Source organism: Streptomyces sp. NBC_01689 (assembly GCF_036250675.1).
Taxonomy (GTDB): Bacteria; Actinomycetota; Actinomycetes; order Streptomycetales; family Streptomycetaceae; genus Streptomyces.
This window is the reverse complement of sequence record NZ_CP109592.1, coordinates 5,114,338-5,171,819: the sequence shown is the minus strand read 5'-3', so window position 1 is coordinate 5,171,819 and position 57,482 is coordinate 5,114,338. Positions and strand designations below refer to the sequence as shown.

The window sequence follows — 57,482 nt, the reverse complement described above, 5'->3', positions numbered from 1 at the left end:
GGCTGTTGTTCTCGGTCGCACTCGGTCACGCTCGCTCATGCTCGTCGACGGGTCCGGCGCGATTCAGCTGTGCTGGTGTGCATGTGCTTTTTGTACGCCGTCAGCTTTTCCCACAGGACGTCAGAGCACCATAAGCGGTGGCTGTGGGTCCACGTCTATTCTTTACATAGGTCTTTTCTGGCGCAATGGGTTCATTTGTGGCGTATCCGACCCGACGGACACCCCGAGGCGGTGGCACCATGACGCGGTGACCCACGCACGACAGCACCCGATCCAGGTCGTCGCCCATCGCGGGGCCTCCGAAGAGGCACCCGAGCACACCCTGGCCGCGTACAAGAAGGCGATCGAGGACGGTGCCGACGCCCTCGAGTGCGATGTGCGGCTGACCGCGGACGGACACCTCGTCTGCGTCCACGACCGTCGCGTCAACCGTACGTCCAACGGCCGCGGGGCGGTCTCGGCCCTGGAACTCGCCGAGCTGGCGGCACTGGACTTCGGCGTCTGGCGGAACCGCGACGAGTCCCCCGACTGGGAGTACGGCCCCGGGGACCCCGAGGACACCTCGGTCCTCACCCTGGAGCGGCTGCTCGAACTCGTCGCGGACGCCGGCCGGCACGTCGAGCTGGCCATCGAGACCAAGCACCCCACCCGCTGGGCCGGACAGGTCGAGGACCGGCTGCTGCTGCTCCTCAAGCGGTTCGGGCTGGATTCCCCCGAGAGCCCCGCGGCCTCACCGGTGCGCGTGATGAGTTTCTCGGCCCGCTCCCTGCACCGCGTCCGGTCCGCGTCACCGACCATGCCGACGGTCTATCTGCTGCAGTTCGTCTCGCCCCGGCTGCGCGACGGACGGCTGCCCGCGGGTGTCCGGATCGCGGGCCCCTCGATGCGGATCGTACGCAGCCACCCCGGCTACATCGAACGGCTGAAACGAGCCGGGCACCAGGTGCACGTCTGGACCGTGAACGAGCCCGAGGACGTCGACCTCTGCGCCGAGCTGGGCGTCGACGCCATCATCACCAACCGTCCGCGCGCGGTCCTGCGCCAGCTCGGCCGCTGACCCCGCGCGCCGTCCCCCGGAACCCGCCGTTCGAAACCCCGAACGACAGTCGAGATCCAGCCATGTCGTGACGGGGAGTGCACCGGCGCGTTCGTTCCGTATTCGATCGTTACGAGTGCGTCAGGAGACGTGGATTGGCCGGTTTCCGGCTCAGTCCCGTGGGGCATCCACACCGTGGCGTGGGGCAAAGGAGGTCTCGGGGGTGGCGTTGGTGGTGGCACGGGAAGTGCCCACGTCGTCGAGCATGGCCGTTCCCCACGGCCCTGCGGGCGTCGGGAAGGCAAGACGTCGGATGCGCGATCAACTGCGCACGGGGGGCATGGCGGAATCGGTCGTCGACGACGCCGTACTGATCCTTTCCGAACTGCTGAGCAACGCGTGCCGGCACGGCAGGCCGCTCGGCGACGCCCTGTCGGGCGACGGTGACGTGCGGGCCGCCTGGCGCGTGGACGCGGCCGGAAGACTCACCGTCGAGGTGACGGACGGCGGCGGACCCACCCGTCCGGTGCCGGCCACCCCCTCGGTCACGGCGCACGGCGGCCGCGGGCTGAACATCATCACCGCGCTGGCGAAGGACTGGGGCGTCCGCGACGACGCCCGCGGCGAGGTCACGGTGTGGGTGGTCGTCCAGGAGGACGTCACCGACACGGCGGCGGGACACCGGCGCGACGACTTCGCTACGCGCGTCGCGTCACCGGCCGTGTCCGCGATACCCGAGCTGGACTTCGCGGACGCCTTCGACGACCTGGACTGAACCCCCGGTTCCGATGCGACCCGGTGCGTTGTCCACAGGGTCCCATCGGCCGTCGCGCGAACGGCTAGGCTCGCGCCCGTACGAGTCGAGCCGTGATCGGGAGACACCCACGATGGCCAAGAAGCGACCCCAGACGAAGGCCCCGCGGCCTCAGCAGCAGGACGGGGAGATCCCGGTTGTCGGCGCTCGCGAGCCCTGCCCCTGCGGCAGCGGCCGCCGCTACAAGGCCTGCCACGGCCGGGCGGCCGCGCACGCGGTGACCGAGCTGGTGCAGCGCCCCTTCGAGGGACTGCCGAGCGAGGGCGACTGGGTCGCGCTGCGCGAGCTGGTGCCCGCCGCGACCGTCGAGCTGAAGCTCAGGGAGAGCCTCCCGGAGGACGTCCCCTCGGTGACGCTCGCCACCGTCCTGCCGATGGCGTGGCCCGCGCTGCGCCGCGACGACGGCTCGGTCCTGCTCGGCCTGCAGAACGACACGGCGTCCGGCGACATCAGCCGCGACCTCGCCGACACCCTGCGGCGCGCGCTCACGGCGGAGCCCGGCACCCCGGTCCCGGGCCGCCGTGCCCCGGCCGACGGCCCGCGGCTGCAGGAACTGCTCGACCCCGAAGGTGCCTTCGAGCCAGTTGTGCACACGGGCTTCGAGTTCTGGGTCCCGGACGTGGAGAACGCGGCGCCGGACGTGGCCGCCTCCCTGGAGCGGGCCAACGCCGCGGCCGTCCCCACCGTGAAGCTCTCCGGCGTCGACGCCGCCTACTGGTGCGAGACCCCGGACAAGAACCACCTGCGCTGGGTCATGCCGCACCCCGAGGAACAGCTTCTGGACGCGCTCGCGCGGCTGCACGCGGCCGGCCGGTCGGGTCTCGGCGAGGGCACCCGGCTGGTCGGCTCCTTCCGCGCGCACGGACTCACGGTGCCGGTCTGGGACCTGCCGAGCGGTGTCACGGCCGACGACGTCGAGAAGCCGGCGGCCGAGTTCGCCGACCGGCTGGCGACCGCCCTGGCCTCGGACACCCCCCTCACCGCGGACGAACGCCGGGCGCGCGGCGGACTCACCAACCGGCAGGTCACGCTGAGTTGAGACCCGGTCGCGCGGCTGACCGACCGGCCGGCCGGACCAGGTCCATGAGCACAGGTGACCCCTGTCACAACTCCCTGCGGTGACAGCGGAATCCGTGTCCGAATAGCCGAGATCGAATTTGCGAACCGCCGATCTCTTGTTACCGTTCGAGTAGCCCGGTTGCTGGTGCATCCCCCGTCGCCAGCAACCGGGTCTTTTCGTGCCCGGAATCTCGTACGGCGCCAACGCCCTTGCCACAGAGGCAAGTTGCTACGAGCCCGTGGTGCTCCCCGAGCGCAGCAGCAGCGGCCCGTCCCCGGCGTCCCGCGCGAACTCCGCGACCGCCGTGTACGCCCCCGGCCCGCCCGCCGTGCGCCGCCTGGGCGTCTCGCACGCCCCCGGGTCGTCCTCCGCGTCCACCACGCATCTCATCTCCACGGCGCGGCCGGCCGGCCCCATGAGGCTCAGTACGGAGCTCAGCTCGTCGCCGGTCGCGTTGCGGTAGTAGGTCCGCGCCCAGGTCTCCCTCCCCTGGGTCAGGACACAGGTCTGCGCCTCGATGCCGTCCGGCGAGGAGAGCTCGGGGCCGCACCGGGCGGCGGTGACCAGACCGAGGCCGAGCAGCCGGGGCGCGGTCGTGGGGACGTTCCCGAAGCCCGGTGCGCGCCCCTTCTCGTCGACGCGCACCGAGACGCCGACGGCCCCGGGACCCTCGTCACCGACGGGTCCCGCGGACGCCACGGTCAGCGGCAGCGCGACGAGGAACGCCACGACGGCGGTCAGCGCCCCCAGCCGGACACCTCGGGCCCCCGGTCCGCCGCGCAGCGGCAGGGTGTCTCTGTGTCGGCCAGGATGACGCTGCATACGGCGGAAGATACGAGTCCGGGCGGGCGTGCGGCCGACCGCGCGCCGGAGCACCCTACAACTCGGGCGCGCTCACACCCGTACGAGTGAGCGCCTCCACCACGGCGTCCACCACGGCCTCCACACCGGGCACCCAGGGCGCGGCCGAACCGGGCAGCGGAGCCCGCTCCCAGCGGATCCGGCCCTGGCCGGTCTCGGAGGGGGGCAGCGCGATGTAGCCGCCCTCGCCGTGGAAGCGCAGGGAGCCCGGTACGAAGTCCTTGGCGTAGAGCAGCTCGCCGAGCTGTTCCATCGAGTACGGCGCGACGAGGATCGCCCACCGCGTGGGGGCCGCGACGACCGGGCCGAGGCGCATGCCCTTGCGGTCGAGCGCGTCGAGCGCGCGGGCCGCGGCGGGGGCGGGCAGGCTCACCGCGCAGGGAGCTCTGCCGCCGGTGGCCAGCACGATGGGCGCCGACGGCCGGTTGGTCCACCACCAGCGCACCATGCGCTCGTCCGCGGTGGCCGCGAGGAGGCCGGGGTCGAAGGGGTGGGCGCCGGGCACCGTGCACTCCGGGTCCGGGCAGCCGCAGCGGGCACGCCCCTGCGGATCCGGTGCCACACCCGGGAGTACGGGCCAGCGCCAATCGGCCGCGAAGGTCAGGGCCGCGCTGAGCATCTCAGGCCTCCCGTTGTTCCGCCGGGACAGGAGCCTGCGTCGCCTTCCGAGGATCTCGCGCATGAGCGCTCGTTCCTTTCCGTTGCACGCCTGGCAACACCGTGGATCACATCACGTCATGTGTCGATCACTTCACTGTGCGTACCTGCTGGCGCATCACACCCCCGCACACGGCAGGGGGAACCCCTCTGGGCCGAGCATTGGCTGCGTCCGCGTCCATACTGCGTCTCTCCGCAGCACGGGCATGGCGTGGGGTGGCGGCGCCTGGCGTTTTGCTGTCGCGCGTATTGCTTGCCGCCTCCGCCACGGGAGGATGGGGCACGGTCATCGGTGGTTAAGACGCCCGGGTCCGATTCCAGGTTCCGGGCGGTTCCCAACCGCCCCTGGCCTTCACCGAGTACGTACCCACCACGACCGCTGTGACGCTCCGTCGAACGAGGCCAGTCGACCTCAATAACGTGTTACCCGAGTCAGTTTTAGGCCAACTTTGCTTTCCCGCAAGGGTTACCGAGGGTCTCCTGGACACCAGGAATCCCAGCAGGACAATGCTGGACATCCCCTCACGAGTGCGTGTACATGTGGAGACACTGCCAGCGGCGCAGAACGACATGGGGGTTTGCGATGCCATCGAGCAATACGCACTGGTCGGAAAGCCGGACGCCATGAACGCCCCTCATCTTCCGAAAGTGGCCGGAATCGATTCAACGGTTCCCGCTCCCGCACACACTGTCGCTCCTTCATCGTCCGTCCCGGGCGCCGCTTCGGCCACTCCGGCCCCTCCGGCCCCCGGCGCCGGACTCGTCCTCCAGGACCGGCTCGCCGGCTGGGTCTCCGACCTCACGACGCTCCACGAACTCACCGAGCGCCTGGCGCGCACGGCGGTGCTGAGCGACGCGCTGCAGGAACTGCTGCGCGCCGGAGCCTCCCTGGTGGGCGCGCGGCGCGGTCTCGTGGTGCTGGAGCCCGGCGACGGACTCGGTCCGGACACCACCGTCGGCCTCGGCCTGGGCCGCGCCGACCTCGGCCACATCGAGACCGTTCCGCGCAGCTCCATGTCGTACGGCAGGATCCTCGACGGCCTGCCCGGCGACGCCGGGATCGCCCAGCCCGACCTCCTCTCCGAGGACGGTCTCGACCCCCGCCACCGCGAGGTGGCCGCACGGCTCGGCTACGCCGCGAGCTACACGCTGCCCCTGTCCACCAGGACGGCGGGCCGGCTGGGTGCCGCCGTCTGGCTCTACGACGAGCCCGCCGAACCGGTGGAACGCCAGCGCCATCTCGCCGGCCTCTACGCCCGGTACGCGGCCGAGCACCTGGCGCGGCTGGTGGAACTGGAGCGCACACGGGCGTGCCTGACGACGGTCGCCGAGGAACTGCTCCCCCCGCGGCTCCCCCGGGTCGCCGGTATCCAGCTGGCCGCCCGTCACCGCACGGGTCCGCGCGGCGGCGGTGACTGGTACGACGCGCTGCCCCTGCCCGACGCGGCGCTCGGTCTCGCGGTCGGGTCCGTCACCGGGTCGGGACCCAGCGCGATCGCCGCGATGGGCCGGCTGAGGGCCTCGCTGCGCGCGTACGCCGTGATGGAGGGCGAGGACCCGGTCGCCGTTCTGTCCGACCTCGAACTGCTGCTGCGGCTGACCGAGCCCGCCCGCTCCGCGACCGCCCTCTTCGCCTACTGCGAGCCCGCCCTGCGCAGGATCACCCTCGCCGGCGCCGGTCACAGTCCGCCGCTGCTCATCGGCGCCCGGCGCACGGAGTTCGTGGAGACCTCGCTCTCCGCGCCGCTGGGCATGCTCGCCTGCTGGGAGGCGCCGAGCGTCGAGCTGACCGTCGAGGCCGGCGAGACCGTGCTGCTCTACACCGACGGCCTGCTGCACCGCACCGGCGACCCCATGGACCGCGCGTTCGCCCGGCTGCACGCGGCGGCCGCGAGCGTGCCCAGGTCGCTGCGCGAGGACCCCGGCGCCGTCGCCGACCACGTCCTGCGGAGCGTGCTGCCGGACGACGGCGGGGCCGGCTCCCCCGGGCCCGGGGTCTCCGCGGGCCCGGCGGCACCCGGACCGGGGGGCGACGAGGACGTGGTGCTGCTGGCGGCCCGCTTCGAGTGACCGTGCCCGGTGCGCGCCGTCCCCCGGGCGGGCACCTGCGGCGACGGTCCCGGGTGGCGCCCCGGCCCCGGCGGGCACTCCACGTGCCCGCCCTCTCACGTGCCGTGCGCCCCGGCGTGCGCCACGGGACCCCGGACGGTACGCACGGTGAGCCCCCCCGCACACGCGGTGAGCTCCGGGGGTAAAGGGCTTCCCGCCCCGGGACCGCTCCCGTACGACCGTACGATGGAGGCGGTCCAGAGTCGTATCAAGGAGGCAGACCGTGTCGGAGGCGCTCACCCCGGAGACCCCGGAAGCCGTGCTCGACGATGCCGCTGACGAAGCGGTCGAGGAAGAGCCGATCAAGCAGCGCAAGAACGGCCTGTACCCGGGCGTGTCGGACGAACTCGCCGAGAGCATGAAGTCCGGCTGGGCCGACACCGAGCTGCACGGCCTGGAGCCGATCGCGCAGGCCGAGCACACCGCCGCCCGCCGCGCCGCGCTCTCCGCGCGTTTCCCGGGCGAGCGTCTGGTGATCCCCGCGGGCAATCTGAAGACCCGGTCGAACGACACGGAGTACCCCTTCCGCGCCTCGGTCGAGTACGCCTACCTGACCGGCAACCTGACCGAGGACGGCGTCCTGGTCATGGAGCCGGCCGCGGACGGCCACCGGGCGACGATCTACCTGCTGCCGCGCTCCGACCGGGAGAACGGCGAGTTCTGGCTGTCCGGCCAGGGCGAACTGTGGGTCGGCCGCCGCCACTCCCTCACCGAGGCCGAGCAGTTGTACGGCATTCCGGCGTCGGACGTCCGCGAACTGGCCGCGGCGCTGAAGGAGGCCACCGGCCCGGTCCGGGTCGTGCGCGGCCACGACGCCGGCATCGAGGCGGCCCTGACCGACAAGGTCACCGCCGAGCGCGACGAGGAGCTGCGGGTCTTCCTCTCCGAGGCCCGGCTGGTCAAGGACGAGTTCGAGGCCGGCGAGCTGCAGAAGGCCGTCGACTCGACGGTGCGCGGCTTCGAGGACGTCGTGAAGATCCTGGACAGGGCCGAGGCGACGAGCGAGCGCTACATCGAGGGCACCTTCTTCCTGCGCGCCCGCGTCGAGGGCAACGACATCGGCTACGGCTCCATCTGCGCCGCCGGGCCGCACGCCTGCACGCTGCACTGGGTGCGCAACGACGGACCCGTCCGCTCCGGCGACCTGCTCCTGCTGGACGCGGGTGTCGAGACGCACACCCTCTACACCGCCGACGTCACGCGCACGCTGCCGGTCGACGGCACGTACACCGCGATCCAGAAGAAGATCTACGACGCCGTGTACGAGGCCCAGGAGGCCGGTATCGCGGCCGTCCAGCCGGGCGCCAAGTACCGCGACTTCCACGACGCGGCGCAGCGCGTGCTGGCGGAGAAGGTCGTCGAGTGGGGTCTGGTCGAGGGCCCGGTCGAGCGCGTCCTGGAACTCGGACTGCAGCGCCGCTGGACCCTGCACGGCACCGGCCACATGCTCGGCATGGACGTCCACGACTGCGCTGCCGCGCGGACCGAGACGTACGTGGAGGGCACGCTGGAGCCGGGCATGTGCCTGACCGTCGAGCCGGGTCTGTACTTCCAGGCCGACGACCTGACCGTGCCCGAGGAGTACCGCGGCATCGGCGTCCGCATCGAGGACGACATCCTGGTCACGCGGGACGGCAACCGGAACCTGTCGGAAGGGCTGCCGCGGCGCTCCGACGAGGTCGAGGCGTGGATGGCCGCGCTGAAGGGCTGAGCAGGAACAGGACGGCCGGGTACCCCGCGGGGTACCCGGCCGTCTCCCGTTCGGGAGGGGGAGGGCCCGGTTCCGTGGACGACTTCTGGTCCGGTGTCGGTGTGGATCTGCATCTGGAGCCGGACGTGGCGGCGGGCCGGCGGGCGGGGCTCGAACGCGCGCTGCGCGACGCGGTGCGCGAGGGGCGGCTCGCGCCCGGTACGCGGCTGCCCGCGACCCGGCGGCTGGCGGCCGAGCTGGGGATCTCCCGGGGCACCGCGAAGGGTGCCTACGACCAGCTCGTCGCGGAGGGATATCTGACGGCGCGGCAGGGAGCGGGCACCGAGGTGGCACCGCTGCCCGCCGTCTTCCCGGAGACCCCCGGGCAGGCGGCACGCGCGCGTGCCCCGCGTCTCGACCTGCGGCCGGGCAGCCCGGACGTCGGCGCGTTCCCGGCCGCCGCCTGGCTGCGGACGCTGCGCCGGGCGATCGCGACGGCGCCCGCCTCGGCGTACGGCTACGGGGATCCGCGCGGCCGGATCGAACTGCGGACCGCGCTGTCCGGTTATCTGGGGCGGGCCCGCGGTGTGATCGCGCCGCCGGAGCGGATCGTGATCACCTCGGGGTACGTGCAGGGGCTCGCGCTGCTCACCCGTGTACTGGGCGGCGGCGCGGTGGTAGCGATGGAGGACCCGGGGCTGCCCTTCCACCGGGACGTGGTGCGGCGGGCCGGTGGAACGGTGGTTCCGCTTCCGGTCGACGAACGCGGGGCCCGCGCGGCGGAGTTGGCGGCCACCGGCGCCGGTGCGGCGGTGGTCACGCCCGCGCACCAGTATCCGACCGGGGTCACCCTGCATCCGCGGCGCCGGCGGGCGCTCACCGACTGGGCCCGCGCCCACGGGGCACTGGTCGTCGAGGACGACTACGACGGGGAGTTCCGCTACGACCGGCAGCCCGTCGGCGCCCTCCAGGGGATGGCACCGGGGCAGGTCGCGTATCTCGGCACGGCCTCCAAGACCCTCGGCCCCGCGCTGCGGCTCGGCTGGATGGTGCTGCCGCCGCACCTGGTCGACGCGGTGACCGACGCGAAGCTGCACAGTGACCATCACACCGAGGTCGTCGGCCAGCTGGCGCTGGCCGAGATGATCACCGGTCACGCGTACGACCGGCATGTGCGGGCCTGCCGGCTCCGCTACCGGCGCCGCCGGGACCAGCTCCTGGCGCGGCTCGGCACGTCCCGGAACGTGCGGGGGATCGCGGCCGGGCTGCACGCGCTGGTGGAGGTCACGGACGAGACGGGGGCCAGGGCCCGGGCGGGGGCGCTGGGGCTGCAGGTGGGACGGCTCGGTGACCACTGGCACACACCCGGGGCGGACCGGCCGCAGGGGCTGGTCGTGGGGTACGGGACACCGCGGGAGGGGGCGTACCCCGAGGCGCTGGAGATGCTGGGGCGGGTGCTGGAGGGCGCCTGAGCGGTCTCGATCGGACCATGGAACGGCGCCGTGATTGGACCTGCCCGGAGGTCCACCGCGCTCCTAGGGTCGTCCGCATGACGAACCCCCTCGTCCCGCCCCCGGGTCCACGCCGCGTCCTCGCCCTGGCGCAGTTGGCCAACTCCGTGGGAGACGGCGCCTATTACGTGACCTCCGCGCTCTACTTCACGCACGTCGTCGGCCTGGCCCCCGCGCGCGTGGGACTCGGCCTGACCGTCGCCTGGGGGGTCGGCTCCCTGGTGGGAGTGCCGCTCGGGCGGCTCGCGGATCGGCGCGGGCCGCGCGGCACGGCGGTGCTGCTGGCGGTGGCGACCGGGCTCGCGGTGGCCTCGTTCCTCGTCGTACGCGGCTTCGTCCCCTTCGTCGCGGCGGCCTGCGCGTACGCCGCCGCGCAGTCGGGTCTGGCCGCGGCGCGGCAGGCCCTGCTCGCCGGCCTGGTGCCCGCCGGGGAGCGGACCGGGCTGCTCGCGTACCTCCAGTCGACGCTCAACGCCGGCCTGGCCGTGGGCGCGGGGCTCGGCGGGCTCGCCCTGCACGCCGGGACACGGACCGCGTATCTCGGGGTGTTCGGGCTGGACGCGGTGAGCTTCCTGCTCTGCGCGGCGCTGCTGCTGCGGCTGCCGTCCCCGCCCGCGGCCGGGACGGTCCGACGGCACGGGACCGGGGTCCTGCGCGACCGTCCCTACGTCCTCGTCACCCTGCTGAACGCCGTGCTGCTGCTGCGGATGCCGCTGCTCAGTCTGGGCGTCCCGCTGTGGATCACGGAACGGACCTCGGCACCCGCCTGGCTGGTCTCCGCGCTGTTCGTCCTCAACACCGGCGCGGTGATGGTCTTCCAGGTGCGGACGGCCCGCGGTGTCACGGACCTCACCTCGGCCACGCGCGTGATCCGCCGCTCGGGGCTCGTCATGTTCGCCTCCTGCGCGGTGTTCGCCCTGTCGTCGGGCACCGCGCCGTGGGTCGCGGCCGGGGTCCTCGTGGCGGGCGCGGTGCTCCAGGTCGTCGCCGAGATGCAGCAGTCGGCGGGCTCCTGGCACCTGGGGCTCGGCCTCGCCCCGGCCGACCGCGTGGGCGAGTACCAGGGATTCTTCGGCACCGGCGTCACGGTCGCCCGCACCCTGGGCCCGCTGGTCCTGACGGCCCTGCTGGTGGGCTGGGGAACGCCGGGGTGGGTGCTGCTGGGGCTCCTGATGCTGGGCGCGTCGTACGGGACGGGGCCCGCGGCACGGTGGGCCGCCGGGCGGACGGCGCCCGGGGACACCGGAGGCGGGAACGCGGGACGCGCGGGTGCGGGAAGCGCGGGACGCCCGGACGCGGGGACACGGGACAGTCGGGTGCGGGACGGGGCGGGGCGGGACCCGGCGGGGCGGAGTGCCGTCGCCGGGGAGCGTCCGGTCAGACGGCCATCAGAGGCGCGTCCGCACGCCACTTGAGGACCTTGTCGAAACTGACCACCGCGCCGCCCCGGCCCGGCTCGTTGTCGAACCGGACGTGGTCGGCGAGTTCTTGGATCAGACAGAGTCCCCGGCCGTGCTCGTCGTCGGCGCGGGCCGGGCGGAGCGGCGTACGGACCCGCCCCGTGGGGAATCCGGGACCGTCGTCGGCGACTTCGATGCGGCACTTCTCGCCGTCGAGGTAGGCCGTGACCCGGTAGGCCTCGGTGGCGGCGCCGTGCGCGAGGGCGCCGCCGTGTTCGACAGCGTTGGCGCAGGCCTCCGTGAGCGCGACGGAGAGGTCGTAGGAGATGTCCGGGTCGACGCCCGCCGTCTCCATCGTGCCGAGCAGCAGCCGCCGGGCGAGGGGGACGCTCGCAGCCTCGCGCCGCAGATGGAGTGACCACCAGATGCTCATGCTCCAGCCTCCAGGCCGCGGCTCGACATACCGTTACGTATTGCCGCGACCACCCCCGCGCAATCACCCCATCGACGTGATGCCGCCCATACGGCGGATGTGTGCGCGTCAGGGAGGGTGTATGTGCGGACGGTTCGGCCCGGATGGGCATCTTCCGTGCCGTACCGCGCGGGAGGTCACCTTGCGGACCTGCCGTGGGGCGCGGGGGCGGCCAGTGCGATGATGGGCCCGCCATGACTGCCCCCCACCCCCGCCGGGCGCGCTCCGGACCAGGGCTCCGGATGCTGCGGGCCGCGATGTTCGCCGCGGTCTGCGTCGTGCTGGCCGCGGCCGGTCATGGGATCGCGTCCTGCGCGGCCGTCCCGATGTGGACCCTGGGGGCGGGCTTCCTCGCCGTCTTCTCCGTCGCCGCCCCGCTGGCGGGACGTGAGCGGACACTTCCGGGCATCGCGGCGGTGCTCGCCGTGGGCCAGACCGCGCTGCACACGCTCTTCGGACTCGGCACGTCCGGTTCCATGGCGGCGGGCTCCGGCTCCCCGACGACGGCCGACATGTCGCTCGTGGAGCGGGCCGCCCGCATCGTGTGCGGCGCGACCGCGGCGTCGATCAGTCCCGCGCAGGCCCAGCGGATCCTGGCCGACGCGCGGCTCGACACGGACATGACGCAGTCCATGCCCATGTCCGCGTCCTCGATGGACTCCATGTCCGCCATGTCCGCCATGCCGATGCACCACCCCGCGGACGCGGTGTCCTCCGCGGCCGGCTCCTCGATGGGGCTGCTGCCCTCGCTGCCGATGCTGCTCGGCCACGTCCTCGCGGCCGTCGCCGCCGGATGGGTCCTGCGCCACGGCGACCTCGCGCTGCTGCGGCTCATGCGGCTGTCCGCCCACGGGGTGGCGGAGGGCGCGCTCGTACGCGCCCTGCGCGCCGCGCTCGCGCTCGTCCGCGCCCTGCGGGCGGGGCTCCCGGGGACCCCGGGCGTCGCACCGCGCACCCCGCGGCGCGCTCCGCGGGCCGCTCCCGAGCCGCACACCACCGCGCTCCAGCACTCCGTCGTCCGGCGCGGACCGCCACGCTCCGGCGCTCTCGTCCTCGCTGCCTGACACGGCGCACCACTTCACGATCACGAAGGGGCCGCCGCCGTGCGGCACGCGCGTGCCCGACGACGCCTCGCACGGAGTTCCGCTCCGCGGCCGCCGGCACGCATTCCCCTTCCTCATCGGACTGAAAGTGGAGTGTTCTCTTCCATGAAGGCTTCCCGTATCGCCGCCGCCGGCGCCGTCGCCGCCTCGGCCGTTCTCGCCCTGTCCGTCCCCGCCTTCGCGCACGTCAGCGTCCAGCCGGAGGGTCCGGCCGCCAAGGGCGGGTACGCCGTCGTCGACTTCAAGGTCCCCAACGAGCGTGACGACTCCGCGACCACCAAGCTCGAGGTGAACCTCCCCACCGACCACCCGCTCGCGTCCGTGATGCCGCAGCCGCTCGACGGCTGGTCCGTGAAGGTGACCCGGAGCAAGCTGGCCAAGCCGCTCACCCTGCACGGTGAGAAGATCTCCGAGGCCGTCTCCAAGGTGACCTGGACCGCCACCGGCAAGGGCATCGAGCCGGGCTTCTTCCAGAAGTTCCCGCTCTCGGTCGGCCAGCTGCCCGAGGACACGGACGAGCTGGTCTTCAAGGCGGTCCAGACGTACGACAACAAGGAGGTCGTGCGCTGGATCGAGCCGCAGAAGGAAGGTGCGGAGGAGCCCGAGAACCCGGCTCCGGTACTGACGCTCTCCGCCGCGTCCGAGGAGGGCCACCACGGTTCCCCGGCCGCCGAGGACGCCTCCGCCACCTCCGCCCCGGCCGCCGGTAAGACCGCTTCCGCCGCCTCGTCCTCCGGCTCGGACACCACGGCCCGCGTCCTGGGCGTCGTGGGCATCGTCGTCGGCGTGGCGGGTGTGGCGTACGGCGTCGTGGCCGGCCGCCGCCGCGCCGCCGCCTGAGGCCCACCGCACCCCTCCGCGGTGCACCGGCAGGTCGTACGGCCCGACACCGGCGCCGTACGACCCCGGTGCACACCGGAGCCCTCACATCTGGGACATTTTTCTATGCGCAAGAAGACCTATGCCGTCGCCGCCCTGTTCGCCGCCGCCGCACTGAGCCTTTCCGCCTGCGGCAGCGGTGACGACGGCGGCAAGCCGATCGCCGACGTGTCCGCCGAGGCGGGATCGGGCGGGGTCGCGACAGTCCTCGACAAGCCGTACACGAAGCCGGACCTCGTCCTCACCGACACGCACGGCAAGAAGTACGACCTCCTCACGGAGACCAAGGGCCGGCCGACGCTGATCTACTTCGGCTACACCCACTGCCCCGACGTCTGCCCCACGACGATGAGCAATCTCGCCGTCGCCAAGAAGCAGCTGCCCAAGGCCGAGCAGGACGCGCTCCGCGTCGTGTTCGTCACCACCGACCCGGGACGCGACACCCCCGCCGCGCTCGGCACCTGGCTCAAGGGGATCGACCCGTCCTTCATCGGCCTGACCGGCGACTTCGCCACCGTCCAGGCCGGCGCCCGGGGGCTGGGCATCTCCGTCGAGCCGACCACGAAGGACAAGAACGGCAAGCTCGTCTCCGTGCACGGCACCCAGGTCATCGCGTTCTCGCCGAAGACCGACGGGGGCTATGTGCTGTACAGCGAGGACGCGACCGTCGACGACTACACCAAGGACCTGCCCAAGCTGGTCAAGGGGGAGACTCCGTGAGGCGCCCCCGGAAAGCCGCGGCGGTGCCGGTCGCGGGTCTCGCCCTGGCGCTGGCGCTGACGGGCTGCGGCTCCGACGACTCCGCGGCCGCGACGGGCTCCCGGCCCGAACTCGAGGTCACCGGGGCCTACATGCCCGCCCCCGTGACGGACACCATGGCGGCCGGATTCTTCACCGTCACCAACTCCGGCGGCACCGACACGCTCACCTCGGTCACCAGCGACCTGTCCGACGACGTCACGCTGCACTCCACCAAGGGCGGCGCGATGGAGGAGGAGAAGTCGTTCGCCATACCCGCGGACGGCACGCTCGCCTTCTCCAGCGGCGGCAACCACCTCATGTTCGAAAAGCTCACCCACAGACCCCATGAGGGCGAGAAGGTGTCGCTGACGCTGCACTTCGCCAGGACCGGCACGGTGAAGGTCTCCATGCCGGTGAAATCCGCGACGTACAACCCGAAGACCGGGCACTGAGGAGGGATCACCGTGACACCGACCACCGTTCCCCGCCGTGCCGCAGTCCGTGGGCCGGTCCGGGGCGTCGCCACCGTTCCGCGGCTACGGACACTGCTGCTGCTGTTCCTCGCCGTCACCGGCGCGGTCCTCGCCGGCGCCGCCCCCGCCTCCGCGCACGCCGCGCTGACCGGGAGCAACCCGCAGCAGGGAGCGGTGGTCACCCAGGCACCCGACCAGGTCTCGCTCACCTTCTCCGAGAAGGTGGCGATGTCCGACGGCGCCGTACGCGTGCTCGACCCCAAGGGCAAGCGGGTCGACACCGGCAAGCCGTTCGAGGCGGACGGCACCACCTACGGCGTGAAGCTGCACTCGGGGCTCCCCGACGGCACGTTCACCGTCACCTACCAGGTGGTCTCGGCCGACAGCCATCCCGTGTCGGGCGCCTTCACCTTCTCCATCGGCGCTCCCTCGCAGACCTCCGTGGCGCTGTCCGGCACCGCGGCCGGCGGCGGAGTCGTCGGAACGCTCTACGACATCGGGCGCTACGTCTCGTACGCCGGTTTCATCCTCCTGGTCGGCGGGGCGGCCTTCGTCCTCGCCTGCTGGCAGCGGGGTGCCGGGGTCCGCGCCGTCCAGCGGCTCGTGGTCTCCGGGTGGCTCGCGCTGACCGGTGCCACGCTCGCCCTGCTGCTCCTGCGCGGCTCCTACGTCGGCTCCGGCAAGATCGGCGACATCTTCGACCTGTCGCTGCTCGCCCAGGTGCTGCAGACCAAGTCGGGCGCGGCACTCGTCTCCCGGCTGCTGCTGATCGCCGCGGCCGCGCTGTTCATCGCGGTGCTCTTCGGCGCGTACGCACGGCGGGACGAGGACGAGGAGCCCGTCCGGGAGACCGGCGGCGAGGATGCCACGGGCGCCCCGGCCGACGGGGGCGACCCGGCCGGGGCGTCCGGCGCCGACGGCACGGGCGCCGGAGTCCGGTCCGGCACGGAGGGTGCCGGCACCGCTGGTCGTGCCGAGGACGAGGAGACGCAGGACCTCGCGGCCACGGACCGGAGGGACCTCACCTTCGGGCTCGCGATCGGCGGCACCGTCGTCGCGGCGGGCCTGGCCGCGAGCTGGGCGATGGCCGAGCACGCCTCGACCGGCATCCAGACAGGCCTCGCGATGCCCGTCGACGTCCTGCACCTGCTGGCGGTCGCCGTCTGGCTGGGCGGGCTGTCCACACTGCTCGTGGCCCTGTTCAGGGCGCCCGCCGGGGACCAGATCGAGGCGGCGGCCGTACGCCGCTTCTCGCGCGTCGCGTTCGGCGGGGTGACCGTGCTGGCCGCGACCGGCATTTACCAGTCGTGGCGCCAGGTCGGGTCCTGGTCGGCGCTCACCGGCACCTCGTACGGACAACTGCTGCTCGTCAAGGTCGCCCTGGTGGCGGTGCTCGTCGGCATCGCCTGGATCTCGCGCCGCTGGACGGCCCAGCTGTCCGAGGCTCCGGCCGACGTCGCCTCTCCGGTGGAGGAGCCCGCCGCGGAGAAGGAGCCCGCCACGGTGGCCGCCGGCTCCGGGGACGCGCGCCGCGCCGCCCAACTGGCGCGGCAGCGCGCCGCCGTGGCGACCACCCGGCAGAAGCGTGTCCGGGACGCCGACCCGGTCCGTACGGGTCTGCGCCGCTCGGTGCTGGCCGAGACGGGGGTCGCGATCGTCCTGCTGGCGGTGACGACCGTGCTCACCTCCACCGAACCGGGGCGCACCGAGGAGCAGGCCGAGGGGGCCACCGCGGCCGCCTCCCAGCGGTCCGGGCCGCTCTCGCTGAAGATCCCCTTCGACACCGGCGGCGAGGACGGCAAGGGCACCGTGGAGGTCACCCTCGACCCGGCGCGCGTCGGCTCCGACGAGATGCACGTGTTCGTGGTGCGGCCGAACGGCAAGGCCTTCGACGTCCCCGAGGTCAAGGTCGCCTTCACCCTGGAGGCGAAGAAGATCGGCCCGCTGCCCGTGGCCCCCGACCGCATCGCCACCGGCCACTGGTCGGCGATCGGTGTACAGATCCCCATGGCGGGCGACTGGAAGATCGCGGTGACCGTGCGCACCTCCGACATCGACCAGGCGACCGTGACCAAGAACGCGAAGATCGGCTGAACCACACGATGGCTGACCAGTCCAGGGCCTCCGCCGAGCAGGGCACCGCCGCTCGGCGGGACACCGCCGGGGAACCCTCCCGATCCGCTCCCCCCGGAGGCAGAGCCGCCCTCTCCCGGCGCCGGCTGCTCGGCACCGCCGGTGCCGGCGGGCTCGCGCTGGGCGCGGCCGGCGGCGCCGCCGGATACGCCGTGGCACCCGCGCCCGACCGGTCCACACCCTTGACCTCGCTGGGCATGAACACGGTGATGTTTCACGGGAAACATCAGCCCGGCATCACCACCCCGCTCCAGGCCCGGGGCCATCTCGTCGCCTTCGACCTGGCCCCCGGGGCGAGCCGGAAGGAGGCCGCCGCGCTGCTGCGCCGCTGGTCGACGACGGCCCGGAGGCTGATGGCGGGCGAGGCGGCGGCGCACGACGACACGGATGTCGCCCGTGACGCCGGTCCGTCGTCCCTGACGGTCACCTTCGGCTTCGGCCACAGCTTCTTCGCGCGCACCGGCCTGGAGAAGCAGCGGCCCGTCGCCCTCGACCCGCTGCCCGACTTCTCCTCGGACCGTCTCGACAAGGCCCGCAGCGACGGCGACCTGTGGGTGCAGATCGGCGCGGACGACGCGCTGGTCGCGTTCCACGCCCTGCGCGCGGTCCAGAAGGACGCGGGCGGCGCGGCCCGGGTGCGCTGGCAGATGAACGGCTTCAACCGCTCACCCGGAGCCACCTCCCGCCCCCTGACCGCCCGCAATCTGATGGGCCAGATCGACGGGACCCGCAATCCGAAGCCCTCGGAGCCCGACTTCGACCAGCGTGTCTTCGTGCCCGCCGCGGGGGACCCGGCCTGGATGGCCGCCGGCTCGTACGCCGTCGTACGCCGGATCCGCATGCTCCTCGACGACTGGGAGAAGCTCTCTGTCGCGGCCCAGGAGGACGTCATCGGCCGGAAGAAGGCGACCGGAGCGCCCTTGTCCGGAGGGTCCGAGACCACCGCGATGGACCTCGACAAGACCGACGCGGCCGGCGATCTCGTCGTCCCGCTCAACGCGCACGCCCGTATCACCCGGCCCGACCAGAACGGTGGCGCCGCCCTGCTGCGCCGCCCGTTCTCCTTCCACGACGGGTTCGGCCCGGACGGCGTGCCCGACGCGGGCCTGCTGTTCGTCTGCTGGCAGGCCGATCCGCTGCGCGGGTTCGTCCCGGTGCAGCGCAAACTCGACCGGGGCGACGCCCTCTCCTCGTTCATCCGCCACGAGGCGAGCGGGCTCTTCGCGGTGCCGGGCGGGGCGGCCCCGGGGGAGTACGTCGGGCAGCGGCTGCTGGAGGGCTGAGGCCCCTTCCGAGCGCGGTCCCCGCGGCCGCGAGCCGGGCCGCACCGGGCCCATTAGGGTGAGGTCATGCCAGCCAGCTACGCGTATCTCGGTCCTGAAGGCACCTTCACCGAAGTCGCCCTGCGCACCCTCCCGGAGGCCGCCACCCGCGAGCTCGTCCCGATGGTGTCGGTCCCCGCCGCGCTGGACGCAGTGCGCGACGGCGAGGCGGAGGCCGCCTTCGTCCCGATCGAGAACTCGGTGGAGGGCGGCATCACCACCACCCTCGACGAGCTGGTCGCCGGCAGGCCGCTGATGATCTACCGCGAGGTGCTGCTGTCGATCACCTTCGCGCTGCTGGTCAGGCCCGGCACCCGGCTCTCGGAGATCAAGACGGTGACCGCGCACCCCGCGGCTCAGCCGCAGGTGCGCAACTGGCTGGCGAACCATCTGCCGAACGCTCTGTGGGAGTCCGCGGCCTCGAACGCGGACGGGGCGCGGCTCGTGCAGGAGGGCCGTTACGACGCGGCGTTCGCGGGCGAGTTCGCGGCGGCCCGGTACGGACTGGAGGCGCTGGAGACCGGCATCCACGACGCCGAGAACGCGCAGACGCGTTTCGTCCTGGTGGGACGGCCCGCCCGGCCCGCGGCCCCGACCGGGGCGGACAAGACCTCCGTGGTCATCTGGCAGCGGGACGACCATCCGGGCGCCCTCCTCGAACTGCTCCAGGAGTTCGCGGTGCGCGGAGTCAACCTGATGCTGCTGCAGTCCCGGCCGACCGGGGAGGGCATCGGCAACTACTGCTTCGCCATCGACGCCGAGGGGCACGTCTCGGACCGCCGGGTCGGCGAGGCGCTCATGGGACTCAAGCGGGTCTGTCCGCAGGTGCGCTTCCTCGGTTCGTACCCGCGTGCGGAGGTCGACCCCCAGGACGTGCGCGCTCCCCGGGCGGGCACGTCGGACAACGAGTTCTCCGCCGCGTCGGACTGGCTGGCGCGCTGCCAGGACGGCCGGTTCTAGGCCCGCCGCGGGCCGTCCGCGCGGCTGCGCCCTCCCGGTCCTACCTGTAGATTTTCGTCATCCACAGATGTTATCCACAGGCGGGCTTCTCGACCTGGGGACAAGTCGACAACGAAGCACTACATCGTCGACAAATCGGCCTACAGACCCCTACTCCGTCCACAGACCCTCACGTCACCCCTCGTCCACCCATTTCCCTTGATCAATCCTTTGGGGCGAAGCAATTCCACTCGAACGTGGGTGTAGAGGTGGTTTGACCCGGGAATTCTCCGTCCGGCATGCCGCTTTCCGAACGATCAACTCCACAGTCCACAGATCTTCCACACAGCCTGTGGATAACTTTGCGAGGGGTGGATGCCTGTGGACAACCCCCCGCCAAATCCCGGTCGCCGCAAGGGAGTCCGGTCAACCGGCGCGTCGCCGTCTGCCCCGTTTCAGGGAGGGGAGTCCGCTTTATTGACGGCAATGGATGATCAAGAGATTCGGTCCGGCATTTGACTCATAACGTGACACACGTGACGGAGTGGAATATCGGGTCGATGGCCGGAAGCCCGCACCGGTAGCCTTGTGGGGTGATTGACCTTCGCCTGCTCCGTGAGGACCCCGACCGTGTGCGTGCGTCGCAGCGCGCCCGTGGAGAGGACGTCGCACTCGTCGACTCCCTCCTCTCCGCCGACGAGCGGCGCAGGTCGTCCGGCGTCCGCTTCGACGAACTCCGTTCCGAGCAGAAGGCGCTCGGCAAGCTGATCCCCAAGGCCTCCGGCGACGAGAAGGCCGAGCTGCTGAAGAAGGCCGGCGAACTCGCCGCCGCCGTCAAGGCCGCCGACGCCGAGCAGCACGAGACGGACGAGGAGACCAAGCGGCTCCTCCTCCAGCTCGGCAACCTGGTCCACCCGGACGTCCCGGTCGGCGGCGAGGAGGACTTCGTCGTCCTCGAGACGCACGGCACGATCCGTGACTTCGGCGCCGAGGGCTTCGAGCCCAAGGACCACCTGGAGCTCGGCGAGGCGCTCGGCGCCATCGACGTGGAGCGGGGCGCCAAGGTGTCCGGCTCGCGCTTCTACTACCTGACGGGCGTCGGCGCCCTCCTGGAGCTCGCCCTCGTCAACGCGGCGATCGCGCAGGCCACCGAGGCCGGCTTCACCCCGATGCTGACCCCGGCACTGGTCCGCCCGCGCGCCATGGAGGGCACCGGCTTCCTCGGCCAGGCCGCGGAGAACGTCTACCACCTGGAGAAGGACGACTACTACCTGGTCGGCACCTCCGAGGTCCCGCTCGCCGCGTACCACATGGACGAGATCCTCGACGCGGACCAACTGCCCATGCGCTACGCCGGATTCTCGCCGTGCTTCCGCCGCGAGGCGGGCACCTACGGCAAGGACACCCGCGGCATCTTCCGCGTCCACCAGTTCGACAAGGTCGAGATGTTCTCGTACGTGGCCCCCGAGGACGCGGAGAACGAGCACCGGCGCCTCCTGGACTGGGAGAAGCAGTGGCTGACCGGCCTCGAACTGCCCTTCCAGGTGATCGACGTGGCCTCGGGCGACCTCGGCTCCTCCGCCTCCCGCAAGTTCGACTGCGAGGCGTGGATCCCGACCCAGGGCAAGTACCGCGAGCTGACCTCGGCCTCGAACTGCGACGGCTTCCAGGCCCGCCGGCTCTCCGTCCGCATGCGCGACGGCAAGAAGGTGCAGCCGCTCGCCACGCTGAACGGCACCCTGTGCGCCGTACCGCGCACGATCGTGGCGATCCTGGAGAACCACCAGCTGTCCGACGGCTCCGTGCGGGTGCCCGAGGTGCTGCGCCCCTACCTCGGCGGGCGTGAGGTCCTGGAGCCGATCTCCAAGTGAGCAGCGGCACCACCGGATCGACCGGCCCGGCCGGGGCGTTCCCGTACAAGCTCGTCGCGACCGACCTCGACGGGACGCTGCTGCGCTCCGACGACACGGTCTCGGCGCGGACACGTGACGCGCTCGCGGCGGCCACCGCGGCGGGCGCGGCCCACATCGTCGTCACCGGGCGCGCGGTGCCCTGGACCCGGCACATCCTCGACGACCTCGGCTACGAGGGGCTCGCGGTGTGCGGCCAGGGCGGGCAGGTCTATCACGCGGGAGAGCACCGGCTGCTCACCTCGGTGACGCTGGACCGGCAGCTGGCCGGTCTGGCGCTCGCCAAGATCGAGGCGGAGGTCGGTCCGCTGCTGCTCGCGGCGAGCCGTGACGGGCTCGACGGCGAGGTGCTGGTCGGTCCCGGCTACCGGACGCATGACGGTCCGCTCCCGGTCGTGCCGATCAAGGACGCCGCGGATCTCTGGTCGGCGCCGCTGAACAAGGTGTACGTCCAGCACCCGACGCTCTCCGACGACGCGCTCGCCGCGGTGGCCGCGCAGGTCGCCGGCGGTCTGGTCGGGGTCACGATGGCGGGTGCGGGCATCGTGGAGCTTCTCCCCCTCGGCCTCTCCAAGGCCACCGGGCTGTCCCTCGCCGCCCGGCGCCTCGGCGTACGGGCCGCGGACACGATCGCCTTCGGCGACATGCCCAACGACATCCCGATGTTCGCCTGGGCGGCGCGCGGGGTGGCGATGGCGGGCGCCCACGAGGAACTCAAGGCGGTCGCGGACGAGGTGACGTCCTCGAACGACGAGGACGGCATCGCGGTGGTGCTGGAACGGCTGCTCGGCCAGGACGACTAGGACCCGCGCCCGGAAACCCGCCGCGCCCGGACCGAGCACTGCGGGAACGGACACCGCGGGATCGGCCACCGCCGGACAGAACGCTGCGGGATAGGCCACCGCGGGACCGGCCACCGCCGGACCGAGCACGGCCGGACCGGACACCGGCTGGTCGCGGTCGGGGACTGTCGGGGCCCGCCCAGGACGGGTCGGGGCAGGGCCGTCCATCGGGCCCGTCCGGTCACGGTGTCGCGGTCATGGCGTCGCGGTCATGGCGTCGCGGTCATGGTGTCTCGCGGAGGATGCGCGGATCGAACGCGCGCGGGGCTCGCGCCCCGACCACGGCTTAGCAAGCCGGTGCCTTTCCACTCGGCCAATCCTCCGGGTGGGCGGCCCGCGCGGAATGCGCGCTCGAAGCGGCCGCCCCGGGCAGCCCCCCGTGCGGAGCGGGTTCGACGGAGAGGTGGTTACTCCGGAACCCGCCGCGGGCTGCCCTGTCGGGAGCTCGACGAACTGCTCCTGATGAACATCGTCGCGCTCCTCTCCCGGTGTGCGGCGCCGGCCGGCTGCGGCGGCGTGGACACCACCACTGTGCCCGTACGCCGCTTTGGGCGCCACCGAATTAACCGGGCGGCCGGACGAGTAGGGCGCGACGGCCGCGCGCGGACGGCTCGCGGCCGCCAGGGTCACTTACGGCGCCACCTGCGGCGACGGGCCTTGCTGAAGAACCACCCGGCGGGCGGCTCGTCGGAGCGCCAGGGCTGGGGATCCGGTCCCCCTTCACGCCAGCGGGCGGCGAGCATACGGGCGCGGGCGGACGGCTCGGCCGTCCCCGCGGACCGTATGAAGTCCTCGTCGAGCACGACGTCGTCCCAGCCGTCCCCGGATCCCCGCTGCCCCTCGCCGTGCTGTCCCCCGTCCCGCCGACCCGCGCTCCCCGCTCCTTCGCCGCGCTCTCCCTCACCCTGCGGTTCCGCCATCCCCGTTCCTCCTCGCCGCGCGTCCCCTTTTGTCCAGTGTGCGCGGACAGAGGTGAAGTGGATGTCAGGAAGCGGGGCTCCACGCGTGCGTGGAGCCCCGTCTCACTCCTCGCCGGCCAGGGTCAGCGACCGCAGCCGCTGTCCGGCGTACCAGGTGGCGAGGACGGTGACGGCGACCAGCAGCACCGTCGCCGTGGTCAGTCCCACGTCCGAGGTGACGAGGTCCCCGCCGGTGACCTTGTGGGCCACCGCGAGCGCCCACTGCTGCACGCTGAGCGTGCGCGCGCCGGACACCAGTGACCCGAAGAGGGCCTCCCAGACCAGCGCGTAGACGAGACCGAAGACGACCGCGTGCCGGGTCACTGTCCCCAGCAGCAGGAACAGCGCCGCGTAGGCGATCGAGGCGACCAGCGCGGCCACGGTGTAGGCGACGGCGATCTGCTGGCCGTTGCCGTTCAGGATCATGCCGGCGACGAAGGTCGGCACCGCCGAGAAGGCCATGGTGACGGCGACCGCGACGATCAGTTTGGTGAAGATGATCGTCGGCCGCTTGAGCGGCTTGGCCAGCAGATACACCACCGAGCCGTCGTCGATCTCGGGTCCGATCGCGCCCGTTCCCGCGATGACGCCGATGATCGGGACCATGGTGGCGAGCGCGAACCCGCCGAGCAGGTCCGCGGCCACCTGGTCGTCCGCGCCGGAGAAGCTGCGCACGGCCACGGAGATCACGATGAGCAGGGCGGGCAGCACGCACAGGATGAGGGCCCGCCGGCGGCCGAGCAGGCCCCGGTAGGTGAGTCGGGCGACTGTGGGGTCGTACATGGTTCGGCCTCCTACGCCGCGACGAGATACGAGAAGACGGACTCGAGGGACTCGTCGGAGGGCGAGACCGTGAGCAGTCGGATGCCGTGTTCGCGTGCGACGCGCGGCAGCAGGGTGGTGAACCGCCCGAAGTCGACCGCCTGGACGCGCAACGCGCCCTCGGCGAGATCCACTTCGATGCCCGAGGTCGACGGGTCGGCGATCAGCGCGGCGGCCAGCGCCCGGTCGTCACTGGAGCGGACGAGGTAGCGGTGCGGGCGGTCGGTCATCAGCCGGCGGATGCGCCGGAAGTCACCGCTCGCCGCGTGCCGGCCGGCGACGATCACCTCGATGTGCGCGGCGAGCTGCTCGACCTCCTCCAGGATGTGCGACGAGAACAGCACCGTGCGGCCCTCGTCGCCCATGCGGCGCAGCAGGTCCATGAGCTGCATGCGCTGGCGGGGATCCATGCCGTTGAAGGGCTCGTCGAGCAGCAGCAGGGACGGTTCGTGGACGAGGGCGGAGGCCATCTTCACGCGCTGCCGCATGCCCTTGGAGTACGTCGAGATCCTGCGGTCCTGCGCGTACTCCATCTCGACGGTGGCGAGGGCCCGTTGGGCGGCCTTCGCACCGAGTCCGTGCAGTTCGGCGTTGGCGACGACGAACTCGCGGCCGGTGAGGAAGTCGTACATCGCCTCACGCTCGGGGACGATGCCGATGTGCTTGTAGATCTCCTCGTTGCGCCAGACCTGCCGGCCGTCGAGGGTGACGGTGCCCGTGGAGGGGGCGAGGAAGCCGCCCATCATGTTGATGAGGGTGGACTTCCCGGCGCCGTTCGGGCCGAGCAGGCCGGTGACTCCGGGACCGATCGTCATCGTGATGTCGTTGACCGCCACCACGTTGCCGAACCAGCGGGAGACGTGGTCGATGTTGAGCGTGGTCACAGCCCGACCTTTCGGTAGCGGCGCATCAGGAGGCCGTAGCAGCCGGCGACGAGGCCCAGGACGACGACGAGATAGACGACGCCCTGGCCGGACGAGGGGCCCTCACCACCGGGGAAGGCGGAGGTGGCGCCGAGGAAGGCCGTCTGCACACCGTCGATGAGGGTGATCGGCGAGAAGAGGCCGAGCCACGGGACCGCTCCCGGGCTGGACTGGTTGAAGGCGATCGCCTGGACGGTGGAGACCGCCCCGTAGGAGATGGTCAGGGCCGCGATGACGGCCGCGATGCCGAAGCCGCGGCGCGGGGTGACGGCCGAGATGACCAGGCCGATGCCGGCGAGGAGCAGCGACAGCAGTGCCACCGAGACGAGTCCCTGTCCGAAGCCCTCCGACTGGTCGGAGAAGTCGAGCTTCGCCAGCAGCGCGCCCACGTAGAGCACGATCAGCGGCGCGGCGGTGAGCACGAACAGCGCCGAGGCCAGCGCCGCGTACTTGGCACGTACGTAGTCGGCGGTCTCGATGGGGCGCGAGAAGTACAGCGGTACGGTCTTGAAGCGCAGGTCGCGCGAGACGGACTGCGGTCCCTGGGAGGCGACGTACAGGCCGATGACGGCCTGCATGATGATCGCGTAACGGGTGTAGTCGACGGGCAGGTCCTTCGCCTTGGTGGCGACCGCGACCGCCACCATGATGAGCGCGGGCACGCACATCACCACGAAGAGCAGCATCGGCAGCACCTTGGACTTGACGGAGCGGCCGAGTCCGTAGGAGCCGCGCAGCGACTGCGAGTACAGCGAGCGGCGCGCGTACGCGCGGCCCAGGCGGGGGCCGTCGTAGTGGCGGTAGCCGATGTTGTGGATCCGGGTCTGCTCGCCGTTCTGGGCGAGGGGCTGCTCAACCGCCATGGCCGACCGCCTCCTTCCGCTCTTCGTCGCGCCGGGTGTCGCTGTCCTTGAAGACCTCGGCGATGTGGTGCCTGCGCTGTTCCATGCGGACCAGGCCGAGGCCGAGGTCGGCGACGACGTCCCGGACGAGGTCGTAGGTGTCCTCGCCCTCAGCGGTCAGCAGCAGGACGTGTCCCGCGCCCGGCAGCCCGCTGCCGTCGTGCGTCTCCACCCCGCGCGCCCGGAGCTCCTCGCGCATCGCGCGGGTGCCGTCCGGGTGCTCGTCGGTGTCGGTGACCTCGATGGCGAGGGTCGCCGTGCTCTGGGTGAAGTCCGTGGTGGAGCTGGAGCGCAGCAGCTTGCCGCCGTCCACGACGACGACGTGGTCACACGTGCGTTCCAACTCGCCCAGCAGATGCGAGGTGACCAGGACCGAGATCCCGAAGTCGGTGTGGATGCGGCGGATGAGGCCGAGCATCTCGTCGCGGCCGACCGGGTCGAGGCCGTTGGTCGGTTCGTCGAGGAAGACGAGCTGGGGGTCGTGGACGAGGGCCTGCGCGAGCTTGACGCGCTGCTTCATGCCGGTCGAGTAGCCGCCGATGGGGCGGTAGCGCTCCTCGTAGAGGCCGACGTGGCGCAGGGTGTCCGCGGTGCGCTCGCGGGCGGCGGCGGGCGGGAGCCCCGACATGCGCGCCATGTGCACGACGAACTCGGTGGCCGAGACGTCGGGGGGCAGGCAGTCGTGCTCCGGCATGTACCCGACGCGCTCGCGGATGGCGCCGCCCTCGGTGGCGACGTCGAGGCCGAGCACCCGTGCGCGGCCCTCGGTGGCGGGGGACAGACCCAGCAGGATCTTGATCAGTGTGGACTTGCCGGCTCCGTTGGCTCCGACGAGTCCGGTCACACCGGGTCCGACGTCCACGGAGAGCCGGTCAAGAGCGGTCACCCGTGGGTACCGCTTGCTCAGGCTTTCGGTCGCGATCACAGTCACGTGGTCGAAGGTAGTGGCGTACCCCACAGCGGTCGTCAGCCCGTGGAGCTGTATCCGCGTCCCTCTCGGGTCGTACATGCCCGTAGGGGTCCCCCTGAGGTCGAACAGCGGGCGGGGGGTCGTCCGCCCCCGGGTCCTCCTCGCGCCGGTTGTCCACAGGCCAGGACGGCCCTATTGACGCAGCCTCTAACTACTGTCACATTCACCGGTGTCACGTTACGGACACGTACCGCAGTCGACGAGGACAAGGTGGGGCGGTGGCATGACGACGGCAGTGGCGGGCGGAGTCCTGGCCGAGCTGCGGGGGTTCCGGGAGGTGCAGCGTCTCGCCTACGACTGCGCCGAGGCGGTCGCCGCGCAGCTGCGGCCGGGCGTGACCGAGCGCGAGGCGGCCCGGATGCAGCGCGACTGGCTGCGCGAGCGCGGGGTGCGGGACTGGTTCCACCTGCCCTTCGCCTGGTTCGGGGACCGCACGGCGTTCGTGAACTTCCGCGTCCCGCTGCAGTTCTTCCCCACCGGGCGGCGGCTGGAGCCGGGGATGCCGTTCATCCTCGACCTGGCCCCGGTCCACCGGGGTTTCACGGCGGATGTCGGTTACTCCGGCTCGCTGGGCCTCAACCCCGTGCAGGACAGGCTGCTCGCCGATCTGGAGGCGCACCGCGGGCTGATCCTGCGGGGCGTCCGCGCCCGCAGACCGCTGCGCGAGATCTACGCGGACGTGGACCGGCTCATGGTCCGCCAGGGGTACGCGAACCGGCACCGCGCGTATCCCTTCGGGGTGATCGCGCACAAGGTCGACCGGGTGAAGGAGCGCTCCTGGTCGCCCCGCCTGTTCGGATTCGGCACGCAGTCCCTGAAGGGGCTGGCGGGTGACGCACTGCGCGGACACCGCGACGGCTGGTCGCCGCTGTGGTCTCCGTACCGGTTCTCCGACCATCCGCCCCGGCCGGGGCTGTGGGCGGTCGAACCGCACCTCGGATTCCGGGGTACGGGCGCGAAGTTCGAGGAGATCCTGGTCGTCACCGACTCCCGGGACCCGGAACAGAGCGCCTTCTGGCTGGACGACGATCTGCCGCACGTGCGGCGCTGGGCGGAGGAGAAGTGAGTCTCGACGGAGCGCGCGGGCGCCGGGTGCGGACGGGCGGAATCGAGCTGTGCGTCGCCGAACTGGGCGATCCGGCACAGCCCACGGTGGTGCTCGTGCACGGCTATCCGGACTCCAAGGAGGTGTGGTCCGAGGTCGCGTCGCGCCTCGCCGAGCGCTTCCACGTCGTGCTGTACGACGTCCGCGGGCACGGCAGGTCGACGGCCCCGCGGCCGCTGCGGGGCGGGTTCACCCTGGAGAAGCTGACGGACGACTTCCTGGCGGTCGTGGACGCGGTCAGCCCGGACCGGCCGGTGCACCTGGTGGGGCACGACTGGGGTTCGGTGCAGTCCTGGGAGTTCGTCACGGTGGCGCGCACGGAGGGCCGGATCGCCTCCTTCACCTCGATGTCGGGACCGTCCCTGGACCACTTCGGGCACTGGATCAAGCAGCGGGTCAGGCGCCCCACCCCGCGCTGGGTGGGCCAGCTCCTCGGCCAGGGCGCCAAGTCCTGGTACGTGTACCTGCTGCACACCCCGGCGTTGCCCGAGCTCGCCTGGCGCGGTCCGCTCGGCAGGCGGTGGCCGGAGATCCTGCGGCGGGTCGATCGGGTGCCCCCGGGCGACTACCCCACCCCGTCGCTGCCGACGGACGCGGCGCACGGCGCCTGGCTCTACCGCGACAACGTCCGGGCCCGGCTGAGCCGGCCCCGCCCGGACGCCTACGCGCACGTGCCGGTGCAGCTCATCACGCCGCTGGGGGACGCGTTCCTCTCCGAGCGGCTCTACGACGGACTGGAGCGCTGGGCTCCGGAGCTGGTGCGCCGCACCCTCGCGGCCAAGCACTGGATCCCGCGCACCCGGCCCGACCAGGTGGCCGCCTGGATCACGGAGTTCGTGCACACCAACGAGGACGGTGTACCCGTACGCGACACGGTGGCCACCGGTGAGTACGCGGAGCGCTTCGGCGGCCGGCTGGTGCTGGTCACCGGCGCGGGCAGCGGCATCGGCCGGGCCACCGCGTTCGCGTTCGCCGAGGCCGGCGCGCGCGTGGTGGCCGTCGACCGGGACGCCGAGGGCGCCGCGCGCACGGCGGAGATGTCCCGGCTGATCGGCTCCCCGGACGCCTGGGCCGAGACGGTCGACGTCTCGGACGAGCACGCCATGGAGAAGCTCGCCGAGAAGATCCACGGCGAGTACGGCGTGGTCGACGTGCTGGTGAACAACGCCGGGATCGGGCTGTCGGGGTCCTTCTTCGACACCACCCCGGAGGACTGGCGGAAGGTCCTCGACGCCAACCTGTGGGGTGTCATCCACGGCTGCCGGCTCTTCGGCGGGCGGATGGCCGAGCGCGGTCAGGGCGGTCACATCGTCAACACCGCGTCGGCCGCCGCGTACCAGCCCTCGAAGTCGCTGCCCGCCTACAGCACCTCCAAGGCGGCCGTCCTGATGCTCAGCGAGTGCCTGCGCGCGGAGCTGGCCGGCCAGGGCATCGGGGTCTCCGCGATCTGCCCGGGTTTCGTCAACACGAACATCACCTCCACCGCGCACTTCGCGGGTGTCGACGCCACCGAGGAGAAGCGCCGGCAGAAGAAGGCGGCGCGGCTCTACGGGCTGCGCAACTACCCGCCGGAGAAGGTCGCCGACGCGATCCTGCGCGCGGTGGTCCGCAACCAGGCGGTCGTCCCCGTCACCCCCGAGGCGCGGGGCGCGCGTCTGCTGGCGCGGTTCTCGCCGAGGGCGCTGCGCGCGGTCGCGCGGATGGACCCGCCGCTGTGAGCGAGGAGCGCCCGATCACCCCGCGCCGGATCTCCTTCGACCGGGAGCGGACCCCGCCGCACCGGACGCCGGACGGGCCGACCGCCACCCACGCCGTCGACGTGCCGCGCCTGCCGTTGCCGGAACGGGAGTTGGAGCGGGAGCGACTGCGGCTGTCGGACCGGGAGCGGCTGCGGCTGCGGCTGCGGCTGTCGGTGCGTCTCCCGCCGCGTCACGGTCCGCGGCTCGCCGGACGGGTCCGGTACGCGCTGCGCGCCCCCAACAGGGCTGTGGGCAGCGGGCTGTTGGCCGCCTGGAAGGAGCCCGGCGCGGCCGTACCCCGCCGTCCGCGACGGTCGTACCATCCCTCGCGGGAGGGTTCGCCGCGCGGAACCTTCACGTGTCCGGCGCGGTCACACGCGGCTCGGGCGGGGGCGATCGGACGCGCGGCGGTCCAGTGACGGCCCGGACGGCCGGGAAGGCGGGGAGCGGTGAGCGACGAGCCGGCCGGTGCCGTGTACCGCATCGAGGACCTGGCGCACCGCAGCGGCGCCACGGTCCGGACGATCCGCGCCTATCAGGACCGCGGACTGCTCCCCCGCCCCGAGCGGCGGGGGCGTGCCAACGTGTACGGGGACGCGCATCTGGTCCGGCTGCGCCAGATCGCCGATCTCCTGGACCGCGGCTACACCCTGGCCTCCATCAAGGAGCTTCTGGAGGCGTGGGACACGGGCCGGGGCCTCGGCGGCATCCTCGGGCTGGTCGCGGAGGTGGACGGACCGTGGACCGACGAGCGGGCGGTACGGATCTCCCGGGCCGAGCTGGCCGAGCGCTTCGGGGGGAGTCCGGACGACGCGGCGGTCGCGGACGCCGTCGAACTGGGTGTGCTGGAGCCCGTTCCCGGCAGCGCGGACTCGTTCCTCGTCCCGAGTCCCCAAGAACTGGCCGTGGCAGCCGAGTTGTACGCGGCGGGCGTTCCGTTGTCCGCGATCTCCGGCCATCTGCGGGAGTTGAGGGCCAAGGTCGAGCACATCGCCTCGCGTTTCCTGGAGTTCACGACCGAGCACGTCTTCGCGCGTTATCTCGGTGGGCATCAGCCGAGCGACGCCGAAGCGGCCGAGGCGGCTTCGCTGGTCCGCCGGCTGCGGCCGCTCGCGCAGCAGACGGTGGACGCCGAACTGGCCCGGGCCATGCGTCTGTTCGCCACCCGGGGGCTGCGGGAACGCCTGGACCCGGAGTGGTCCCGCGAGCGGCGCGAGGAGACGCGTTCCGTGGAGATACCGGTGGACACAACGCGAGCCGTGGAGAGGCTGGTTGGCGCGCAGCAGGTGGCGGCGTTCGTCGCCGCCGCGGCCGAACGCGAAGTTCAGGCACGCACCTTGGACCGGCTCAGCGCAAATCACCTCACACAAGGTGTTATTGACGAAAAGCCCTGAACTGTCTGTCAGTTGTCCACAGAACCTTCAATTCGCCTGTGGATAACCACACTTGGCTGTGGATCAAACCTCCGTACCAAAATCAAATGCGTGATCAGCGTCTCGTCGGCCACCCTGGTCCGATGAATGAAGAGATGAAGGTAGGAATGGATGAAAGACGCACCGTGAAGGTGTCGAAGTACCTCTCGAAGCATCTGCGGCACCAGCCCGAGCGGATCGGAATCACGCTCGGCGAGGGGGGCTGGGTCGAGATCGACACGCTGATCGCCGCGGCCGCGTCGCACGGATTCCGGTTCACCCGCGAGGAGCTCGACCACGTGGTGGCCACGAACGACAAACGGCGCTTCGCCGTGGAGGGCACCCGCATCCGCGCCAGCCAGGGCCACTCCGTCGAGGTCGATCTCGGGCTGCCCCCCGCGACCCCGCCGGCGCACCTGTACCACGGGACCGTCGCGCGCAGCCTGGACGCGATCCGCGCCGAGGGGCTGCGCCCCATGAACCGGCACGACGTCCACCTGTCGCCGGACCGCGAGACCGCCACCCGTGTCGGCGCCCGCCGCGGGCGGCCCGTCGTGCTCGGCGTGGACGCCGCCGCCATGCACCGCGACGGTCATGTCTTCCGGGTCAGCGCGAACGGGGTGTGGCTCACCGAGGCCGTGCCCCCGGCGTATCTGCGGTTCCCCGGCCCGCACTGACCCCGGGCCGGCCGTCGGGTGATCACCCGGTGGCGGCCACCACCTCGCGGCTCGGCTTACCCTCGATGGATGAGTCTGCGCCTGAGCACCGTGATCCTGCCCCACCTCCGCTGGCACGAGGGCGGGCGGGCCGCCTGGCAGCGCGCGGAGGAGCTCGGCTTCCACACGGCGTTCACCTACGACCACCTCTCCTGGCGGACCTTCCGGGACGGCCCCTGGTTCGGAGCCCTGCCGACGCTCACCGCCGCGGCCGCCGCCACCGACCGCCTCCGGCTCGGCACGCTCGTGACCTCGCCGAACTTCCGGCACCCCGTCACCCTCGCCAAGGAACTGATCTCCCTCGACGACATCTCGGCCGGCCGGATCACCCTCGGCATCGGCGCGGGCGGCACCGGCTTCGACGCCACGGCGCTCGGCCAGGAGCCCTGGACCCCGCGCGAGCGCGCCGACCGTCTCGCCGAGTTCGTCCCGCTGCTCGACCGCCTCCTCACCGAGGACTCCGTCACGTCCGAGGGCACCTTCTACTCGGCGCACGAGGCCCGCAACATCCCCGGCTGCGTGCAGCGGCCCCGGCTGCCCTTCGCGGTGGCCGCCACCGGTCCACGCGGCCTCGCGCTCGCCGCCCGCCACGGACAGGCCTGGGTGACGACGGGAGACCCCAAGCTGTACGAGACCGGGACCCCCGAACAGTCGGTTCAGGCCATTCGCGCACAGGCCGGGAAGCTCGCGGACGCCTGCGAGGCGATCGGCCGCGACGTGGCCGGACTCGACAAGATCCTGCTCACCGGCTTCACCCCCGACCGCGGCCGTCCGCTGGAGTCCCTCGACGCCTTCGTCGACTTCGCGGGCCGCCACGCGGAGCTGGGCTTCACCGAGATCGTGATCCACTGGCCCATTCCCGACTCGGACTTCGCGGCCGACGAGAAGGTCTTCGAACGCATCGCCATGGAGGCCCCGGCGCAGCTGCGCTGAGGGTCCGCGGCCGCGGGGTGTGACCGCACCGGCGGGAACAGTAATCACTCACCTGTGCGGACCCCCGCACGGTCGTGCGGGCATATGCGCCAGAATGGCGCGGTGACCCCAGCGACCCGACAGCCCGAGCCACCGGCGCCCCGTGCCTCCCGCACGGTCCCGCCCGCGCTCGACCAAGGAGGTACCCCCATCGTGCCGCCCCGCCTGATCGCCACCGACCTCGACGGCACCCTGCTGCGCGACGACAAGTCGGTGTCCGAGCGCACGGTCGCCGCCCTCGCCGCCGCCGAGGAGGCCGGCATCGAGGTGTTCTTCGTCACCGGCCGCCCCGCGCGCTGGATGGACGTCGTCAGCGACCATGTGCACGGCCACGGCCTCGCGATCTGCGGCAACGGCGCCGCGGTGGTCGACCTGCACGGCGGCCCCGGTGCCCACCGGTTCGTCAAGGTGCGGGAACTCGCGCGGGAGAACGCGCTCGACGCCGTACGGCTGGTGCGGGACGCCGCCCCGGGCACGGTGTTCGCCGTGGAACAGACCTACGGCTTCTACCAGGAGCCCGCGTACCCCAAGATGCACCTCGAACTGCCGGACGCCCTCGGGCCCGCCGAGAAGCTGCTGGCCCCGGATGCCCCCGGCGCCGGCGAACCGGTGCTCAAGATCCTCGCCTTCCATCACGAGCTGGACCCCGACGCCTTCCTCACCGTGGCGCGCGGCGCCGTCGTCGACCGGGCCACCGTCACCCGCTCCAGCCCCAGCGCGCTGCTGGAGATCAGCGGCCCCGGCGTCTCCAAGGCCAGCACCCTCGCGCTGTGCTGCGCCGAACGCGGGATCGCGCCGGAGGAGGTCGTCGCCTTCGGGGACATGCCGAACGACGTCGAGATGCTCACCTGGGCGGGCAGGTCGTACGCGATGGGCAACGCCCACCCCGACGTGATCGCCGCGGCCTCCGGCCGTACGGTCGCCAACAACGAGGACGGCGTGGCGGTCGTCATCGAGCGGATCATCGCCGACCGGCTGTAGCACCGGTCGGCAGAAACGATTCGAGCAGGCGTCACGAACCGGCGCGAGACGAGCCCGCGACGCTCCGGGAAGCCGCGCGGCGGGCCTCACGCCCGCCGGGCCCTCGTCCCCGCACCGCCGCGGAAAGACGGACGCGCGGGTGTCACGAACCGGCCGACCGCGTCGCGCCAGCGCTCCCCGAAGCCGCACGGCGTGCCTCACGTCTACCGGACCGCGATCCCGTGCCGGGCCAGCCACGGCACGGGATCGACCGCGGACCCCGGCCGGGCTCCGGTCCGCACCTCGAAGTGCAGATGCGGGCCGGTCGAGTTGCCGGTCGTGCCCGACTGCCCGATCCACTCCCCGGCCGCGACCCGCCGCCCCCGCTCGACGGTGACGTCCGCGAGATGCGCGTACCGCGTGCGGTCGCCGTCCGGGTGCTCCACCTCGACCGCGATCCCGAAGGCGCCGCCGCACGACACGCGCACCACCCGGCCCGCCCCGACCGCCCGCACCGGCGTGCCGACGGGTACCGCGAAGTCCTGACCCGTGTGGCGGTGCGCCCAGTGCCCACCGCCCGCGCCGAAACCCGCGGAGACCCGGTACGTCCCCACCGGCGCCACCCATCCCGCCCGGTGGCCCGCCGCCGGCCGGCCGAGCCGGACGGCACCCCGGCAGGAACCCGCCGCCACGGACGCCTCCGCCTCCGCCTCGAGCGCCGACCGCGCCTCCTCCAGCCTCGCCAGAACGGTCCGCCACGCCCCGGCGAGAACGGCGTTCCGCCGCTCCGCCGCCCGCCACCGCGACCGGGCCCGGGCCTCCTCGGCGGCGAGCCCCGAGTCGCCCCGGGCGCTCGCGGGCGCCTCGGTGCCGTCGCCGGGCTCCGTCCGCGACACCTCCCGCCGACCGCGCGTGGGTCGTGCCGCACCCGCCGGCCCCCCGCCCGCCGCCACGCGGCCCTGCCCCGCGTGGGCGCGGGTCCGCGCGGCCCGGTCCGCCTCGGCCCGCAACGCGACGGCCTGACGCCGCCCTTCCTCGTACTGCCGCTCCACCGCGGACACGTCCTCGTACAGCCGCATCACCCTGGCCCCGGCACCCGAGTCACCCCCCGGTCCGCCCCGGGCCTCACCACCGGCCGTCGAGGGCCGGGCCACGAAGAAGACGAGGACACACAGCAGTGCCGGTACGAGCAAGGGGCGGCGGCGAGTCGATCCCATACCGGCCATCGTGTGCCGGTCCGGCACCGGCCGTCCTGTTCACGTCGTACGCCCGGGGGACGCGCACCCCCGAACGGCCCTCAGCGCCGCGGCACACCCGCCCGTGGCCCCGACGGCGCCTGCCACACCACCGTCGTACCGCCGCCGTCCGCACCGGTTCCCGGCCCGTACCAGCTCTCGCCGCCCAGTGCCTCGGCCCTGCGCCGGAGATTCGTCAGACCGCTGCGCCTGCCGCGGTCGGGGATGCCGACACCGTCGTCCGCGACACTCAGCCGTACCCCGGCCCGCCCGTCCCGCAGCGTGGCCGTCGCGTCGACGACGACCTCGATGCGGGAGGCCCCGGAATGCCGGAAGGCGTTGGAGAGCGCCTCACGCAGGGCCGCGATGAGGTTCTTGCCGGTCAGTTCGTCGACGGCCGTGTCGACGGGTCCGACGAAGTGGTGGACGGGCTGGAAACCGAGCGGCACGGCGGCCATGTTGATCTCCCGCAGCACCCGGGTCCGCAGCCCCGAAGGCGCCTCGGCGGGACCCTGCCGGAGCGCGAAGATGGCGGTACGGATCTCCTGGATGGTGACGTCCAGCTCGTCGACCGCCTTGCCGACGCCCTCCCGCACCTCGGGCACACCCGAGGACCGCTGGGCGCTCTCCAGCATCATCCCGGTCGCGAACAGCCGCTGGATGACCAGATCGTGCAGGTCGCGGGCGATCCGGTCGCGGTCCTCGTAGACCGCGAGCCGCTCCCGGGCGCGCTGTGCCTCGGCCATCATCAGGGCCAGCGCGGCCTGCGAGGCGAAGTGCGCGCCCAGGGCGTGTTCGGAGGCGGTGAACGGGCGGGCGCCGCGTTCCCTGGGGGTGACGAGCGCGCCCAGGAGCCGGCTCTCGCCCTGCAGCGGGAGCATCATCATCGGGCCGTAGGCACGGCCGAAAGTGGTGAGGATGCGCGGATCGGTGGCCGCGTCGTCGAGGAACACGGCCTGGCCGCGCAGGAGTTCGGCGACCAGCTCGCTCTCCGCAGGGATGACGACGCCGAGCGCCTGGGACGGCCGGTCCTTCGCGACCGCGGTGATCTCCAGGCCCCCCTCGTCGGCGGGGAGCAGGACGATCCCGGCCGCCGCGCGGGAGAGCCGCCGCGCCTGTTCCGCGACGACCTGGAGCGCGTCCTCGGCGTCGCCGCCCGCGAGCAGTGCCGTGGTGACGGCCACCGAGCCGTCGATCCAGCGCTCGCGCTGCTGGGCCGCCTCGTACAGCCGGGCGTTGCCGATCGCGATGCCCGCCTCCGCGGCCAGCACCCGGACCATGCCGAGGTCGTTGTCCCCGAACGGGCGGCCGTCGCGCTTCTCCGCCAGGTAGAGGTTCCCGAAGATCTCGCCCTGCACGCGGATCGGAACCCCGAGGAAGCTGCGCATCGGCGGATGGTGCTCGGGGAACCCGCACGAGCGCCCGTCCTCGTCCAGGTGCGTGAGCCGTACCGTCCCCGGATCGTGGATGAGCGCCCCGAGCAGTCCCCGGTGGCCGTCGGGCAGCCGTCCGATCCGCCGCGCGGTCTCCTCGTCGATCCCGTGGTACGCGAACTCCGCGAGACCCTCGCCGTCCTCCTCGACGACCCCGATCGCCGCATAGCGCGCGTCCGTCAGCGCCGCCGCGGTCTCGCAGACCCGGTCCAGCGTCGCGTGCAGCTCCAGCTCCGCGCCGATCGCCCGCATCGCGTCGAGGAGACGTGGCAGGTCCTGGCCGCCGTCCGGGCCGGGCGAGGCGGAGGCCTCGGGAGCCGCTGGCATGCCTCGAGCGTAATGAGTGGCTTCCGCTACCGAAAGTCGGACACGGCGCCGACGGCGTCACGCGTGCGCCGGGGCCCGGGAACACTCCCGTCCCCACCGACCGCCGCTCCGGCGAGCAGATCCCCCGCCGCCTCCCGCTCCAGCATCTCCCGCAGCGGTCCCTCCGCCGCGGACAGCTCGGCGTACCCGCCCCGCTGCGCCACCCGGCCCCCGGCCAGCACGATCACCTCGTCCACCGCTTCCAGACCGGCCAGGCGGTGGGTGATCAGCAGGGTCGTACGGCCCTCGGTCGCGGCCAGCAGGTCCGCGGTGAGCGCGTCGGCCGTCGGCAGGTCGAGGTGTTCCGCCGGCTCGTCCAGGACGAGGACGGGGAAGTTGGCCAGCAGTGCCCGGGCGAGCCCCAGCCGTCGGCGCTGACCGCCGGACAGCCGTGCCCCGTGCTCACCGATCAGGGTGTCGAGGCCGTCGGGCAGCCCGTCCGTCCACTCCAGGAGCCGGGCGCGGGCGAGCGCGTCGCGCAGCTCACCCTCCGTGGCGTTCTTCCTGGCCAGCAGCAGGTTCTCCCGCACACTGCTGTCGAAGAGATGCGCGTCCTGGGCGCAGAGTCCGACCAGACGGCGTACGTCGTCCCCGTCCAGGGCGTCCGCGTCGGTGCCGGCCAGTGTGTACGTCCCCGCGTCCGCGTCCAGGAAACGCAGCAGCACCTGGGCCAGCGTGGTCTTGCCGGAGCCGGAGGGGCCCACGACGGCGATCCTGCGGCCCCGTTCGAGAGTCAGGTCGAGCCCGCTCAGCGCGTCCCGGTCCTGGCCGGGGTGACGGGCCGTGAGCCCGCGCACCCGCAGCGGGAAGGGCGACGGAGGCGCGGGCCTCGGCCGCTCCGGTTCGCGCACGGGGTCGGGAGCGTCCAGGATCTCGTACACGCGTCCCGCGCTCTCGCGCGCCCGCTGGCGGTGCTGGACGGCGAGCGGCAGTCCCGAAACGGCCTCGAAGGCGGCCAGCGGGGTGAGGACGACCACGGCCATCGCGACGCCCGTCAGTCGTCCGCTCGCCACCGCCTGGGCCCCGAGCAGTGCGGTCGCGGTGACGGTGAGGCCGGTCGCCAGGGCAGTGAGCCCGTCACCGAGGGCGCTCGCGGTGGCGGACCGCGCGGCGATACGGGTCAGCACGGTGTCGGCCCGGCGCGCCTCGGCGGTACGGGCGGCCAGCGCGCCCGCGACCGTCAACTCGGCCGTGCCCGTGAGGAGATCGGTGACGCGGGTCGCCAGGACTCCGCGGGCGGGGGCCAGCCGCCGCTGTGCGCGGCGCGCGACGGCCCCGGTCACGAGCGGCACCCCGGCCCCGGCCACCAGCAGCCCGCCCGCGAGGGCGGCACCGGCCTCGGGCAGCAGCCAGGCGGTGAAGCCCACGGAGGCGGCGGACACCAGGGCCGCCGCTCCGGCGGGCAGCAGCCACCGCAGCCAGTAGTCCTGCAGCGCGTCCACGTCCGCGACGAGCCGCGAGAGCAGATCCCCGCGTCGGGTTCTACGCAGCCCCGCCGGCGCGAGACGCTCCAGACGCCGGTAGACGGCTACGCGGGTGTCGGCCAGCATCCGCAGCACCGCGTCGTGCGACACGAGCCGCTCGGCGTAACGGAAGACGGCGCGGCCGATCCCGAACGCCCGCGTGGCCGTCACCGCCAGCATCAGATACATGACCGGCGGGTGCTGGGACGCCCGCGAGATGAGCCATCCCGAGGTCGCCGTCAGACCGACGGCGCTGGCGAGCGCGAGGCTCGCGAGCAGGAGCGCGAGTACGAAACGCCCGCTGCGGGGACCGGCCGTGGCACGGACCCGGGCGAGGACGTCGCCGCGCCCCCGGGAGACCCCGGAGGACTCCTCCGCGCCGGCCGTGGACGCTTCTTCCGGTTCGGCCGGGCGGGACGGCGCCCCGTCCCGCGCGGGCTCGTCGTGCTCGGACCGGGACACCGCGCCGGGCGCACCGGGCTCCAGTCGCACCACGCGGTCCGCCACTTCCAGCAGCGCGGGCCGGTGCACGACCAGCAGGACCGTCCGTCCGACGGCGAGCCTGCGCACCGCCGCCACGACCTCCGCCTCCGTCGTGCCGTCGAGCGAGGCGGTCGGCTCGTCGAGGAGCAGCACCGGCCGGTCCGCCAGGAACGCCCGGGCCAGGGCGAGGCGTTGGCGCTGTCCGGCGGAGAGGCCGCCGCCGTCCTCGCCGAGCACCGTGCCGGCGCCGCCGGGCAGCGCGTCCACGAACTCCAGCGCGCCCGCGTCGGCGAGCGCCCGCCGTACCGCCGTGTCGTCGGCGTCGGGCCGCGCCAGTCGTACGTTCTCCGCGATCGAGCCCGCGAAGAGGTGCGGCCGCTGCGGCACCCAGGCCACACGTGAGCGCCACTCCGCGAGGTCGCCGTCGATGAGATCGGTCCCTCCCACGCACACGCGGCCCGCGGTGGGTTCCACGAACCCCAGCAGGACGTCCAGGAGGGTCGACTTGCCCACACCGCTGGGTCCGACGAGAGCCACCGTCTCACCCGGTGCGACCGTGAAGGAGACACCGGAGACCGCTTCCGCGGAGCGTCCGGGGTAGTGGACCGTCACCGCGTCGAAGGTGATCCGGCCGGCCGGCACGGGGCGCGAACCACCTGCCGGCAACGGGGTCTCCAGGACCGAGAAGATCTCCTCGGCCGCGGCGACCCCCTCCGCGGCGGCGTGGTACTGCGCCCCCACCTGGCGCAGCGGCAGATAGGCCTCGGGAGCCAGGACGAGGATGACGATCCCCACGTACAGATCCATGTCGCCGTGGACCAGGCGCATTCCGATGGTCACGGCGACCAGGGCGACCGAGATCGTGGCGAGCAGTTCCAGCGCGAGGGAGGACAGGAAGGCGATCTGCAGGGTCCGCAGGGTCGCCTGGCGGTACGCGCCGGTGATCCGCCGGATCGACTCGGCCTGGGCCTTGGCCCTGCCGAAGACCTTGAGGGTCGGCAGTCCGGCGACCACGTCCAGGAAGTGCCCCGAGAGCCGTGACAGCAGGCGCCACTGACGGTCCATCCGGGATCGTGTGACCCAGCCGATCAGGGCCATGAACAGGGGGATGAGCGGAAGGGTGACAACGATGATCGCCGCCGACACCCAGTCCTCGGTGACGATCCGCGCGAGCACCGCCACGGGCACCACGATCGCGAGACCCAACTGCGGGAGGTAGCGCGAGAAGTAGGCGTCGAGCGCGTCCACGCCCCGTGTGGCGAGGGCGACCAGCGACCCGGTGCGCTGTCCGCCCAGCCACCCGGGTCCGAGCGCTGCGGCCCGCTCCAGCAACCGTCCCCGCAGTTCCGACTTGACGGCCGCGCTCGCCCGGTGCGCGGCGAGTTCGGTGAGCCATGCCACGAAAGCCCGCCCCCCGGCGACCGCGACCAGCAGAAGCAGGGGGGTACGAAGCTCCGGAGCCGAGTGACCGTGCTGGAAGGCACCGACCACCACCTCCGCGATGAGCATGGCCTGGGCGATGACCAGCAGCGCTCCGACCGCACCCAGCCCCACGACCGTCAGCAGGAAGGCGCGGGTGGCACGGGCGTACCGCAGCAGACGCGGATCGATCGGTTTCACGTGAAACACACCCCTGGCTCATCCGGCATGTTTCACGTGAAACATGCCCTTACGTCGGATTCAGTGCGCGATGTCCGCGGCGATGTGGTGCGTACCGATCCGCTTGCGGAACACCCAGTAGGTCCAGCCCTGGTAGAGCAGGACGATCGGCGTGGCGATCCCGGCGCACCAGGTCATGATCTTGAGGGTGTAGGGGCTCGACGAGGCGTTCGTGACCGTCAGGCTCCAGTCCTCGTCGAGCGAGGACGGCATGACGTTCGGGAAGAGCGTCAGGAAGAGCATCGCGACGGCGGCCACGATGGTCAGCCCCGACAGGGCGAACGCCCACCCCTCGCGTCCCGCGCGCGCCGCCACCACGGCGACGACCAGAGCGACCACGGCCACGATCATCGCGGCCAGCGACTTCCCGTCCCCGTTGTCCGCCTGGGTCCAGGTCAGGAAGACGAGGGCCAGCACCGCGGTGACCAGACCCACGCGGAGCGAGAGCCCGCGGGCCCGCTCCCGGATGCCCCCCACGGTCTTGAGCCCGACGAACACGGTCCCGTGGAAGGTGAACAGGGTCAGGGTGACCAGACCACCGAGAATCGCGTACGGGTTGAGCAGGTCTCCGAGGCTGCCCACGTACTCGAAGCTCTTGTCGATCTTCACTCCGTGCACGATGTTGCCGAAGGCCACCCCCCACAGGAAGGCGGGGATCAGGGAGGTCCAGAAGATCGCCGTCTCCCAGTTGCGCTGCCACTTCTCCTCGGGCCGCTTGGCGCGGTACTCGAAGGCGACACCGCGCACGATCAGGCAGACCAGGATGAGCAGCAGCGGCAGGTAGAAGCCGGAGAAGAGCGTGGCGTACCACTCCGGGAAGGCGGCGAAGGTCGCCCCGCCCGCGGAGAGCAGCCACACCTCGTTGCCGTCCCAGACCGGGCCGATGGTGTTGATGAGGACGCGCTTCTCGGCACGGTCGCGGGCAAGCAGTCCCGTGAGCACACCGACCCCGAAGTCGAAGCCCTCCAGGAAGAAGTACCCGGTCCACAGGACCGCGATGAGGACGAACCAGACGTCGTGCAGTTCCATGACTCAGCAGCTCCCTGGGCCTAGTAGGAGAAGGCCATCGGCTTGTCGGCGTCCTGGGAGTCGCCGCCGATCCTGGTGGGCGGGTTGAGGTCGGCCTCGGTGAGCTCGGGTGGCCCCTGCCGGACGTACTTGAGCATCAGCTTCACCTCGATGACCGCGAGAACCGCGTAGATGAGGGTGAACACGATCAGCGAGGTCAGCACCTCGCCCTGGGAGACTCCCGGCGAGACCGCGTCCTTGGTCCTCAGCAGCCCGTAGACCACCCACGGCTGACGTCCCGTCTCCGTGAAGATCCAGCCCCAGGAGATGCCGATGAGCGGGAAGATCAGCGTCCACTGGGACAGCCGCCACCACCAGCCGCCCAGCTTCGGCGCCAGTTCCACGCTCCGGGTGAGCATGAGCTTCGGCACTTCCTCGTCCCCGGTGCGGTGTTCCGGCGCCAGCCAGAGCTTCCGCCGGGTCAGCCAGAGGCCGGCCGTGCACAGGGCCATCGAGACCCCGCCGAAGCCGATCATCCAGCGGTACGCCCAGTAGGCCGTGGGGATGTTGGGGCGGTAGTCACCGGGGCCGAACTTCTCCTGTTCGGCCTTGTTGATGTCGTTGATGCCGGGGATCTCGGCGTTGAGATCGTTCTTCGCGAGGAAGGAGAGGACCCCGGGTATCTCGATGGCCACCGTGTTGTGGCCCTCGGCGACGTCGCCGTAGGCGAAGAGCGAGAAGGGCGCGGGCTGCTGCGAGTCCCAGAGGGCCTCGGCGGCCGACATCTTCATCGGCTGCTGCTCGTACATCACCTTGCCGAGGGTGTCGGCGCTGACGACGGTGAGGAGCGTGCCCACGAGGGCGGTGACCAGGCCGAGCCTCAGCGACATCCGCATGGTGCGGATGTGCCGCTTCTTACGGAGGTGGAAGACGGCGATGCCGGTCATGAAGGCGCCGCCGACCAGGATGGAAGCGCTGATGACGTGCCAGAAGTTGACGAGCGCCGTCTCCTGGAAGAGCACCTTGGGGAAGTCCGTGAGCTCGGCCCTGACCGAACCGTCCGCCTTCTTCACGAGCCGGTAGCCGACCGGATGCTGCATGAAGGAGTTGGCGGCCATGATGAAGTACGCCGACAGAACGGTGCCTATGGAGACCATCCAGATGCAGGCGAGGTGGATCTTCTTCGGCAGCTTGTCCCAGCCGAAGATCCACAGCCCGATGAAGGTGGACTCGAAGAAGAAGGCGATCAGGGCCTCGAAGGCGAGCGGGGCACCGAAGACGTCACCGACGAAGCGCGAGTAGTCCGACCAGTTCATGCCGAACTGGAACTCCTGCACGATGCCGGTGACGACACCCATGGCGATATTGATCAGGAACAGCTTTCCCCAGAACTTGGTCGCCCTGAGGTAGTGCTCCTTGCCCGTCCGCACCCAGGCGGTCTCCAGAATCGCCGTGAGAGCGGCGAGCGAGATCGTCAGAGGGACGAAGAGGAAGTGGTAGACGGTGGTGATGCCGAACTGCCAACGCGCCAGGGTCTCCGGCGCCAGGGCCATTTCCACGTCGTCAGTCTCCTTACGCCGCCTTGCTGCAGCGGCAGCCTGCCCCTTTTTGTCACACGCATCACGGGGCAACCGGGACACGCTTGTGAACGCGTTCACATTCACAAGCAAGTATGACGCATGACTGTTCGAGACGGGACAGGCGGGGGGTCCCTAAACGAGAACCGGCCGGCTCCCCCTGCGCGGGGAGCCGGCCGGAGCCTTGATCGGGACACTGCCTAGGACCTGGGGAAGCCCTCGGTCACCTTCAGGAAGATGTCGTTCGCCTCGGCCTCGCCGATCGTCACGCGCGCCCCTTCGCCGGCGAACGGGCGCACGACGACCCCGGCCTGCTCACAGGCGGCCGCGAAGTCGAGCGTGCGCTCCCCCAGCCGGAGCCAGACGAAGTTGGCCTGGGTCTCGGGGACCGTCCAGCCCTGGCCCCGGAGCGCCTCGACCACCCGGATGCGCTCGCACACCAGCGAGCCGACCCGGCCGAGCAGCTCGTCCTCGGCCCGCAGCGAGGCGACCGCCGCATCTTGGGCGAGCTGGCTCACCCCGAAAGGCACGGCCGTCTTGCGCAGCGCCGCCGCCACCGGCTCGTGGGCGATCGCGAAGCCGACCCGCAGGCCCGCGAGCCCGTACGCCTTGGAAAAGGTCCGCAGCACACAGACGTTGGGCCGGTCGCGGTAGATCGTCACACCGTCCGGGACCTCGGGGTCACGGATGAACTCGCGGTAGGCCTCGTCCAGGACCACCAGCACGTCACCGGGCACCCGGTCGAGGAACCGTTCCAGCTCGGCCCGGCGCACCACGGTGCCCGTCGGGTTGTTCGGGTTGCAGACGAAGATCAGCCGGGTCCGGTCGGTGATCGCGTCGGCCATGGCGTCCAGGTCGTGCACCTCGTCGGACCTGAGCGGCACCCGCACCGAGGTGGCCCCGCTGATCTGGGTGATGATCGGGTACGCCTCGAAGGACCGCCAGGCGTAGATGACCTCGTCCCCGGGACCACAGGTGGCCTGCAGCAGCTGCTGGGCCACCCCCACCGATCCGGTGCCGGTGGCCAGATGCGAAAGAGGGACCGCGAAGCGTTCCGACAGTTCGTCCATCAGGCCCGTGCAGGCCATGTCCGGGTAGCGGTTGAACGAGGCCGCCGCCGCGGTCACGCTCTCGATGACACCGGGCAGGGGCGGATAGGGGTTCTCGTTCGAGGACAGCTTGTACGCCACCGCACCGGCCGCGGCGGGCTTGCCCGGCTTGTAGGTGGGGATACCCGCCAGCTCGGCACGCAGCTTGGGGCTCGTCTCGCTCACCGCAGTCCTCCTCGCGACCACCGCTGGTTCATGACCACCACCGGCTACCAATACTTCTCACCTTATGAGGATTCGACGCCACTGCGAATGGGCTGTGGACAACCTCGTACCGGCAGGACCTCGCCCGGCCGACCGCTGGACACGTACACACCGGCGATCACCGCCGTACGCCCCGAGGACCGCTCGAGGACGCTCCTGTGTGATCAGCCCACGATGTGCGACGAGCGTCACACGCGCCCGGCGGTCATCTTCGTACGAAGGCGTACGAATGGGGGGCGCGCCATCCAGAACCCCATGCGCCGGTGGCTCACGCCGTAGCGCGCATCACCCGTGAAGGTGAGTTGAGACCTCTTCGAAACATGGCCCACTTGGCAGGCCTGTGCGCGCCGACAAGTCACGTAGTGCCATTGTATCGTTCAACTTCCTTTGTTTCCAAGGCACTTGGGCTGTTTTGATCATGCAGAAACGTGCCTGTCAACGCGTGCATATGCGTCCGCACTACCCCACCGCATGAGCCCTACTATCGGCTCGCCATGACAGCAGCAGGGAAGCACCAGGTGAGCCGGGCGGAGACCACCCGCCGAGGCGGTCGACCGGGCCGGGCGGGTATCAGAGACGTGGCCGCGGCCGCGGGGGTCTCCATCACGACCGTGTCCGACGCCCTCAACGGCAAGGGCCGGCTCCCGGACGCCACCCGACGCCACGTCCGTGAAGTCGCCGACCGACTGGGATATCGCCCGTCGGCCGCGGCCCGAACCCTCCGTACCGGAAAGTCGGGGCTGATCGGCCTGACCGTGACGACCTACGGGGATGAACCTTTCACCTTCACGGAGTTCGCGTACTTCGCGGAGATGGCGAGAGCCGCCACCTCGGCCGCGCTCGCCCGGGGCTACGCCTTGGTCATCCTCCCGGCGACCTCGCGCCACGACGTGTGGTCGAACGTCGCCCTGGACGGAACCGTGGTCATCGACCCCTCCGACCAGGACCCCGTCGTCAGTGAGCTCGTCCGCCAGGGCCTACCGGTCGTCTCCGACGGCCGCCCGGCGGGCACGCTCCCGGTCACCGCCTGGGTGGACAACGACCACGAGGCAGCGGTCCTCGGCATCCTCGACCACCTCGCGGACGCCGGCGCCCGCCGGATCGGCCTCCTGACCGGCACCTCCACGGACACCTACACCCATCTCTCCACCACCGCCTATCTGCGCTGGTGCGAGCGGGTCGGACAGGACCCGGTGTACGAGGCCTACCCGGCCCACGATCCCTGTGCGGGCGCCGTCGCCGCGGACCGCTTACTGGCCCGCCCCGACCGCCCCGACGCCGTCTACGGCCTCTTCGACCCGAACGGCACCGATCTGCTGGCCGCGGCCCGGCGCTACGGCCTGCGGGTACCGGACGACCTGCTGCTGGTCTGCTGCAGCGAGTCCACCGTCTACGCAAGCACCGAACCGCCGATCACCACGCTCTCGCTGAAACCGCGCCGGATCGGCACCGCCGTGGTCCAGCTCCTCATCGACGCCATCGAAGGGGTCGACTCCGACCAGCCCGTCGAACAGGTGATACCGACGGAGCTGATCGTGCGGACCTCCTCCGAGCGCCGGTCGCCCCGCACGACGGTCAGCCCGCCCCGGTCGCCCGAACAGGGATGAGCCAGGCATCGGCACGGAAGGCAGGGCCCGGTGTCGGCGCGCGGGGGCGGCACCGCGCGCGCCGCGGTTGACGTCCGGATGCCCGCGCCACGCGCCGTCCACCTGCGAAAGCCCTGCCCAATTCGGGCGAAAACCGTGGCGAACAGGGCTCCTGCTCCGATTCACCACCCCTGGGTCATCACATGGCGCGATCCGCATTCCTATGATGGGCCCACGACACCGCGGGCCGCTGCGACCAGGCAGTCCGATCCGGTGCAGATGCGGCGCGATGGTGGTGGAGGGGTCGATGACTCAGGGGGCCGGTCAGGGACCCGAGGTGCTGCGGACGGAGACGTTGCGCGACTTTCGGGTGCCCGCGTACGTCCACGAGACCGGTCCGTACGTGCCGAGCACGTCTCCGGACGAGCCTCTCGGTGCGGCCGAGGGTGAGCCTTTCGGTGCCGCCGAGGGTGAGCCTTTCGGCGAAGGGTTCCCCGAGGAGCCCGACGGCTACACGCCGACCCAGCGCGACCTGCCCGTCATCAACCGGGGTGACACCGTCCAGGTCGCCGTCGCCCCCGAGGCCGGTCCGGCCCCGCAGCCGGCCGAGGGCCCGGGTCCGCTGTACGTCGTCGGCGACGTGCACGGCTATCTCGACCAGTTGATCGCCGCGCTCCAGGAGCAGGGCCTCCTCGACGCGGCGGGCACCTGGTCCGCCGGGACCGCGCGCCTCTGGTTCCTCGGCGACTTCACCGACCGCGGCCCGGACGGCATCGGTGTGATCGACCTCGTGATGCGCCTGTCCGCCGAGGCGGCCGCCGTCGGCGGCTACTGCAAGGCCCTGATGGGCAACCACGAGCTGCTGCTGCTCGGCGCCAAGCGGTTCGGCGACACGCCGGTGAACTCCGGCGCGGGCACGGCCACCTTCCAGGCCGCCTGGCTGCTCAACGGCGGCCAGAAGACCGACATGGACCGTCTCCAGGACCACCATCTGCAGTGGATGGCCCGCCTCGACGCGATGGAGGAGGTCGACGGCCACCTCCTGGTGCACTCCGACACCACCGCCTACCTCGACTACGGCGACTCCATCGAAGCGGTCAACGACACCATCCGCGAAACCCTCACCCGCAACGACGCCGACGAGTGCTGGGACCTCTTCCGCAAGCTCACCCGGCGCTTCGCCTTCCGCGACGACGGGGGTGCCGAGGCCGTGCTCTCCCTGCTGGACACCTACGGCGGCACCCGTATCGTCCACGGCCACAGTCCCATTCCGTATCTGCTGGGCGAGGTCGGCTCCGAGGAGGGCGAGGACAGCCCGAGCCCCGTGGTGGAGGAACCCCATCTTTACGCCGACGGACTGGCCATCGCGATGGACGGTGGCGTGACCATGGCCGGAAAGCTGCTGGTCCGGCAGCTGCCCCTGGCCGGCTGAGCGTTCTCCGCGCGGTCGTCCACCACGAAGGACCACGCCGGCCAGGGGGCAATTTCTTGAAACCCCCTGTCACGGCGTGCCGTCGCCGCTCTACCATCGCCTTATCCGTAGCAGGCTCCCCTCCGTTTCTGCCCAACGGCTCGTCAGCGTGCGAGCCATCAGCCCTACGGAGCATCGGGGGATGCAGATGAACAGCGTTCCGCAGCACCTGCTGAGTGAGGACCGCCAGGAGTACGAGCGGATCCTCGATGAGGCGCTGCGCTCCGCCCCATTCCGCCCGGAACTCGCCGCTGCCGGCCGGCGGCTCAACTCCGAGCAACTGCGCACCATGGCGCTCAACGCCACCGCACTCATCACGGCGGCCGCGGCGACCGAGTACGCGCACTACGTGAAGGTCCGCGAGGAACTGCGCCATCCGGTGCGGTCCACCCCAGCCGTCAGCGAGGAGATCGGCTCCGCGGAGCCGAGCGCCGCCGCGGTGGGGCTCGCCACCACCATGGGAGAGGTCACCGAGACCGCCGGAGCAGGAGCCGTCGCGGTCATCGCGGTGCTCGCTCCCGTTCTCGCCGGCACGGCAGCGGTGATCTTCCTGCTCGTCGGCTACCTGTTGAAGGTGCTCGATCCAGAACAGACGTTCGCCCGGACTCTCCTGACCACCGGGTGGGTCTTCGGCGCGGTCACGGCGGCCGCGATCCTGGTCGCCGCGGTCGGGCTGCTGCTGACCGCACTGCGCAACGGCTCGTCCTCGCTCCGGGCGGGAGCGCGCGGCGAGCTCGACGAGGAGGTCGACCGGGCCGGGGAAGCCTGGCGGGACGCTCTGCTGGAGCGCGGCATCCTGCCGTTCCTCCGGCACGCCCTCGCCGATCCCGGCTCGGCGGCACTGGACCGTCCGTCGCCGACGCCCACCACCGGCCGGATACCCCACCTCGGTTACAACCGGCCGGGGTTCAGCAGCCCCGACGGTGGACCCGCGGCGGGCCCCCGGCCGAGCTTCTCCAGCCCGGACTTCACGAGCCCGGACTTCGGGGGGCCCGAGCACCAGCCCGAGTGACCCCGGCGCGCCGACACCGGGGCGATGGGAGGAACCGGGCCCGCGCTGCCGAGACGCGGGCCCCGATCGGACTTCGGCGTGCCCGGGTGCGGGCCGCCGGACCGGCGGACGGGATCAGAGGATGCCCTGCCGCCGGGCCGCCGTGATCCACGTGGGGAACTCGGAGAGCAGCCGGTCGTACAGTTCCGGGTCCGGAAGGTTCGCGATGTCGTCCACGGCGAAGAAACCGACGTTGTCGACGCGCCGGCCCGGCAGGCTGTCGAACCGCTCCAGCACGCCGTAGTGGGACCGGCCCAGCCCCACGAACTGCCAGAAGATCGGCTCCTCGACGGCCTCCCGCAGCTCCCGCTCGATCTCGTCGTTGCGGTAGACCCCACCGTCCGAGAAGAACAGCACCAGAGTGGGATCGGCGGCCGGATGCTCCCTGACGTACGTGCGCACCTCGGCGATCGCCTTCTGCTCCTCGTTCTGGATGCCGACCGTCCGCATGTCCACCTGGCCCGGCAGGAGCCCCCTCCGTGGCTTCTTGCCGCGCCTGAACAGGCTCAGTTCACCGACGCGGACATGCAGCCGCAGCCACTCGGGCAGTTCGCCGAGGGTCAGGTCCGGCAGCCGGGCCGCGTGGGAGGCGAACGTCCACGCCTGCATCGCGCCGTCGTCGTCCACCTGCGCGGCCACGGCGGCCATGCGTTCGACCACGTCCGCGACGACGCCCTTGGCGTAGAGGAAGGACATGGAACCGGAGGCGTCGAGGATCAGCACCACCCGCGCCGTGACGCCCTCCGCGCCGTGCTTGCGCAGGCTGACCGCCACCTGTTCCTTGCGCAGGGAGAGCCGCTTGCGCATGTCCACGGGCAGCCGCTCCTCGCCCTTGGTCAGGCGCGGGGCGGAGGCCGGGGGTGCCGGAGGGACCGGGGGAGCCGGAGGCACCGGGGGAGCCGAGGGCACCCGGGACGCGGGAGGAGGCCCTGGTGCCGGGACGGCCCGAGGGGGCGGAGGACCCGGTACGGCGACCGGCCGCAGGACGGGCGGCACCGACGCCACCGGAGCCACCGGGCCGGGCTCCTCGTCCACACTGATGCCGAAGTCGGTGGCGAGCCCAGCGAGTCCGGACGCGTACCCCTGCCCGATCGCGCGGAACTTCCACTGTCCGCCCCGTAGGTACAACTCGCCTCCGATGAACGCCGTCTCCGTCGTGGCCTCCATCTCGAAGCGCGCGAACTCCCGCTGTGTGCCCGCGTCGAGCAGCCGCAGGGTCAGCCCGGACAGCCGGCCGAAGGTGCCGCCGTCGGCCGAGGCGCCGAGCACGACCCGCTCGATCCCCGGTTCCAGCGCGCGCAGGTCCACCTCGACGGTGTCGGTCGTGACACCGGCGTCCTGCCGCTTCCCCAGATGCCGTACGGCACCGGAGGCGTGCTGCGGCTGGTTGTAGAAGACGAAGTCGCCGTCGTCCCGCACCCGGCCGTCCGCACCGAGCAGCAGGGCCGAGGCGTCCGCGTCCGGCGCGCCGGCGCCTCCCGTCCAGCCGAGCACGGCCCGGACGGACCCGACGGCCACCGGCAGGTTGGCGCCCTTGCTCATGGATGTCGATGTCATGGGCCCAGTCTGCCGACGGAACCCGGCGGTCCGTGACGGTGAGGACACGACGAACCCGTACGACGGGGTGGTGCCGCGCTCCTTCCGCGGTCCCGGCGGGGGAGGTGCTCGGGGTCCGCCGGACCCCGAGCACCCCTGCGCGGGGGTCGGGGTGTCAGTCCGCCAGCGGCAGGTACACCCGGTTGCCGCTCGCCGCGAACTCCTTCGACTTCTGGAGCATCCCCTCGGCGATCTCCTCGGGCGAGGCCCCCTCGGCCGCGGAACCGCCGAACTGCTCGGCGATGCTCCGGCTGATCTTCATGCTGCAGAACTTGGGGCCGCACATGGAGCAGAAGTGCGCGGTCTTGGCGGGCTCGGCCGGCAGCGTCTCGTCGTGGAACTCGCGGGCCGTGTCGGGGTCGAGGGCCAGATTGAACTGGTCCTCCCAGCGAAACTCGAAGCGGGCGTCGGAGAGCGCGTCGTCCCAGTCCTGCGCGCCCGGATGCCCCTTGGCCAGGTCGGCCGCGTGCGCGGCGATCTTGTATGTGATGACACCGGTCTTGACGTCGTCACGGTCGGGCAGACCCAGATGTTCCTTGGGGGTGACGTAGCAGAGCATCGCCGTACCCCACCAGGCGATCATCGCGGCACCGATGCCGGAGGTGATGTGGTCGTACGCGGGCGCGATGTCCGTGGTCAGCGGGCCGAGCGTATAGAACGGAGCTTCCTCACAGATCTCCTGCTGGAGGTCGATGTTCTCCTTGATCTTGTGCATCGGGACGTGTCCCGGGCCCTCGATCATCGTCTGCACCTGAAAACGCTTCGCGATCGTGTTGAGTTCCCCGAGGGTCCTCAACTCGGCGAACTGGGCTGCGTCGTTGGCGTCCGCGATCGAGCCGGGCCGCAGCCCGTCGCCGAGCGAGTACGTCACGTCGTACGCGGCGAGGATCTCGCAGAGTTCCTCGAAGTTCTCGTAGAGGAACGACTCCCGGTGGTGTGCCAGGCACCAGGCCGCCATGATCGACCCGCCGCGCGAGACGATGCCGGTCCTGCGGTTCGCGGTGAGCGGTACGAACGGCAGCCGTACGCCCGCGTGCACCGTCATGTAGTCCACTCCCTGCTCGGCCTGTTCCACGACCGTGTCCTTGTAGATCTCCCAGGTCAGCTCCTCGGCGCGGCCGTCGACCTTCTCCAGTGCCTGGTAGAGGGGCACGGTGCCGATGGGGACGGGGGAGTTGCGCAGGACCCACTCGCGCGTGGTGTGGATGTTGCGGCCGGTGGACAGGTCCATGACCGTGTCGGCGCCCCAGCGGGTCGCCCATGTCATCTTCTCGACCTCCTCCTCGATGGAGGAAGTGACCGCCGAGTTGCCGATGTTGGCGTTCACCTTCACCAGGAACCGCTTGCCGATGATCATCGGCTCGATCTCCGGGTGGTTGACGTTCGCGGGCAGCACCGCACGGCCCGCGGCGATCTCCTCGCGGACGACCTCGGGCTCGACGTTCTCGCGGACCGCCACGAACTCCATCTCGGGTGTGATCTCACCGCGGCGGGCGTACGCGAGCTGGGTGACCGCCTCTCCGGGGCGCCCCCTGCGGGGCTGGCGGGGCCGGCCCGGGAAGACCGCGTCGAGATTGCGGAGGCCTCCGCGCGGTGAGGTGTGCTTGATCCCGTCGTCCTCGGGCCGGACCGGACGACCCGCGTACTCCTCGGTGTCGCCCCGGGCGACGATCCAGTGGTCGCGCAGCGGGGCGAGGCCCCTGCGCACGTCCGTGTCGACGGCCGGATCGGTGTACGGACCGGAGGTGTCGTACAGGGTGACGGACCGCCCGTCGGTGAGGTGCACCTGACGGACCGGCACCCGCAGATCGGGGCGGGACCCCCCTACGTATGCCTTGTGCCACCCGATGGACTGCCCTGCCCCCGCGGGCTGTTCGCCCGGGGACGCGGCCGACGGCCCGTCCGTCTGGCTGGAGGCAGGCGTGCGTACGTCCTTGTTGGTCATGAGACCTACTCCCTACGCCGGCATTACCCGGTAACAGGTTCAGCGGTCGACGCAGCGGCTTCCGTCGGTCGATGTTTCATGTGAAACATCGCTGGGACGGAGGTCAGCGCCCTCTCAGCCCGGTGCTCCGAGCTCCCGCGTGTGCAAAGGTGCTTCCACGCTAGCGTCATGTCTGGCGCGGTGAACAGAGGGCCCTCGCCGTTCTTGCGATGATCGGCCGGTGACCACGATGCAGCAGCCCCCGTTCCCGCCGTCCGAGCCGCGGCGCGGCTCCGGCCCCGGCGACGGCCACGGACACGGGCATGCGCACGGACCCGGCCCGCTGCCCGCGGCAGGGCACACGCACAGCCACGCTCACGGCCCCGCCGCACCCGTCTCCAAGCATCTGCGCAAGGTCATCGCGGCCGTCCTGATTCCCTTCGCCGCGGCGGTCGTCGCGGGTCTCGTGGTGCTCTGGCCCGGCGGCGCCCCGCCGCACGAGCGCACCGGGGTCGGCTTCGACCGGCAGAGCCAGCAGGCCACGGTCACCGAGGTCGTCGAGGTGGACTGCAAGTCGGTGAACGCCTCGGGCGGATCGGTCCCGGCCGGTGACGCCGCCACCGCGGACCCCTCCGCCCGGCAGCGGACCACGGGCGAGTGCAAGAAGGCGACGGTCCGGGTGGACACCGGCAAGGACAAGGGCCGTACGTTCACCGAGATCGTCCAGCCCGACCAGTCACGGCAGTTGCACCAGGGCGAGAAGGTCGTGGTCGCGTACGAGCCCTCGGCGCCCAAGAATCTGCAGTACTCGGTCACCGATGTGAACCGGAAGTTCCCGATGGCCCTGCTCGCCGGGATCTTCGCGCTGGCCGTCGTGGTGGTCGGCCGGCTGCGTGGTCTCATGGCGCTGATCGCACTGGCCGTCAGTTTTCTCGTCCTGACCCTGTTCATCCTGCCCGCCATCCTGGAGGGCGCGAATCCCCTGGTCGTGGCGGTGGTCGGAGCGAGCGCCATCATGTTGATCGCGCTCTACATGTGCCACGGCCTGTCGGCCCGTACCTCGGTGGCCGTGCTCGGCACCCTGCTCTCGCTCGTGCTGATCGGGGTGCTCGGCTCGGTGTTCATCGGCTGGGCGGCACTGACCGGCAACACCGACGACAACACCGGTCTGATCCACGGCCTCTACCCTTCCATCGACATGAGCGGACTGCTGCTCGCGGGGGTGATCATCGGTTCGCTCGGTGTGCTCGACGATGTGACGGTGACCCAGACCTCGGCCGTCTGGGAACTGCACGAGGCCAACCCCACCATGGGCTGGCGTGGCCTGTACCGCGCGGGCATCCGGATCGGCCGCGACCACATCGCGTCGGTCGTGAACACCCTCGTCCTGGCCTATGCCGGTGCGGCGCTGCCGCTGCTGCTGCTGTTCTCCATCGCGCAGAGCAGCGTCGGCGCGGTCGCCAACAGCGAACTGGTCGCCGAGGAGATCGTGCGGACCCTGGTCGGCTCGATCGGCCTGGTCGCCTCGGTGCCGGTCACCACCGCGCTGGCGGCCCTGGTCGTCTCCGCGGACCGTCCCGGCACTCCGGTCGTCCCCACGGCCGCCACAGGGCCCGTGGCGTCCGCGCACGAGCCCGTGGGGGGCCGGGGACCGGTCCGGAGCGGCAAGGGACGCCGCCGCAAGCACTGAAGCCGCCACGCGTCCGCCCCGAGTGTGCGGAAGCGTTTCTCCAGCGAGTGCGGAAGCGTTCCTCCAGAGGGCCGTGGGAACGGCTCAACCCGCGCTCTGCTCCTCGGCCAGGATGCGGTCCAGCGCTTCGTCGAGGTGGGTGTCGAAGTCCGCGAGGGAACGCTCCTGTCCCAGCGGTACGAGCTTGTCGGTGCGGTCGAGGAAGGCCACCAGCGGCGCCGCGCCCGACCGGAACAGCGCGTGGTCGCCGCCCACCTGAAGCCGGATCATCACCTCGCCGAACGCGTCCGGGTCGGCGGGCGCGATGTGCACATCGCCGTCGCCGCACGGCCGGCCCACCCCGTCGATCAGCAACTCCCGCCCGAACGCCCAGGTCACCGGGGCGTCACCGGGCAAATGGAAGGTCAGCCGCACGGCGTAGGGATCACAGGTCTCATAGCGCAGCTCCACCGGGATGCGGAAGGACAGCTCCTCCGACACCAGGAAGCTCATCATGACCTCTGCCTGTACCGACTCGCGCATCGCCTACCCCGTCGTTTGCCTTCGACTGGCCAGGAATCGTCCCCCTGACACTGCTGAAATCTTGCTCAACGTGCACAGGAGATCACAAGGAGTGAGTTTTCAGATGCTGATAGAGATCGCCAGTGTCCCCAGTAGTCTGCCGATCTCACCTTGCAATTGTCGGGCCGCCGGCAGCAGCCGGTCGGCCTGGTGAACAGGGAGGGAAATGGCCATGGTCGCGGCCGTCGTCCCCGCGGTGATGGGCAGTGCGGCACACACCGTTCCCAGCGCGTACTCCTGGCGCTCGGTGACGGGGTCCATCCGTCCCGTCCGTTCCAGTCGCCGCAGCAGGGCCGCGTCGTCACGCACCGTGTACGGGGTGAGCGAGCGGACGGGGTAGCGGTCGAGGTGGTCCCGGCGGGCCCGCTCGTCGAGCTGGGACAGCAGACACTTGCCGACCGCGTGGGCGTGACCGGTCTCCCGGAAGTCGGCCCACTCCGCCACCGCCGGGTTCCCCGGGGTGTCCGCGACGCTCATGACCTCGATCTCGCCGTCGCGGTAGACCGCGTAGTACACGGGGGCGCCGATCGCGTCGCGCCAGCGGGCGAGCGCGTCGCTCACCGTGCTGCGACGTTTCTGCTGGGCTCCGCTGCTGCTCAGCCGCTCGGCGGCGTCACCGAGGAAGAACAGGCCCTTGTCCCGGGAGAGATAGCCCTCGTGGACCAGCGTGCGCAGCAGGTGGTAGGCCGTGGGCAACGCGAGCCCGGCCTCACGGGCGAGCTGTTTCGCGGGGGCCCCGTGCTCCCGCGCGGCGACGGCCTCCAGAAGACGCATCGCTCTCTGCACGGAGCCGATCAGAGTCGTGGGGTGGAGCTCCGAGGACGTGCTCTCCAGCCGCCCGGTGCGCGCGGCCGGCAGGGGCGTACGGATCTCCGCGGGCGAGGAGCGCGGCTGGGCCGGCGCGACGTAGGACGCGGCGGAGGAACCGGACCGCTGGACGGGTGGTGTGAGGGATTCCGCGGGTGCGGTGTCGACCGTGGCCAAGGGGCACTCCCGAAGCGCGAGGGGAACCGCCCGTGCGGGGGGACACGGGAGGGGGCTGTGCGCTGCCCGCGGGGAGTCGGCCCCGCGTCGAATTCCGGACTTTAACCGCCTGCCACCGCTCGCAGACGGCCCTGCCGGAAAACTTCCCTCGGGCGAGGGAACCTGGAGTTCCCTTTGCCCACCTGCCCGTTACCCGGGATTCACCCGGTGGTGCGTCACCAGTCGCCGCGGGAGGACGAACTCGACGTGAACTTGCGCACCACGTAGATCAGCCCGCCGACCAGCGCGACGAAGACCAGCGCCTTGAAGAGCAGACCGATCACCACGGTGAGCACACTCACTATCACCGTGCCGAACACGACCAGAGCGATGACCGGCACCGCGATCCACTTCACCCACCACGGCATCCCGTTGAAGATCTCTCGCATCGCCCTCGTCCTTGCCTCTCATAGCCCGTCGTCCCAAGCCCGGGACGTCGATTCCGGGTTCTCCGACTGTCCTGCGTTCGATGCTAGGGCCCGCGGGGCGCACCGTGGGCGTCGCGCACCCCTTGTCCTCCCCTGACCGTTCCCCTAGGGAACCCTGAGACGGAGCTCAGCTCTCCGGCGGACAGAACACCACCAGCACCCTCAGGTCCTCGGTGATGTGATGGAACTTGTGGGCGACGCCCGCGGGGACGTAGACGACGCTGCCGCGCGCCACCTGCGTGGTCTCCAGGCCGACCGTGATCGAGGCCCGGCCGCTCACCACGCAGTACACCTCGTCCTGCTGGTGGGGCCGCTGGGAGTCCCGCTCGCCGGCGTCCAGGGCGTACAGGCCGACCGACATGTTCCGCTCGCGCAGGAACTGCAGATAGGCGCCGTCGTTGGCGGCGCGCTCCGCCTCCAGTTCGTCCAGCCGGAATGCCTTCATCGCGCTCGTCCGCTCCCGTGCTCCGCGGGCTGTCCACAGCCCGGCTCGCCAGTCGATCTCTTCTGCCACGATCAGACACATGAAGAATTTCGTAGTCAAGACGATCGCCAACGCCGGGGCCCTGGCCGTGGCCGTGTGGATACTCGACAAGATCACCCTGACGGGCGACAGCACCGGCAAGAAAGTCGGCACGCTGCTGCTCGTCGCGTTGGTCTTCGGACTGGTGAACTTCCTGGTCAAGCCCGTGGTGAAGATACTGACCTTCCCGCTGTTCATTCTCACGCTCGGCCTGATCACCCTCGTGGTCAACGCCCTGATGCTGCTGCTCACCTCATGGCTGGCCGACAAGCTGCACCTGAGTTTCCACGTCGAGGGCTTCTGGACGGCCGTGCTGGGCGGCCTGATCATCTCGGTGGTGTCCTGGGCGCTCAACGTGGTCCTCCCCGACGGCGACGACGACTGAGAGACCCCGATGCCCTACCGCGTCTGCTTCGTCTGCACCGGCAACATCTGCCGCTCCCCCATGGCCGAGTCCGTCTTCCGCGCGCGCCTGACGGAGGCCGGGCTCGACGGCGTGGTCGAGGTCGACAGCGCGGGCACGGGCGGCTGGCACGAGGGCGACGGTGCGGACTCCCGCACCGTCGCCGTGCTGGAGTCCGGCGGCTACGGGAGCGAGCACACGGCCCGCCGGTTCCGCGCCGGATGGTTCTCCCGTCTCGACCTCGTCATCGCCCTCGACTCCGGCCATCTGCGGGACCTGCGCCGTCTCGCGCCCACCCCCGAGGACGCGGACAAGGTCCGTCTGCTGCGGTCCTACGACCCCGCGGCGGACGGCGATCCGGACGTCCCCGATCCGTATTACGGACGTCTGAGCGATTTCCAGGAATGTCTTGAGATGGTGGAGACGGCGAGCCACGGACTTCTCGCCGCTGTTCAGCAGGAACTGGAGGGACGGGCCACATGACGTCAGGGGATTTCGTCACGGCGAGCGGCGACGGCACCCGCGCGGTGCGGGCGGGGCTGCCCGAACCCGTCAAACACGAGCCGACCCTGCCGGGGCCGGTGTTTGCCGCGCACTTCCATCTGCCGGGCGACCCGACCGGCCCCTACACCTACGGCCGGGACGAGAACCCGACCTGGACGCTCCTGGAGCGTGCCATCGGCGAACTGGAGGCCCCGGACCAGGAGGGCGTGACCACGCTCGCCTTCCCCTCGGGGATGGCCGCCATCTCGGCGGTGCTCTTCTCGCAGCTGCGCGCCGGTGACGTGGTGGTCCTGCCCGACGACGGCTACCAGGTGCTGCCGCTGGTGCGTGAGCAGCTCACCTCGTACGGCATCGAGGTGCGCACCGCGCCCACCGCCGGTGACGCGCAGCTCGACGTCCTCGACGGCGCCAAGCTGCTGTGGATCGAGACCCCCTCGAACCCGGGCCTCGACGTGTGCGACGTACGGCGGCTCGTGGCGGCGGCCCACGCCCAGGGCACCCTCGTCGCCGTCGACAACACCCTGGCCACCCCGCTCGGGCAGCGCCCCCTGGAGCTGGGGGCCGACTTCTCGGTGGCCAGCGGGACGAAGATGCTCACCGGGCACGGTGACATCCTGCTGGGATACGTCACCGCGCTCGACGACGCCCTCATGGCGCCCGTGCGGCGCTGGCGGAAGATCGTCGGAGCGATCCCGGGCCCCATGGAGGCCTGGCTCGCCCACCGCTCGCTCGCCACCCTCCAGCTGCGCGCCG

50 protein-coding genes and 1 tRNA gene (1 of these 51 running past the window's edge) are annotated in these 57,482 nt (G+C 71.7%); 30 read left to right on the top strand and 21 right to left on the bottom strand.

The window, feature by feature from the left end; genetic code table 11:
- Positions 1 to 247 precede the first annotated feature (247 nt).
- The 3 genes from OG776_RS21970 to OG776_RS21960 all read left to right on the top strand — a co-directional run bounded on the left by OG776_RS21970 (position 248) and on the right by OG776_RS21960 (position 2,889).
- Complete coding sequence (locus OG776_RS21970) at positions 248 to 1,057, top strand: glycerophosphodiester phosphodiesterase (protein WP_148009217.1); 810 nt, start codon at positions 248 to 250, stop codon at positions 1,055 to 1,057.
- A gap of 115 nt (positions 1,058 to 1,172) precedes the next feature.
- Positions 1,173 to 1,811, top strand: coding sequence for an ATP-binding protein (locus OG776_RS21965; protein ID WP_148009218.1), 639 nt, complete (start codon positions 1,173 to 1,175; stop codon positions 1,809 to 1,811).
- A gap of 112 nt (positions 1,812 to 1,923) precedes the next feature.
- A complete protein-coding gene (locus tag OG776_RS21960) occupies positions 1,924 to 2,889 on the top strand; it encodes a DUF5926 family protein (protein ID WP_329322345.1) in 966 nt (321 codons plus the stop codon).
- A 249-nt stretch (positions 2,890 to 3,138) separates the two neighbouring features.
- Here OG776_RS21960 and OG776_RS21955 read toward each other — a convergent pair whose 3' ends face one another.
- Positions 3,139 to 3,732, bottom strand: coding sequence for a hypothetical protein (locus OG776_RS21955; protein WP_261994526.1), 594 nt, complete (start codon positions 3,730 to 3,732; stop codon positions 3,139 to 3,141).
- A gap of 55 nt (positions 3,733 to 3,787) precedes the next feature.
- Positions 3,788 to 4,453: a bifunctional DNA primase/polymerase gene (locus OG776_RS21950; RefSeq protein ID WP_329322343.1), complete on the bottom strand. Its 666-nt coding sequence runs from the start codon at positions 4,451 to 4,453 to the stop codon at positions 3,788 to 3,790.
- Positions 4,454 to 4,935: 482 nt separating this feature from the next.
- Here OG776_RS21950 and OG776_RS21945 point away from each other — a divergent pair, with 482 nt between their 5' ends.
- The 4 genes from OG776_RS21945 to OG776_RS21930 all read left to right on the top strand — a co-directional run bounded on the left by OG776_RS21945 (position 4,936) and on the right by OG776_RS21930 (position 11,153).
- Entirely contained in the window at positions 4,936 to 6,498 is a 1,563-nt protein-coding gene (locus OG776_RS21945; RefSeq protein ID WP_329322341.1) for a PP2C family protein-serine/threonine phosphatase, read from the top strand.
- A 262-nt stretch (positions 6,499 to 6,760) separates the two neighbouring features.
- Positions 6,761 to 8,248 (top strand): aminopeptidase P family protein, encoded by a 1,488-nt coding sequence (locus OG776_RS21940; protein ID WP_148009222.1) that lies wholly within the window; start codon positions 6,761 to 6,763, stop codon positions 8,246 to 8,248.
- A 74-nt stretch (positions 8,249 to 8,322) separates the two neighbouring features.
- Entirely contained in the window at positions 8,323 to 9,699 is a 1,377-nt protein-coding gene (pdxR, locus tag OG776_RS21935; protein WP_329322339.1) for a MocR-like pyridoxine biosynthesis transcription factor PdxR, read from the top strand.
- 77 nt (positions 9,700 to 9,776) lie between these two features.
- Positions 9,777 to 11,153, top strand: coding sequence for an MFS transporter (locus tag OG776_RS21930; protein WP_329322337.1), 1,377 nt, complete (start codon positions 9,777 to 9,779; stop codon positions 11,151 to 11,153).
- On the opposite strand, the gene OG776_RS21925 is transcribed toward OG776_RS21930, so the two are convergent.
- The gene (locus OG776_RS21925) at positions 11,116 to 11,571 is read right to left on the bottom strand and encodes an ATP-binding protein (protein ID WP_329322336.1); all 456 of its coding nucleotides are present in this window, start codon (positions 11,569 to 11,571) and stop codon (positions 11,116 to 11,118) included. The genes OG776_RS21930 and OG776_RS21925 overlap by 38 nt on opposite strands.
- Positions 11,572 to 11,804: 233 nt before the next feature.
- Here OG776_RS21925 and OG776_RS21920 point away from each other — a divergent pair, with 233 nt between their 5' ends.
- The 9 genes from OG776_RS21920 to OG776_RS21880 all read left to right on the top strand — a co-directional run bounded on the left by OG776_RS21920 (position 11,805) and on the right by OG776_RS21880 (position 21,913).
- Complete coding sequence (locus tag OG776_RS21920; RefSeq protein ID WP_148009223.1) at positions 11,805 to 12,674, top strand: hypothetical protein; 870 nt, start codon at positions 11,805 to 11,807, stop codon at positions 12,672 to 12,674.
- Between the two features lie 144 nt (positions 12,675 to 12,818).
- Positions 12,819 to 13,553 carry a YcnI family copper-binding membrane protein gene (locus tag OG776_RS21915; RefSeq protein WP_148009224.1) on the top strand — a complete coding sequence of 245 codons (735 nt, stop codon included), beginning with the start codon at positions 12,819 to 12,821 and terminating at the stop codon, positions 13,551 to 13,553.
- A 105-nt stretch (positions 13,554 to 13,658) separates the two neighbouring features.
- Positions 13,659 to 14,312, top strand: a complete 654-nt coding sequence (locus OG776_RS21910) for an SCO family protein (RefSeq protein WP_148009225.1) — start codon at positions 13,659 to 13,661, stop codon at positions 14,310 to 14,312.
- Entirely contained in the window at positions 14,309 to 14,785 is a 477-nt protein-coding gene (locus OG776_RS21905; RefSeq protein WP_329322333.1) for a copper chaperone PCu(A)C, read from the top strand. The genes OG776_RS21910 and OG776_RS21905 overlap by 4 nt, the downstream gene beginning before the upstream one ends.
- 6 nt (positions 14,786 to 14,791) lie before the next feature.
- Positions 14,792 to 16,900 carry a copper resistance CopC/CopD family protein gene (locus tag OG776_RS21900; protein WP_443077373.1) on the top strand — a complete coding sequence of 703 codons (2,109 nt, stop codon included), beginning with the start codon at positions 14,792 to 14,794 and terminating at the stop codon, positions 16,898 to 16,900.
- 8 nt (positions 16,901 to 16,908) lie between these two features.
- The gene (gene efeB / locus OG776_RS21895) at positions 16,909 to 18,222 is read left to right on the top strand and encodes an iron uptake transporter deferrochelatase/peroxidase subunit (RefSeq protein ID WP_148009227.1); all 1,314 of its coding nucleotides are present in this window, start codon (positions 16,909 to 16,911) and stop codon (positions 18,220 to 18,222) included.
- A gap of 66 nt (positions 18,223 to 18,288) precedes the next feature.
- Positions 18,289 to 19,221, top strand: coding sequence for a prephenate dehydratase (gene pheA / locus OG776_RS21890; protein WP_148009228.1), 933 nt, complete (start codon positions 18,289 to 18,291; stop codon positions 19,219 to 19,221).
- A gap of 572 nt (positions 19,222 to 19,793) precedes the next feature.
- Entirely contained in the window at positions 19,794 to 21,071 is a 1,278-nt protein-coding gene (gene serS / locus OG776_RS21885; protein WP_148009229.1) for a serine--tRNA ligase, read from the top strand.
- Positions 21,068 to 21,913 carry an HAD family hydrolase gene (locus tag OG776_RS21880; RefSeq protein ID WP_148009230.1) on the top strand — a complete coding sequence of 282 codons (846 nt, stop codon included), beginning with the start codon at positions 21,068 to 21,070 and terminating at the stop codon, positions 21,911 to 21,913. Before serS ends, OG776_RS21880 begins: the two co-directional genes overlap by 4 nt.
- A 275-nt stretch (positions 21,914 to 22,188) precedes the next feature.
- Here OG776_RS21880 and OG776_RS21875 read toward each other — a convergent pair.
- From OG776_RS21875 to OG776_RS21850, 6 genes are all read right to left on the bottom strand, one after another.
- Positions 22,189 to 22,275: transfer RNA gene (locus tag OG776_RS21875), tRNA-Ser, on the bottom strand.
- 303 nt (positions 22,276 to 22,578) lie between these two features.
- Positions 22,579 to 22,872 (bottom strand): SGM_3592 family protein, encoded by a 294-nt coding sequence (locus OG776_RS21870; protein ID WP_329322329.1) that lies wholly within the window; start codon positions 22,870 to 22,872, stop codon positions 22,579 to 22,581.
- Positions 22,873 to 22,974: 102 nt separating this feature from the next.
- The gene (locus OG776_RS21865; protein ID WP_148009232.1) at positions 22,975 to 23,694 is read right to left on the bottom strand and encodes an ABC transporter permease; all 720 of its coding nucleotides are present in this window, start codon (positions 23,692 to 23,694) and stop codon (positions 22,975 to 22,977) included.
- A gap of 11 nt (positions 23,695 to 23,705) precedes the next feature.
- A complete protein-coding gene (locus OG776_RS21860; protein WP_148009233.1) occupies positions 23,706 to 24,617 on the bottom strand; it encodes an ABC transporter ATP-binding protein in 912 nt (303 codons plus the stop codon).
- On the bottom strand, positions 24,614 to 25,519 hold the full coding sequence (locus tag OG776_RS21855; RefSeq protein WP_148009234.1) for an ABC transporter permease subunit: 906 nt from the start codon (positions 25,517 to 25,519) through the stop codon (positions 24,614 to 24,616). The genes OG776_RS21860 and OG776_RS21855 overlap by 4 nt, the downstream gene beginning before the upstream one ends.
- Positions 25,509 to 26,483, bottom strand: coding sequence for an ABC transporter ATP-binding protein (locus OG776_RS21850; RefSeq protein WP_148009494.1), 975 nt, complete (start codon positions 26,481 to 26,483; stop codon positions 25,509 to 25,511). Before OG776_RS21850 ends, OG776_RS21855 begins: the two co-directional genes overlap by 11 nt.
- Before the next feature lie 268 nt (positions 26,484 to 26,751).
- On the opposite strand from OG776_RS21850, the gene OG776_RS21845 reads away from it, so the two are divergent.
- The 7 genes from OG776_RS21845 (at position 26,752) to OG776_RS21815 (ending at position 33,453) form a co-directional block, all read left to right on the top strand.
- A complete protein-coding gene (locus tag OG776_RS21845) occupies positions 26,752 to 27,594 on the top strand; it encodes a M24 family metallopeptidase (RefSeq protein WP_148009235.1) in 843 nt (280 codons plus the stop codon).
- On the top strand, positions 27,591 to 29,351 hold the full coding sequence (locus OG776_RS21840) for an SDR family oxidoreductase (protein WP_148009236.1): 1,761 nt from the start codon (positions 27,591 to 27,593) through the stop codon (positions 29,349 to 29,351). The genes OG776_RS21845 and OG776_RS21840 overlap by 4 nt, the downstream gene beginning before the upstream one ends.
- A complete protein-coding gene (locus OG776_RS21835) occupies positions 29,348 to 29,791 on the top strand; it encodes a hypothetical protein (protein ID WP_329322324.1) in 444 nt (147 codons plus the stop codon). The genes OG776_RS21840 and OG776_RS21835 overlap by 4 nt, the downstream gene beginning before the upstream one ends.
- Before the next feature lie 30 nt (positions 29,792 to 29,821).
- Positions 29,822 to 30,766 (top strand): MerR family transcriptional regulator, encoded by a 945-nt coding sequence (locus tag OG776_RS21830; RefSeq protein ID WP_148009238.1) that lies wholly within the window; start codon positions 29,822 to 29,824, stop codon positions 30,764 to 30,766.
- A gap of 146 nt (positions 30,767 to 30,912) precedes the next feature.
- Entirely contained in the window at positions 30,913 to 31,461 is a 549-nt protein-coding gene (locus OG776_RS21825; protein WP_148009239.1) for an RNA 2'-phosphotransferase, read from the top strand.
- A 69-nt stretch (positions 31,462 to 31,530) separates the two neighbouring features.
- Positions 31,531 to 32,433, top strand: coding sequence for an LLM class flavin-dependent oxidoreductase (locus OG776_RS21820; RefSeq protein WP_148009240.1), 903 nt, complete (start codon positions 31,531 to 31,533; stop codon positions 32,431 to 32,433).
- 84 nt (positions 32,434 to 32,517) lie between these two features.
- On the top strand, positions 32,518 to 33,453 hold the full coding sequence (locus OG776_RS21815; RefSeq protein ID WP_329322321.1) for an HAD hydrolase family protein: 936 nt from the start codon (positions 32,518 to 32,520) through the stop codon (positions 33,451 to 33,453).
- A 203-nt stretch (positions 33,454 to 33,656) separates the two neighbouring features.
- On the opposite strand, the gene OG776_RS21810 is transcribed toward OG776_RS21815, so the two are convergent.
- The 6 genes from OG776_RS21810 to hisC form a co-directional block, all read right to left on the bottom strand.
- Entirely contained in the window at positions 33,657 to 34,649 is a 993-nt protein-coding gene (locus OG776_RS21810) for a M23 family metallopeptidase (protein WP_329322319.1), read from the bottom strand.
- Positions 34,650 to 34,729: 80 nt separating this feature from the next.
- A complete protein-coding gene (locus tag OG776_RS21805; RefSeq protein ID WP_148009243.1) occupies positions 34,730 to 36,427 on the bottom strand; it encodes a sensor histidine kinase in 1,698 nt (565 codons plus the stop codon).
- 26 nt (positions 36,428 to 36,453) lie between these two features.
- Positions 36,454 to 40,032, bottom strand: a complete 3,579-nt coding sequence (gene cydD, locus OG776_RS21800) for a thiol reductant ABC exporter subunit CydD (RefSeq protein ID WP_148009244.1) — start codon at positions 40,030 to 40,032, stop codon at positions 36,454 to 36,456.
- Positions 40,033 to 40,092: 60 nt separating this feature from the next.
- The gene (gene cydB / locus OG776_RS21795) at positions 40,093 to 41,100 is read right to left on the bottom strand and encodes a cytochrome d ubiquinol oxidase subunit II (protein WP_148009245.1); all 1,008 of its coding nucleotides are present in this window, start codon (positions 41,098 to 41,100) and stop codon (positions 40,093 to 40,095) included.
- A 20-nt stretch (positions 41,101 to 41,120) separates the two neighbouring features.
- A complete protein-coding gene (locus tag OG776_RS21790) occupies positions 41,121 to 42,638 on the bottom strand; it encodes a cytochrome ubiquinol oxidase subunit I (protein ID WP_329322313.1) in 1,518 nt (505 codons plus the stop codon).
- Positions 42,639 to 42,856: 218 nt separating this feature from the next.
- Positions 42,857 to 43,930 (bottom strand): histidinol-phosphate transaminase, encoded by a 1,074-nt coding sequence (gene hisC / locus OG776_RS21785; RefSeq protein ID WP_148009247.1) that lies wholly within the window; start codon positions 43,928 to 43,930, stop codon positions 42,857 to 42,859.
- Positions 43,931 to 44,463: 533 nt separating this feature from the next.
- On the opposite strand from hisC, the gene OG776_RS21780 reads away from it, so the two are divergent.
- The 3 genes from OG776_RS21780 (at position 44,464) to OG776_RS21770 (ending at position 48,038) form a co-directional block, all read left to right on the top strand.
- The gene (locus OG776_RS21780; RefSeq protein WP_148009248.1) at positions 44,464 to 45,576 is read left to right on the top strand and encodes a LacI family DNA-binding transcriptional regulator; all 1,113 of its coding nucleotides are present in this window, start codon (positions 44,464 to 44,466) and stop codon (positions 45,574 to 45,576) included.
- 286 nt (positions 45,577 to 45,862) lie between these two features.
- Positions 45,863 to 46,987 (top strand): metallophosphoesterase, encoded by a 1,125-nt coding sequence (locus OG776_RS21775; RefSeq protein ID WP_148009249.1) that lies wholly within the window; start codon positions 45,863 to 45,865, stop codon positions 46,985 to 46,987.
- 181 nt (positions 46,988 to 47,168) lie between these two features.
- Positions 47,169 to 48,038 (top strand): hypothetical protein, encoded by an 870-nt coding sequence (locus tag OG776_RS21770; RefSeq protein WP_329322311.1) that lies wholly within the window; start codon positions 47,169 to 47,171, stop codon positions 48,036 to 48,038.
- A 114-nt stretch (positions 48,039 to 48,152) separates the two neighbouring features.
- On the opposite strand, the gene OG776_RS21765 is transcribed toward OG776_RS21770, so the two are convergent.
- Both OG776_RS21765 and thiC read right to left on the bottom strand, forming a co-directional pair.
- Positions 48,153 to 49,634 carry a VWA domain-containing protein gene (locus OG776_RS21765; RefSeq protein WP_329322309.1) on the bottom strand — a complete coding sequence of 494 codons (1,482 nt, stop codon included), beginning with the start codon at positions 49,632 to 49,634 and terminating at the stop codon, positions 48,153 to 48,155.
- Between the two features lie 154 nt (positions 49,635 to 49,788).
- Entirely contained in the window at positions 49,789 to 51,618 is a 1,830-nt protein-coding gene (gene thiC / locus OG776_RS21760; protein ID WP_148009252.1) for a phosphomethylpyrimidine synthase ThiC, read from the bottom strand.
- A gap of 220 nt (positions 51,619 to 51,838) precedes the next feature.
- On the opposite strand from thiC, the gene OG776_RS21755 reads away from it, so the two are divergent.
- Positions 51,839 to 53,287 carry a YibE/F family protein gene (locus OG776_RS21755; protein ID WP_329322306.1) on the top strand — a complete coding sequence of 483 codons (1,449 nt, stop codon included), beginning with the start codon at positions 51,839 to 51,841 and terminating at the stop codon, positions 53,285 to 53,287.
- A gap of 84 nt (positions 53,288 to 53,371) precedes the next feature.
- Here the strand turns inward: OG776_RS21755 and OG776_RS21750 are convergent, their stop codons facing one another.
- The 4 genes from OG776_RS21750 to OG776_RS21735 all read right to left on the bottom strand — a co-directional run bounded on the left by OG776_RS21750 (position 53,372) and on the right by OG776_RS21735 (position 55,744).
- Positions 53,372 to 53,809: an SsgA family sporulation/cell division regulator gene (locus OG776_RS21750; RefSeq protein ID WP_148009253.1), complete on the bottom strand. Its 438-nt coding sequence runs from the start codon at positions 53,807 to 53,809 to the stop codon at positions 53,372 to 53,374.
- A 99-nt stretch (positions 53,810 to 53,908) separates the two neighbouring features.
- A complete protein-coding gene (locus OG776_RS21745) occupies positions 53,909 to 54,706 on the bottom strand; it encodes an IclR family transcriptional regulator (RefSeq protein WP_261994553.1) in 798 nt (265 codons plus the stop codon).
- Positions 54,707 to 55,047: 341 nt separating this feature from the next.
- Positions 55,048 to 55,260, bottom strand: a complete 213-nt coding sequence (locus OG776_RS21740; RefSeq protein ID WP_148009254.1) for a DUF5326 family protein — start codon at positions 55,258 to 55,260, stop codon at positions 55,048 to 55,050.
- Between the two features lie 166 nt (positions 55,261 to 55,426).
- Positions 55,427 to 55,744: a cupin domain-containing protein gene (locus tag OG776_RS21735; protein ID WP_329323743.1), complete on the bottom strand. Its 318-nt coding sequence runs from the start codon at positions 55,742 to 55,744 to the stop codon at positions 55,427 to 55,429.
- A 79-nt stretch (positions 55,745 to 55,823) separates the two neighbouring features.
- On the opposite strand from OG776_RS21735, the gene OG776_RS21730 reads away from it, so the two are divergent.
- The 3 genes in view from OG776_RS21730 to OG776_RS21720 are tightly spaced (at most 9 nt apart) and all read left to right on the top strand, a layout consistent with a single transcriptional unit that may run on beyond the window.
- Complete coding sequence (locus tag OG776_RS21730) at positions 55,824 to 56,207, top strand: phage holin family protein (RefSeq protein ID WP_148009255.1); 384 nt, start codon at positions 55,824 to 55,826, stop codon at positions 56,205 to 56,207.
- A 9-nt stretch (positions 56,208 to 56,216) separates the two neighbouring features.
- Positions 56,217 to 56,708, top strand: coding sequence for a low molecular weight protein-tyrosine-phosphatase (locus OG776_RS21725; RefSeq protein ID WP_148009256.1), 492 nt, complete (start codon positions 56,217 to 56,219; stop codon positions 56,706 to 56,708).
- Positions 56,705 to 57,482, top strand: partial view of a cystathionine gamma-lyase gene (locus tag OG776_RS21720; RefSeq protein ID WP_148009257.1) — the 5' portion only. It continues 368 nt past the right edge of the window; the window shows 778 of its 1,146 coding nt (coding positions 1-778); the start codon lies at positions 56,705 to 56,707; its stop codon lies beyond the right edge, outside the window. The genes OG776_RS21725 and OG776_RS21720 overlap by 4 nt, the downstream gene beginning before the upstream one ends.

What these genes read in the sequence shown, in the direction of transcription:
- OG776_RS21960 (WP_329322345.1), top strand. Translation starts at nt 1,924, where the DNA reads ATGGCCAAGAAGCGACCCCAGACGAAGGCCCCGCGGCCTCAGCAGCAG.
- OG776_RS21955 (WP_261994526.1), bottom strand. Translation starts at nt 3,732, where the DNA reads ATGCAGCGTCATCCTGGCCGACACAGAGACACCCTGCCGCTGCGCGGC.
- OG776_RS21950 (WP_329322343.1), bottom strand. Translation starts at nt 4,453, where the DNA reads ATGCGCGAGATCCTCGGAAGGCGACGCAGGCTCCTGTCCCGGCGGAAC.
- OG776_RS21945 (WP_329322341.1), top strand. Translation starts at nt 4,936, where the DNA reads ATGCTGGACATCCCCTCACGAGTGCGTGTACATGTGGAGACACTGCCA.
- OG776_RS21930 (WP_329322337.1), top strand. Translation starts at nt 9,777, where the DNA reads ATGACGAACCCCCTCGTCCCGCCCCCGGGTCCACGCCGCGTCCTCGCC.
- OG776_RS21925 (WP_329322336.1), bottom strand. Translation starts at nt 11,571, where the DNA reads ATGAGCATCTGGTGGTCACTCCATCTGCGGCGCGAGGCTGCGAGCGTC.
- OG776_RS21920 (WP_148009223.1), top strand. Translation starts at nt 11,805, where the DNA reads ATGACTGCCCCCCACCCCCGCCGGGCGCGCTCCGGACCAGGGCTCCGG.
- OG776_RS21915 (WP_148009224.1), top strand. Translation starts at nt 12,819, where the DNA reads ATGAAGGCTTCCCGTATCGCCGCCGCCGGCGCCGTCGCCGCCTCGGCC.
- OG776_RS21910 (WP_148009225.1), top strand. Translation starts at nt 13,659, where the DNA reads ATGCGCAAGAAGACCTATGCCGTCGCCGCCCTGTTCGCCGCCGCCGCA.
- efeB (WP_148009227.1), top strand. Translation starts at nt 16,909, where the DNA reads ATGGCTGACCAGTCCAGGGCCTCCGCCGAGCAGGGCACCGCCGCTCGG.
- pheA (WP_148009228.1), top strand. Translation starts at nt 18,289, where the DNA reads ATGCCAGCCAGCTACGCGTATCTCGGTCCTGAAGGCACCTTCACCGAA.
- OG776_RS21870 (WP_329322329.1), bottom strand. Translation starts at nt 22,872, where the DNA reads ATGGCGGAACCGCAGGGTGAGGGAGAGCGCGGCGAAGGAGCGGGGAGC.
- OG776_RS21865 (WP_148009232.1), bottom strand. Translation starts at nt 23,694, where the DNA reads ATGTACGACCCCACAGTCGCCCGACTCACCTACCGGGGCCTGCTCGGC.
- OG776_RS21855 (WP_148009234.1), bottom strand. Translation starts at nt 25,519, where the DNA reads ATGGCGGTTGAGCAGCCCCTCGCCCAGAACGGCGAGCAGACCCGGATC.
- OG776_RS21845 (WP_148009235.1), top strand. Translation starts at nt 26,752, where the DNA reads ATGACGACGGCAGTGGCGGGCGGAGTCCTGGCCGAGCTGCGGGGGTTC.
- OG776_RS21825 (WP_148009239.1), top strand. Translation starts at nt 30,913, where the DNA reads ATGGATGAAAGACGCACCGTGAAGGTGTCGAAGTACCTCTCGAAGCAT.
- OG776_RS21820 (WP_148009240.1), top strand. Translation starts at nt 31,531, where the DNA reads ATGAGTCTGCGCCTGAGCACCGTGATCCTGCCCCACCTCCGCTGGCAC.
- OG776_RS21815 (WP_329322321.1), top strand. Translation starts at nt 32,518, where the DNA reads ATGCGCCAGAATGGCGCGGTGACCCCAGCGACCCGACAGCCCGAGCCA.
- OG776_RS21810 (WP_329322319.1), bottom strand. Translation starts at nt 34,649, where the DNA reads ATGGGATCGACTCGCCGCCGCCCCTTGCTCGTACCGGCACTGCTGTGT.
- OG776_RS21805 (WP_148009243.1), bottom strand. Translation starts at nt 36,427, where the DNA reads ATGCCAGCGGCTCCCGAGGCCTCCGCCTCGCCCGGCCCGGACGGCGGC.
- cydB (WP_148009245.1), bottom strand. Translation starts at nt 41,100, where the DNA reads ATGGAACTGCACGACGTCTGGTTCGTCCTCATCGCGGTCCTGTGGACC.
- OG776_RS21780 (WP_148009248.1), top strand. Translation starts at nt 44,464, where the DNA reads ATGACAGCAGCAGGGAAGCACCAGGTGAGCCGGGCGGAGACCACCCGC.
- OG776_RS21775 (WP_148009249.1), top strand. Translation starts at nt 45,863, where the DNA reads ATGACTCAGGGGGCCGGTCAGGGACCCGAGGTGCTGCGGACGGAGACG.
- OG776_RS21770 (WP_329322311.1), top strand. Translation starts at nt 47,169, where the DNA reads ATGCAGATGAACAGCGTTCCGCAGCACCTGCTGAGTGAGGACCGCCAG.
- OG776_RS21765 (WP_329322309.1), bottom strand. Translation starts at nt 49,634, where the DNA reads ATGACATCGACATCCATGAGCAAGGGCGCCAACCTGCCGGTGGCCGTC.
- thiC (WP_148009252.1), bottom strand. Translation starts at nt 51,618, where the DNA reads ATGACCAACAAGGACGTACGCACGCCTGCCTCCAGCCAGACGGACGGG.
- OG776_RS21750 (WP_148009253.1), bottom strand. Translation starts at nt 53,809, where the DNA reads ATGCGCGAGTCGGTACAGGCAGAGGTCATGATGAGCTTCCTGGTGTCG.
- OG776_RS21740 (WP_148009254.1), bottom strand. Translation starts at nt 55,260, where the DNA reads ATGCGAGAGATCTTCAACGGGATGCCGTGGTGGGTGAAGTGGATCGCG.
- OG776_RS21735 (WP_329323743.1), bottom strand. Translation starts at nt 55,744, where the DNA reads ATGAAGGCATTCCGGCTGGACGAACTGGAGGCGGAGCGCGCCGCCAAC.
- OG776_RS21730 (WP_148009255.1), top strand. Translation starts at nt 55,824, where the DNA reads ATGAAGAATTTCGTAGTCAAGACGATCGCCAACGCCGGGGCCCTGGCC.
- OG776_RS21725 (WP_148009256.1), top strand. Translation starts at nt 56,217, where the DNA reads ATGCCCTACCGCGTCTGCTTCGTCTGCACCGGCAACATCTGCCGCTCC.